Origin of the sequence: Pedobacter frigoris (genome assembly GCF_005116445.1) — a bacterium.
Lineage (GTDB): Bacteria > Bacteroidota > Bacteroidia > Sphingobacteriales > Sphingobacteriaceae > Pedobacter > Pedobacter frigoris.
In genome coordinates this window covers 807,400-864,753 of sequence record NZ_SWBQ01000001.1, presented here as the reverse complement: position 1 = coordinate 864,753, position 57,354 = coordinate 807,400, and the positions used below count along the sequence as shown (strand labels likewise).

At 40.2% G+C, this 57,354-nt stretch carries 60 protein-coding genes and 2 tRNA genes (2 of these 62 cut by a window edge); 28 read left to right on the top strand and 34 right to left on the bottom strand.

What is annotated here, in order from left to right; genetic code table 11:
* Nucleotides 1-1,923: the 5' portion of a putative LPS assembly protein LptD gene (locus FA047_RS03850; protein ID WP_225872652.1), read on the bottom strand. It extends 690 nt beyond the left edge of the window; only the first 1,923 of its 2,613 coding nucleotides appear in the window; the start codon lies at nt 1,921-1,923; the stop codon falls past the left edge of the window.
* Between the two features lie 122 nt (nt 1,924-2,045).
* On the opposite strand from FA047_RS03850, the gene FA047_RS03845 reads away from it, so the two are divergent.
* Genes FA047_RS03845 through FA047_RS03835 form a run of 3 tightly spaced genes read left to right on the top strand, consistent with a single transcriptional unit; the run spans nt 2,046 to nt 4,805 of the window.
* Complete coding sequence (locus FA047_RS03845) at nt 2,046-2,921, top strand: N-acetylmuramoyl-L-alanine amidase family protein (protein WP_394347553.1); 876 nt, start codon at nt 2,046-2,048, stop codon at nt 2,919-2,921.
* Between the two features lie 37 nt (nt 2,922-2,958).
* A complete protein-coding gene (locus tag FA047_RS03840) occupies nt 2,959-3,801 on the top strand; it encodes an N-acetylmuramoyl-L-alanine amidase family protein (protein WP_136834644.1) in 843 nt (280 codons plus the stop codon).
* Nucleotides 3,802-3,851: 50 nt separating this feature from the next.
* Nucleotides 3,852-4,805, top strand: a complete 954-nt coding sequence (locus FA047_RS03835; RefSeq protein WP_136834643.1) for an MlaD family protein — start codon at nt 3,852-3,854, stop codon at nt 4,803-4,805.
* 68 nt (nt 4,806-4,873) lie between these two features.
* Here the strand turns inward: FA047_RS03835 and FA047_RS03830 are convergent, their stop codons facing one another.
* From FA047_RS03830 to FA047_RS03815, 4 genes are all read right to left on the bottom strand, one after another.
* Nucleotides 4,874-5,785, bottom strand: a complete 912-nt coding sequence (locus FA047_RS03830) for a ribonuclease Z (RefSeq protein WP_136834642.1) — start codon at nt 5,783-5,785, stop codon at nt 4,874-4,876.
* Nucleotides 5,785-6,171, bottom strand: a complete 387-nt coding sequence (locus FA047_RS03825) for an STAS domain-containing protein (RefSeq protein WP_136834641.1) — start codon at nt 6,169-6,171, stop codon at nt 5,785-5,787. Before FA047_RS03825 ends, FA047_RS03830 begins: the two co-directional genes overlap by 1 nt.
* Nucleotides 6,172-6,232: 61 nt before the next feature.
* Nucleotides 6,233-7,183 carry a phosphoribosylaminoimidazolesuccinocarboxamide synthase gene (locus FA047_RS03820; RefSeq protein WP_136834640.1) on the bottom strand — a complete coding sequence of 317 codons (951 nt, stop codon included), beginning with the start codon at nt 7,181-7,183 and terminating at the stop codon, nt 6,233-6,235.
* 89 nt (nt 7,184-7,272) lie between these two features.
* Nucleotides 7,273-8,238, bottom strand: coding sequence for a PhoH family protein (locus tag FA047_RS03815; protein WP_136834639.1), 966 nt, complete (start codon nt 8,236-8,238; stop codon nt 7,273-7,275).
* A gap of 102 nt (nt 8,239-8,340) precedes the next feature.
* Between FA047_RS03815 and FA047_RS03810 the strand changes: the two genes are divergently transcribed.
* From FA047_RS03810 to FA047_RS20400, 3 genes are read left to right on the top strand one after another with little or no spacing between them, the layout of a single operon-like run.
* On the top strand, nt 8,341-9,120 hold the full coding sequence (locus FA047_RS03810) for an SAM hydrolase/SAM-dependent halogenase family protein (protein ID WP_136834638.1): 780 nt from the start codon (nt 8,341-8,343) through the stop codon (nt 9,118-9,120).
* Between the two features lie 58 nt (nt 9,121-9,178).
* Entirely contained in the window at nt 9,179-9,688 is a 510-nt protein-coding gene (locus FA047_RS20620) for a hypothetical protein (protein ID WP_205943233.1), read from the top strand.
* The gene (locus FA047_RS20400) at nt 9,689-9,835 is read left to right on the top strand and encodes a hypothetical protein (protein WP_169304310.1); all 147 of its coding nucleotides are present in this window, start codon (nt 9,689-9,691) and stop codon (nt 9,833-9,835) included.
* Here FA047_RS20400 and FA047_RS03800 read toward each other — a convergent pair.
* The 7 genes from FA047_RS03800 to rpsO form a co-directional block, all read right to left on the bottom strand.
* Nucleotides 9,828-11,072 (bottom strand): DUF1015 domain-containing protein, encoded by a 1,245-nt coding sequence (locus FA047_RS03800; RefSeq protein WP_136834637.1) that lies wholly within the window; start codon nt 11,070-11,072, stop codon nt 9,828-9,830. The genes FA047_RS20400 and FA047_RS03800 overlap by 8 nt on opposite strands.
* Nucleotides 11,073-11,118: 46 nt before the next feature.
* Entirely contained in the window at nt 11,119-12,069 is a 951-nt protein-coding gene (locus tag FA047_RS03795; protein ID WP_205943232.1) for a D-2-hydroxyacid dehydrogenase, read from the bottom strand.
* A gap of 10 nt (nt 12,070-12,079) precedes the next feature.
* Nucleotides 12,080-13,144 (bottom strand): 3-phosphoserine/phosphohydroxythreonine transaminase, encoded by a 1,065-nt coding sequence (gene serC, locus FA047_RS03790; RefSeq protein WP_136834636.1) that lies wholly within the window; start codon nt 13,142-13,144, stop codon nt 12,080-12,082.
* A gap of 49 nt (nt 13,145-13,193) precedes the next feature.
* Nucleotides 13,194-15,593: a TonB-dependent receptor gene (locus tag FA047_RS03785; protein WP_136834635.1), complete on the bottom strand. Its 2,400-nt coding sequence runs from the start codon at nt 15,591-15,593 to the stop codon at nt 13,194-13,196.
* Between the two features lie 8 nt (nt 15,594-15,601).
* A complete protein-coding gene (rpe, locus tag FA047_RS03780; RefSeq protein WP_136834634.1) occupies nt 15,602-16,273 on the bottom strand; it encodes a ribulose-phosphate 3-epimerase in 672 nt (223 codons plus the stop codon).
* Nucleotides 16,274-16,418: 145 nt separating this feature from the next.
* Nucleotides 16,419-18,563 carry a polyribonucleotide nucleotidyltransferase gene (pnp, locus tag FA047_RS03775; RefSeq protein WP_136834633.1) on the bottom strand — a complete coding sequence of 715 codons (2,145 nt, stop codon included), beginning with the start codon at nt 18,561-18,563 and terminating at the stop codon, nt 16,419-16,421.
* A 151-nt stretch (nt 18,564-18,714) separates the two neighbouring features.
* The gene (gene rpsO / locus FA047_RS03770; RefSeq protein WP_136834632.1) at nt 18,715-19,017 is read right to left on the bottom strand and encodes a 30S ribosomal protein S15; all 303 of its coding nucleotides are present in this window, start codon (nt 19,015-19,017) and stop codon (nt 18,715-18,717) included.
* 78 nt (nt 19,018-19,095) lie between these two features.
* Between rpsO and FA047_RS03765 the strand changes: the two genes are divergently transcribed.
* Nucleotides 19,096-19,515: an acyl-CoA thioesterase gene (locus FA047_RS03765; RefSeq protein ID WP_136834631.1), complete on the top strand. Its 420-nt coding sequence runs from the start codon at nt 19,096-19,098 to the stop codon at nt 19,513-19,515.
* Nucleotides 19,516-19,695: 180 nt separating this feature from the next.
* Nucleotides 19,696-21,123, top strand: coding sequence for an MATE family efflux transporter (locus FA047_RS03760; RefSeq protein ID WP_136834630.1), 1,428 nt, complete (start codon nt 19,696-19,698; stop codon nt 21,121-21,123).
* A 44-nt stretch (nt 21,124-21,167) separates the two neighbouring features.
* Here FA047_RS03760 and FA047_RS03755 read toward each other — a convergent pair whose 3' ends face one another.
* Nucleotides 21,168-21,572 carry a DUF983 domain-containing protein gene (locus tag FA047_RS03755; protein ID WP_136834629.1) on the bottom strand — a complete coding sequence of 135 codons (405 nt, stop codon included), beginning with the start codon at nt 21,570-21,572 and terminating at the stop codon, nt 21,168-21,170.
* Between the two features lie 88 nt (nt 21,573-21,660).
* Nucleotides 21,661-22,242, bottom strand: coding sequence for a Crp/Fnr family transcriptional regulator (locus FA047_RS03750; protein ID WP_136834628.1), 582 nt, complete (start codon nt 22,240-22,242; stop codon nt 21,661-21,663).
* Nucleotides 22,243-22,428: 186 nt separating this feature from the next.
* Here FA047_RS03750 and FA047_RS03745 point away from each other — a divergent pair, with 186 nt between their 5' ends.
* On the top strand, nt 22,429-23,190 hold the full coding sequence (locus FA047_RS03745; protein WP_136834627.1) for a DUF3575 domain-containing protein: 762 nt from the start codon (nt 22,429-22,431) through the stop codon (nt 23,188-23,190).
* Nucleotides 23,191-23,268: 78 nt separating this feature from the next.
* Here the strand turns inward: FA047_RS03745 and FA047_RS03740 are convergent, their stop codons facing one another.
* A complete protein-coding gene (locus tag FA047_RS03740) occupies nt 23,269-24,255 on the bottom strand; it encodes a D-alanine--D-alanine ligase (RefSeq protein ID WP_136834626.1) in 987 nt (328 codons plus the stop codon).
* A gap of 311 nt (nt 24,256-24,566) precedes the next feature.
* On the opposite strand from FA047_RS03740, the gene FA047_RS03735 reads away from it, so the two are divergent.
* The 5 genes from FA047_RS03735 (at nt 24,567) to FA047_RS03715 (ending at nt 28,020) form a co-directional block, all read left to right on the top strand.
* Nucleotides 24,567-25,337 carry a PASTA domain-containing protein gene (locus FA047_RS03735; protein ID WP_136834625.1) on the top strand — a complete coding sequence of 257 codons (771 nt, stop codon included), beginning with the start codon at nt 24,567-24,569 and terminating at the stop codon, nt 25,335-25,337.
* 29 nt (nt 25,338-25,366) lie between these two features.
* Nucleotides 25,367-26,425: an endolytic transglycosylase MltG gene (mltG, locus tag FA047_RS03730; protein ID WP_136834624.1), complete on the top strand. Its 1,059-nt coding sequence runs from the start codon at nt 25,367-25,369 to the stop codon at nt 26,423-26,425.
* A 4-nt stretch (nt 26,426-26,429) separates the two neighbouring features.
* A complete protein-coding gene (locus FA047_RS03725) occupies nt 26,430-26,837 on the top strand; it encodes an acyl-CoA thioesterase (protein WP_136834623.1) in 408 nt (135 codons plus the stop codon).
* 8 nt (nt 26,838-26,845) lie between these two features.
* Entirely contained in the window at nt 26,846-27,841 is a 996-nt protein-coding gene (locus tag FA047_RS03720; RefSeq protein WP_136834622.1) for a YihY/virulence factor BrkB family protein, read from the top strand.
* 94 nt (nt 27,842-27,935) lie between these two features.
* A tRNA-Ser gene (locus FA047_RS03715) sits at nt 27,936-28,020 on the top strand.
* 68 nt (nt 28,021-28,088) lie between these two features.
* Here FA047_RS03715 and FA047_RS20395 read toward each other — a convergent pair.
* The 8 genes from FA047_RS20395 to FA047_RS03685 all read right to left on the bottom strand — a co-directional run bounded on the left by FA047_RS20395 (nt 28,089) and on the right by FA047_RS03685 (nt 34,554).
* Nucleotides 28,089-28,250: a hypothetical protein gene (locus FA047_RS20395; RefSeq protein ID WP_169304309.1), complete on the bottom strand. Its 162-nt coding sequence runs from the start codon at nt 28,248-28,250 to the stop codon at nt 28,089-28,091.
* Between the two features lie 64 nt (nt 28,251-28,314).
* Complete coding sequence (locus tag FA047_RS03710; RefSeq protein ID WP_136834621.1) at nt 28,315-28,506, bottom strand: hypothetical protein; 192 nt, start codon at nt 28,504-28,506, stop codon at nt 28,315-28,317.
* A 236-nt stretch (nt 28,507-28,742) separates the two neighbouring features.
* The gene (locus FA047_RS03705) at nt 28,743-28,973 is read right to left on the bottom strand and encodes a hypothetical protein (protein ID WP_136834620.1); all 231 of its coding nucleotides are present in this window, start codon (nt 28,971-28,973) and stop codon (nt 28,743-28,745) included.
* 322 nt (nt 28,974-29,295) lie between these two features.
* Nucleotides 29,296-29,703: a sulfite exporter TauE/SafE family protein gene (locus tag FA047_RS03700; RefSeq protein ID WP_205943231.1), complete on the bottom strand. Its 408-nt coding sequence runs from the start codon at nt 29,701-29,703 to the stop codon at nt 29,296-29,298.
* Entirely contained in the window at nt 29,704-29,874 is a 171-nt protein-coding gene (locus tag FA047_RS20615; protein ID WP_205943230.1) for a hypothetical protein, read from the bottom strand.
* Between the two features lie 92 nt (nt 29,875-29,966).
* A complete protein-coding gene (locus FA047_RS03695; RefSeq protein WP_136834619.1) occupies nt 29,967-31,439 on the bottom strand; it encodes a sensor histidine kinase in 1,473 nt (490 codons plus the stop codon).
* A 9-nt stretch (nt 31,440-31,448) separates the two neighbouring features.
* Nucleotides 31,449-32,243, bottom strand: coding sequence for an alpha/beta fold hydrolase (locus tag FA047_RS03690; RefSeq protein WP_136834618.1), 795 nt, complete (start codon nt 32,241-32,243; stop codon nt 31,449-31,451).
* A gap of 163 nt (nt 32,244-32,406) precedes the next feature.
* The gene (locus FA047_RS03685; protein ID WP_136834617.1) at nt 32,407-34,554 is read right to left on the bottom strand and encodes a PAS domain S-box protein; all 2,148 of its coding nucleotides are present in this window, start codon (nt 34,552-34,554) and stop codon (nt 32,407-32,409) included.
* A gap of 331 nt (nt 34,555-34,885) precedes the next feature.
* Between FA047_RS03685 and FA047_RS03680 the strand changes: the two genes are divergently transcribed.
* A complete protein-coding gene (locus tag FA047_RS03680; RefSeq protein WP_136834616.1) occupies nt 34,886-35,713 on the top strand; it encodes an XAC2610-related protein in 828 nt (275 codons plus the stop codon).
* Nucleotides 35,714-35,874: 161 nt separating this feature from the next.
* Here the strand turns inward: FA047_RS03680 and FA047_RS03675 are convergent, their stop codons facing one another.
* A complete protein-coding gene (locus tag FA047_RS03675) occupies nt 35,875-36,162 on the bottom strand; it encodes a hypothetical protein (protein ID WP_136834615.1) in 288 nt (95 codons plus the stop codon).
* A 334-nt stretch (nt 36,163-36,496) separates the two neighbouring features.
* Here FA047_RS03675 and FA047_RS03670 point away from each other — a divergent pair, with 334 nt between their 5' ends.
* The 7 genes from FA047_RS03670 to FA047_RS03640 all read left to right on the top strand — a co-directional run bounded on the left by FA047_RS03670 (nt 36,497) and on the right by FA047_RS03640 (nt 40,575).
* A complete protein-coding gene (locus tag FA047_RS03670; RefSeq protein WP_136834614.1) occupies nt 36,497-36,820 on the top strand; it encodes an ArsR/SmtB family transcription factor in 324 nt (107 codons plus the stop codon).
* Nucleotide 36,821: 1 nt separating this feature from the next.
* A complete protein-coding gene (locus tag FA047_RS03665; protein WP_136834613.1) occupies nt 36,822-37,286 on the top strand; it encodes an SRPBCC family protein in 465 nt (154 codons plus the stop codon).
* Nucleotides 37,287-37,292: 6 nt separating this feature from the next.
* The gene (locus tag FA047_RS03660) at nt 37,293-37,676 is read left to right on the top strand and encodes a DoxX family protein (RefSeq protein WP_136834612.1); all 384 of its coding nucleotides are present in this window, start codon (nt 37,293-37,295) and stop codon (nt 37,674-37,676) included.
* Between the two features lie 12 nt (nt 37,677-37,688).
* Nucleotides 37,689-38,255: a DUF4256 domain-containing protein gene (locus FA047_RS03655; RefSeq protein ID WP_136834611.1), complete on the top strand. Its 567-nt coding sequence runs from the start codon at nt 37,689-37,691 to the stop codon at nt 38,253-38,255.
* Between the two features lie 20 nt (nt 38,256-38,275).
* The gene (locus FA047_RS03650) at nt 38,276-38,872 is read left to right on the top strand and encodes a YdeI/OmpD-associated family protein (RefSeq protein ID WP_136834610.1); all 597 of its coding nucleotides are present in this window, start codon (nt 38,276-38,278) and stop codon (nt 38,870-38,872) included.
* A 77-nt stretch (nt 38,873-38,949) separates the two neighbouring features.
* Nucleotides 38,950-39,037, top strand: a tRNA-Ser gene (locus FA047_RS03645).
* Nucleotides 39,038-39,366: 329 nt separating this feature from the next.
* Nucleotides 39,367-40,575 (top strand): ATP-binding protein, encoded by a 1,209-nt coding sequence (locus tag FA047_RS03640; protein WP_136834609.1) that lies wholly within the window; start codon nt 39,367-39,369, stop codon nt 40,573-40,575.
* Between the two features lie 252 nt (nt 40,576-40,827).
* Here the strand turns inward: FA047_RS03640 and yiaA are convergent, their stop codons facing one another.
* Nucleotides 40,828-41,295 carry an inner membrane protein YiaA gene (gene yiaA, locus FA047_RS03635; protein WP_136834608.1) on the bottom strand — a complete coding sequence of 156 codons (468 nt, stop codon included), beginning with the start codon at nt 41,293-41,295 and terminating at the stop codon, nt 40,828-40,830.
* A gap of 130 nt (nt 41,296-41,425) precedes the next feature.
* Between yiaA and FA047_RS03630 the strand changes: the two genes are divergently transcribed.
* Nucleotides 41,426-42,928, top strand: coding sequence for a hypothetical protein (locus FA047_RS03630; RefSeq protein ID WP_136834607.1), 1,503 nt, complete (start codon nt 41,426-41,428; stop codon nt 42,926-42,928).
* A gap of 1 nt (nt 42,929) precedes the next feature.
* On the opposite strand, the gene FA047_RS03625 is transcribed toward FA047_RS03630, so the two are convergent.
* The 3 genes from FA047_RS03625 to FA047_RS03615 form a co-directional block, all read right to left on the bottom strand.
* On the bottom strand, nt 42,930-44,453 hold the full coding sequence (locus FA047_RS03625) for a PAS domain S-box protein (protein ID WP_136834606.1): 1,524 nt from the start codon (nt 44,451-44,453) through the stop codon (nt 42,930-42,932).
* A gap of 211 nt (nt 44,454-44,664) precedes the next feature.
* On the bottom strand, nt 44,665-45,693 hold the full coding sequence (locus FA047_RS03620; protein WP_225872621.1) for a hypothetical protein: 1,029 nt from the start codon (nt 45,691-45,693) through the stop codon (nt 44,665-44,667).
* Nucleotides 45,694-46,000: 307 nt separating this feature from the next.
* On the bottom strand, nt 46,001-46,657 hold the full coding sequence (locus FA047_RS03615; protein WP_225872620.1) for a TetR/AcrR family transcriptional regulator: 657 nt from the start codon (nt 46,655-46,657) through the stop codon (nt 46,001-46,003).
* 119 nt (nt 46,658-46,776) lie between these two features.
* Between FA047_RS03615 and FA047_RS20970 the strand changes: the two genes are divergently transcribed.
* Complete coding sequence (locus tag FA047_RS20970) at nt 46,777-46,899, top strand: hypothetical protein (RefSeq protein WP_262709965.1); 123 nt, start codon at nt 46,777-46,779, stop codon at nt 46,897-46,899.
* Between the two features lie 87 nt (nt 46,900-46,986).
* Nucleotides 46,987-47,295: a GNAT family N-acetyltransferase gene (locus FA047_RS03610; protein ID WP_136834605.1), complete on the top strand. Its 309-nt coding sequence runs from the start codon at nt 46,987-46,989 to the stop codon at nt 47,293-47,295.
* A gap of 117 nt (nt 47,296-47,412) precedes the next feature.
* On the opposite strand, the gene FA047_RS03605 is transcribed toward FA047_RS03610, so the two are convergent.
* The 3 genes from FA047_RS03605 to FA047_RS03595 form a co-directional block, all read right to left on the bottom strand.
* The gene (locus FA047_RS03605; protein WP_136834604.1) at nt 47,413-49,605 is read right to left on the bottom strand and encodes an alpha-galactosidase; all 2,193 of its coding nucleotides are present in this window, start codon (nt 49,603-49,605) and stop codon (nt 47,413-47,415) included.
* Entirely contained in the window at nt 49,605-51,437 is a 1,833-nt protein-coding gene (locus FA047_RS03600; protein ID WP_136834603.1) for a beta-N-acetylhexosaminidase, read from the bottom strand. Before FA047_RS03600 ends, FA047_RS03605 begins: the two co-directional genes overlap by 1 nt.
* A 138-nt stretch (nt 51,438-51,575) precedes the next feature.
* Nucleotides 51,576-52,178, bottom strand: a complete 603-nt coding sequence (locus FA047_RS03595) for a sterol desaturase family protein (protein WP_136834602.1) — start codon at nt 52,176-52,178, stop codon at nt 51,576-51,578.
* Between the two features lie 173 nt (nt 52,179-52,351).
* Between FA047_RS03595 and FA047_RS03590 the strand changes: the two genes are divergently transcribed.
* The 3 genes from FA047_RS03590 to FA047_RS20610 all read left to right on the top strand — a co-directional run bounded on the left by FA047_RS03590 (nt 52,352) and on the right by FA047_RS20610 (nt 54,196).
* Nucleotides 52,352-53,287: a ring-cleaving dioxygenase gene (locus tag FA047_RS03590; RefSeq protein ID WP_136834601.1), complete on the top strand. Its 936-nt coding sequence runs from the start codon at nt 52,352-52,354 to the stop codon at nt 53,285-53,287.
* Nucleotides 53,288-53,289: 2 nt separating this feature from the next.
* Nucleotides 53,290-53,919, top strand: a complete 630-nt coding sequence (locus tag FA047_RS03585) for an alpha/beta hydrolase (RefSeq protein ID WP_136834600.1) — start codon at nt 53,290-53,292, stop codon at nt 53,917-53,919.
* A 91-nt stretch (nt 53,920-54,010) separates the two neighbouring features.
* Nucleotides 54,011-54,196, top strand: a complete 186-nt coding sequence (locus FA047_RS20610; protein WP_205943229.1) for a cupin domain-containing protein — start codon at nt 54,011-54,013, stop codon at nt 54,194-54,196.
* 4 nt (nt 54,197-54,200) lie between these two features.
* Here the strand turns inward: FA047_RS20610 and FA047_RS03575 are convergent, their stop codons facing one another.
* The 3 genes in view from FA047_RS03575 to FA047_RS03565 are tightly spaced (at most 45 nt apart) and all read right to left on the bottom strand, a layout consistent with a single transcriptional unit that may run on beyond the window.
* Nucleotides 54,201-55,241: a PKD domain-containing protein gene (locus FA047_RS03575; RefSeq protein WP_136834599.1), complete on the bottom strand. Its 1,041-nt coding sequence runs from the start codon at nt 55,239-55,241 to the stop codon at nt 54,201-54,203.
* A gap of 45 nt (nt 55,242-55,286) precedes the next feature.
* Nucleotides 55,287-56,738, bottom strand: a complete 1,452-nt coding sequence (locus FA047_RS03570; RefSeq protein ID WP_169304307.1) for a carbohydrate-binding protein — start codon at nt 56,736-56,738, stop codon at nt 55,287-55,289.
* 10 nt (nt 56,739-56,748) lie between these two features.
* Nucleotides 56,749-57,354 carry the 3' end of a DUF4983 domain-containing protein gene (locus FA047_RS03565; protein WP_169304306.1) on the bottom strand. It continues 1,200 nt past the right edge of the window, so 606 of the gene's 1,806 nt are visible here — the last part of the coding sequence; its start codon lies beyond the right edge, outside the window; its stop codon occupies nt 56,749-56,751.

Sequence of the window (57,354 nt, the reverse complement as noted above, 5' to 3'; positions counted from 1 at the left end):
ATAACTACCATTGAATGTTAGACCTTGAATGATATCAATCTTCTTCTCTCCCTTGCCTGTGGTATCATTTGGTGTAAGGACTTTGGCCTGAATCGCATTCTCTAAGGAGAAACTTATTGCTGCCGAACGACCGATTCCTGGGCCTCCATATAATGAACTTTCAAAAATAGAATACTTCAACGGGTCTCCCGCCTGATCAAATACAGTAGATCCGTCAGTATATTTGGCTTCTTTATAATAGCCTCTTTTCAAATCAGAAAAATCCGGTCTGTAACTGAAACTTACATTTGGTGTCATTACATGTCTCAGCGCTTTAAAATTACCTAATTTTGCAAACTGGGCAGTACTGTAAATTTTCGTCGAAACCCCCATACCAACACTATACTCACCATTTCGTTTAAATCCAGGAATAGTATCGGTGACGATCATATCTGGTTGGTTAAGTACCTTTAAATAGGTTCTGTTAATGGTTTGAAAATGCCATTTTTCGTTATAGGTCGTGCTCGCATTGAAATTAAAGTTCTTCAAAACATTAAAACCCATACTTATTGGAATCTGATGACTCACGCCATTTCTAAACTTTCTCAGGCTTCCTTGTTTAAACAATTCGCTCTCTGTAGTATTGATCAGGTTATTGGCCTGCATGCTATATCCAACTGAGATCTTTTCATACCACTTTTGGTCTCCCGAGCCGGTTTTATTTGCAAATGGATTAAATGAAGGAACACTAAAACTGATGTTGGGTAATTCCAGACTGACTGTTTTATTTTCAGTTTCCTGAAAACCGGTAGCAGAAATTGCAAGGTTTATTTTTTCCGCAATTACCCGCCCATAAGAAATACTGGACCTCATGGTATTTTTAGTGAACTGGGTATAATCGTAAGTACCACCGGCGGCAGTGTTCTCGTTAAAGCTTGAAGTTCCTGCGTCTACTAAAGCAGAGAAAGTTGTCCCTGGTTTAGCATTCGCATTTTGGCTGTGATTCCATGAAAGGTTAAAATCTTTCTTTGGTTCATATTCCGGCGTACCTTCTAAACCATATCTTGAATTTGAATACCTGAAATTTATACTACCGTTGTACTTATATCTCTTGGTGTAATTGGAAAATAAAGACCCGTCATACGATCCCCTCGTGTAAATAGTTGCCAATATTTTTGCGTCCCAATAATCATTTAGACCCAGATAATACCCACCGTCGCGTAAAAAGAATCCTCTTGTAAAATCTTCTCCGGGACTGGGTAATATAACTCCTGATGATTTTTTATTTGGTTTCGGAAAGAATGCAAAAGGCAGTCCCAGGGGCAACGGTATATCTTCGATTTTCAAATATACCGGACCAGTAATGATCTGGTTTTCGGTAACAATACCCTTTGTAATATGAATACCGAAATGCGGGTGCGGCAAATTACATGTACTATAGGTTTGCCCCTTACTATGAATCTCATCATCAGGCTGTTTCTTGGCCTTTCCTCCTGTAAAAAAGCCGCCTTCCTGTTCTGTAAAAACACCCCAGATCTGACCTGCACCTGTTGTCAGGCTATACCTCAAAGAATCTGCCTGGGAAGTATTTTGACCTTCCATTTTAAATATCGGACGACCTATGTATTTACCCTTCGAATTGGTAATACCGCTTGCAAATAAAACATTGGTGTTTTTATTATATAAAATATAATCTGCATCCAATTCAAGTCCCTGATAAATCACCCTGGCCTTTCCATAGAGTTTCACAATACTACTATCGGCATTGGCAACAATTGAATCTTTTGCCTTGTATTCAACTTTCTCGCTTGCTATTGTATCTTTTGGCGTAGTTTGTGCGTTATTTCTTTGTTGTCTATTGCGACTAGTATCCTGAAGGTTTTGATTGGAATTTTGTCCTTGTTTTATAACTTGCCGAAATGCAAACGTACTAAATGCCAACACCCTGCTACTAACAGATGTTAATAAAACAATGAAGTTTAAAAAAATGATATACCGTAAAAGTTTCAAATTCGTGTGTGAATGTTATTTTTGCATTAATGTTTAATCCAAAACGTTCAAAATTAATGAAAAATATACCATTGCTCAGACCAAATGCAATTTTGATTGCATTTATTTCTGTAGCATCCGTTATTACATCTAGTTATCAAGCATTTACACAGGAGTATAAAATAAAAACTATTGTGATTGATGCTGGTCATGGAGGTAAAGACGGTAGTACCAGAGGTCTTTATTCAACTGAGAAAGATGTGGCCCTTAAGACGGCGCTTCACCTTGGTGCACTAATAGAAGCGTCGCTGAAAGATGTAAAAGTCATTTATACCCGGACTGAGGATGTTTTCATTCCATTATATGAAAGGATTGCAATCGCAAATAATGCAAAGGCAGACCTGTTTATCTCTATTCATTGCAACGATATGCCTTCCCATAGATCGACCATTGTAACCGGATACAAAAAGGTAAGGGGTAAAAGAGTAGCGATAAGAGAAACTGTCTATAGAAAAAGTACGTCTACACATGGGACTGAGACATTCGTTTCAGGAATGGGTCGTGTAAATGAGCAGGACGAAGCGATAAAAAGGGAAAATGCCTCTATTTTTCTCGAGGACAACTATAAAGAGAATTATGAAGGCTTTGATCCCAGCAATCCCGAAAATTTCATTATCTTATCTTTAATGAAAAACACTTTCCGAACCCAGAGTTTAAAACTGGCAAAGTATGTGCAGGATCAATACGTGAATGTCGGTCGTGTAGATCGTGGTGTTCAGGAAAAAAGCCTGGCTGTTTTGGCTCGAGCAGGAATGCCGGCCATACTTACAGAAATTGGATTCATTAGCAATCCTGATGAAGAGAACTACATGAACTCTGAGGAAGGTCAAAAGGAGATTACAGAATGCCTGCTGAGAGCCATAGAAAACTATAAAAAAAGTATTGAAGGTTAGTCAATACTTTTATTAATCAACTTAATAAAACATATAAATGAGAGTGAAGAGCGCGTTATACCTGTTGCCATTTTTATTATTATTCAGTTCAAAATCTACATTTTCACAAGCTTATAGGGTAAAAACAATCGTTATTGATGCCGGACATGGTGGAAATAAACCCGGAGCCAGAGGTAGTTATTCCTACGAAAAAAATGTGGCTCTCAAAGTCGCTTTAAAGCTGGGCAAAAAGTTTGAAGAAGATATGCCTGATGTGAAGATACTATACACCAGAAAAACTGATGTAGATGTAGATTTCTACAAAAGGGCCGCACTTGCCAATGACAACAAGGCGGATCTTTTTATTTCCATACATTGTAATTCTATGCCGGACAATAGAATAGTAACTTATACAAAGAATAAGGCTGGAAAAAAAGTCGCTAAATACAGCTATGTTAAAAATAAAACGACTAAAGGGACAGAAACTTTTGTAGCAGGATCTCACAGATTAAATGAACAAGATGTAGCGATCAGAGAGAATGCGGATATTAAGCTTGAGAAAAACTACAAACAAAATTACAATGGATATGATCCAAATGATCCTGAAACATTTATTATTCTATCTTTGTTTAAAAATCTGTTCCGGGATAAAAGTATGAAATTGGCAAAACTCATCCAGGACAATTATACAGAAAACGACAATAGAGTAAACAGAGGCGTAAAAGAACAGGGTATCCTTATATTACAAAGATGTGGAATGCCTGCAGTATTAACCGAGATTGGCTTTATATCCAATCCTGCTGAAGAAGAATATATGAATTCAGAAAGTGGATCAACAGAAATTGTCAACTCCATTTTCAAAGCAGTAAAAACTTACAGAAAAGAAACTGAAACAAACTAATGAACGCTGAAAAATAAGCTTCATTACCTTTAAAAGATAACTACTACTAAATGAAAATCGCGAACGAAACCAAAGTAGGCATACTAGCAGCCTTTTCCATTGCCCTATTGATCATTGGATACAATTTTCTAAAAGGCAATGCCATCTTTTCAAGTGAGACTGTTTTATATGCTAAGTATTCGCATGTCGATGGGTTAGCTGTCTCTAAACCTGTTCTTATAAATGGTTATCAGATTGGCCGTGTTGATCAGCTGCAATTACAGCCAGACGGATCGATCCTTGCAACCCTTAAAATTAAAGGGAAATATGAAATCCCTAAAAACAGCATTGCCAAATTAGAAAGTACAGATCTACTTGGAAGTAAAGCCATTGTAATGGCATTAGGGACTGGAAATGACTTTGCTGAGGATGGCGATACCTTGAATGCCAATGTACAAAAAGGTATACTAGAAACGGTGCAGCCCGTACAGAAAAAAGCAGAAATGATCATTGCAAAAATGGATTCAATCCTGACCAGTGTCAACTCCATCTTAAATCCGAACTTCCAGAAAAATGTGGATAAAAGCTTTAACAGCATTGCCTCTACCCTTGCATCTCTTGAAGCTACTTCTAAAAAAGTGGATAATCTTGTTGGATCTGAAGGCTCCAGAATTTCGGTAATTCTGGCAAACGTTGAAGCGATCTCCAATAACCTAAAGCAAAATAATGAAAAAATCACTTCAATACTAAATAATGTCAACTCGATAACAGATCAGGTAGCAGCTGCTAACTTTAAGCAAACTATAGACAATGCGAACAAAGCCGTTGGAGACCTTCAATCTATTGTGAGTAAAATAAATCAGGGACAAGGCACTTTAGGACTACTGGTTAATGATACAAAAATGTATGAAAACTTAAATAATGCCTCTAAAAACCTAGATAACTTAATGATTGATCTTAAAGCCAATCCTAAGAGATATGTTCACTTCTCGGTATTTGGAGGTGGCAATAAAAAAGACAAGTAAACTCACCATTTATATATAGAAAAGGCTTTAGAGATTTCTAAAGCCTTTTCTATATCTCGTTAAATATTCTATACTTGATAAGTAACTCCCTCTATTGCCAACTCCGTACGCTCAAAGACGGTTAGTGCCTCATCTAAAATCGGCTGTAAGGTCTTATATCTTGATGAAAAGTGACCGATAAGCAACTTCTTCGCGTTAACGATCTTAGCTACTTCAGCAGCCTGTAATGCGGTCGTATGATGAGTTTGACAAGCCCTATCGAGCATTTCATGTAAGAAAGTGGCTTCATGGTATAAGGTATCACAATCCTGAATACTGGAAAAATAACGCTCATCAAATAAGGTGTCTGAGCAATAACAATAACTCTTGGGCTCATCAGAGTCTAAAGTATAATCGATGTTCTTTAGCACTTGCCCATTCGGCAAGGTAAGATCAACGCCTCTTTTCAACATCGGATAGTACTCAATAGGAATTCTCTCGTGTTCGAGCTTATCAACAATAAGCCTCCGTAATCTCTTCTTCTGTGTGAACCTAAAGCCTGTACAGGGTATTCTATGATTTAAAATAATGGTTTCAACAATCACATCATTGTTTTCGAAAATCTGCGACGGATTGTCAGCAGTTGTGGCAACGAATTCAATGGGATAACGGATTATTGTTTCAGAATGTTTAAACTGAAGTACAAGTATCTCCATCAATGCTGCAGGAGCAAAGATTTTTATTGGCTTAACGCGCCCGTTTAAATGCAAAGTGGAAAGCAAACCGATCAAACCAAAGTAATGATCTCCATGCAAATGGCTGATAAACACAAAATCAATTTTACTGGCTTTAAAACCATATTTGATTAACTGTTGCTGGGTACCCTCACCACAATCAATCAGATAAAATTTTTCATTGCAATTTAAAAGCTGTGCAGTAGGATTTCTATTGTATACCGGAGTAGCGGAACTACTACCTAAAATAGTTACCTCAAACTTCATTAGCCCTTATCTACGCTCCCCAACAATTCCTTTTCTATTTCTTCCATAAAGATCAGATCAGTTGCCTCGTCCAGCTTTGAAACTATTGTTAGCTGTTGATCTAAACTTGACATTTCGAGAATCGAAGCCACTGCTTCATTCACTCCTGTAAGAATGAAAAGTCCATTTGCCTTTTTACACAACCTGTCTCCCACTAATAAACTGCTCAGATCCTGCGAATCATCACACTGCTTAATAGAAGATAAATCCAATACAATATTACAATACCCTTCTGCATTCAATAAGATGAATTCAGATTTCAATTTAGGTGTATTATCATTCGTAAACTTAGATTCTTTAAGTTTTAAAACGACATACTTATCGTGTTTGTCTACTGAAAATTTCATGATATTGATTTGTTTAGTTGATTACGAAAATACTAAATTTTAATGATTTTTCACCGTTTTATTAAGCCTGCAACTGGCTTAATGCCGACACTACGTTAGTTTCAATTCGCTTAGGTATATCCGCAGTATCATTCTTTACAAATTTATCGCCCGTGATCTGTTCATAAAGCTCAATGTATCGCTCGGATATAGAATCTACTATCTCTTTGGTCATTGCCGGCACCACTTGTCCATCCTTACCTTGAAAACCATTCTCAATTAACCATTTACGAACAAACTCTTTAGAAAGCTGTTTTTGCGGCTCGTTTGAAGCCTGGCGTTCTGAATAACCTTCGGCATAAAAATAACGCGATGAATCAGGTGTATGGATCTCGTCGATCAGATAAATATCGTCACCAACTTTACCAAACTCGTATTTAGTATCAACCAATATCAATCCGCGTTCAGCAGCCATCTGTGTACCACGTTCATACAAAGCATAAGTATATTTCTCCAGCAAAGTATAGTCTGCTAATGAAACGATTCCTTTTGCCAGGATATCTTCTCTGGAGATATCTTCATCATGTCCTACAGATGCTTTAGTCGTTGGGGTTATAATTGGCTTAGGTAATTTATCATTCTCTTTTAACTCCTCAGGTAATGCTACGCCACAAACGCTGCGTCTGCCTGCACTATACTCTCTCCAGGCATGTCCTGCAAGGTATCCTCTAACCACCATTTCTACTTTAAAAGGCTCACAAATACGGCCAATAGTCACCATTTCATCTGGTACATCAATCACCCAGTTAGGCACAATATCTTTTGTGGCTGCCAAAAATTTAGCGGCGATCTGATTCAACACCTGTCCTTTAAAAGGAATCGCCTCCGGCAAAACCACATCAAATGCAGATATCCTGTCAGTAACCACCATCGCCATAAACTGGTTATTGATGGTATATACATCGCGTACTTTACCCTTATAATAATTTGTTTGCTTAGGAAAGCTGAAATTTGTCTCTTTTATTGCTGCCATTTTAATTTTTGATGTTAGAATTACGATTTACGAGTTGAGACTAAGCGCCTTTCCAATCGTAAATCAAAAATCGTATATCGTATATTACTTTATTGAATATCGCCGTATGCTTTCAATATTCGTTTTACCAATTTGTGTCTAACCACGTCTTCTCCTGTCAGATAGATGATATCTATACCTGGAATACCATCCAGAATTCGAAGTGCGTTGTGCAACCCTGACATCTGCTTTTTAGGCAAGTCTATCTGGGTTACATCTCCAGTTACGATGAACTTAGCCGATGGTCCCATACGCGTCAGGAACATCTTTAGTTGAAGATCTGTCGAGTTTTGAGCCTCATCCAAAATCACGAAACAATTGTCAAGAGTTCTTCCGCGCATAAATGCCAGTGGCGCGATCTCAATCGTTCTGTTTTCTATATAGGTTTTCAGCTTTTCTGCCGGAATCATGTCATCAAGTGCGTCATATAAAGGACGAAGATAGGGATCTACCTTTTCTTTTAAATCTCCCGGCAGAAAACCAAGACTTTCACCTGCCTCTACCGCCGGTCTTGTCAATATGATTCTTTTAATCTCTTTATTTTTCAACGCTCTTACGGCGAGCGCCACTGCTGTATAGGTTTTTCCCGTTCCGGCAGGACCGATCGCAAATAGCACATCATTTTTGTTAATGCTATCCACCATCCTGCGCTGATTTGCAGTCCTGGCTTTCACCATTAAACCATTGGTACCAAACACAATGACTTCGCCACCTCCGCCACTATTTGTTTTTTCCGGAGCTTCCTCTGCGTTGGACTCTGTTTTTTTTGAAACCAAAATCGTTTCCACATCACTAGCCGTCAGGGAACTGTATTTCTCCAGATGACCAATTAGCTGGTTATATTTTTTCTCAAAACCCTTAAGCTCCTGTTCATCGCCCAGCACCTTAACTTCATTACCTCTTGCTACAACTTTCAATTTTGGAAAAGCGTTTTTAATCAGCTCATAGTGCTCATTATTTGTGCCCCAGAATTGTACCGGATCTACCGATTCTAATGTTAATTTTAGTTCGTTCAAAATATTGTTTTTTTGATTGGAGTGTATATTTTGATATAAAAATTGAATATTTGTACGCGATTTGCCGCTTACGCAAGATTAAGAATAAATATTCAATTTTTAATGGCCATTATTACTTTAACAACAGATTTAGGTTCTAAAGATTTCTATCAGGCTGCCCTTAAGGGTAGTATCCTGAGTATCTTGCCTACAGCTAACATTGTTGATGTAACTCATGAAGTGCCATCCTTTAATATTTCGTATGCAGCTTTTGTCCTGAAGAATGTTTATCCCTACTTTCCAAAGGGCACCGTACACCTCATTGGTATAGATTCTGTCTTTAGTGAAAACACAAAATATATTGCACTAAAATACCGCGATCACTTTTTTGTAGGTGCCGACAATGGTATCTTTTCCCTCCTATTTGATGAAGTTCCGGAAGAAATTGTGGAACTAAATATCATGCAGGATTTGAAGTACCTGCATTTTCCTTTGGTAGATATCTTTGTCAAAGCTGCTGTAAGCCTTGCCAAAGGAGGAAAACTCAAAGATGTAGGCGTACCAACAGACGGTGTTGAAGAACGGATGTTATTGAATCCTGTAATAGAACGCGATATTATCCGTGGAAGTGTCATTTATATCGATACCTTTTGCAATGTGATCACCAACATCACAAAAGACCTCTTCACAAAAATCCAGCGCAACCGTGACTTTACACTCTACTTTAGAAAAAGCGAAACCATCACACAACTCAGCTGGCATTACAATGAAGTACCTGAAGGTGAAAAGCTTTGTCTTTTTGGAATTAGCAACCACCTGGAAATCGCCATCAATAAAGGAAAAGCAAGCGGACTTCTTGGCCTTCATCTTAGCGATATCATCCGGATTGAGTTTCATCCTTAATCTAAAGATTAAAGCTAAGGCATGGAGTTTGCTTGTTCATTAGCAAACATTAATAGAAATGAAAAACCTGATAGTTTTATTACTCCTGCTTACTTCCTTTCATGTCATGGCATTTCAGCCAGACACCAGTGCATATCAAACCCAGCGTCTAAAGGTCAATGCACTTCTCAAAGAAAGAAGTGTCAAATTTGGACAGTATGACCAGAGTCTGGACACTCGTACAGGGATTTTTGGGCTCCAAACTAAAGACGACATTAAAAACTCAAATGAGATTCTCAGGCAAATTGTACTGAATGACAACAACACATTTAAAGAGTTAAAAATTCTGATGGATTACAAAGATCAGGAAATGAAACAAGCACAAAACAGCGCCAATGAAGCCGGCAACAGAATGCAGAATTACATGTTTTCGATTAAAAAACTACAGGATCAGAATCAGCAATTGAAAGATAAAATCGAGGGACAGCAAGCCGGAAAAAGCATAGCCTGGTATCTTGTCATCTTACTTGCTGCTGCACTTGTTTATGTCATCTATTCATCGCGCAAAAAACTCAAAATACAGGCTTAAATGAAGAAGCATTTTTTTAAAATACTCCTGAAGATCAACAATGTGGTATTGCCGAGTCTTTATAAAAAAGACCCGATGAAACTAACCAACCTACAAAAAGCCATCTTAGGCTACAGATATTGGGTACTTACAAATTCACTCAGTTAAAATAGCTGGTTAGCAGTCCAACTAAAAATTTAGGTTCCACCCAGGTCGACTTAGGTGGCATCACCCCATTTACATCTGCTACGGCCATTACCTGATCCACAGACGGCGCAAATAACGTAAATGCGATCGCAAAAAGCCCATTATCTACCTTTTCCTGAAGAGCTTCAATTGGCACCCTCCCGCCTTCAAAAGTGATACGCGCGTCTGTACGAGGGTCTTTAATACCTAAAACAGGCTCAAGTATAAAATCCTGTAGTATGCTAACGTCCAGCACCCCGACCGCGTCTTCTTCATTAAAAATTTCAGTTTTCGGGCTTAAAACATACCATTGTCCGCTTAGATACATCCCGATTTCGTGTAGTTTTTCAGGCTTTACCTGTATGGCAGACTTTTCAATAAAAAAGGACTTAGCCAATCCCTTCATAAAATCATCTTCACTCAGTGTTCCGAGATCTCTCACCAGCCGGTTAAATTCCAGCACCTTCACTTCATTGGTATTCATGTAAACTGTGGTGAAGTAATTGTAATCTTCCTCTCCATGATGTTTCGCATTCAAAGCCTGTTTTTGTACGCCCATTTTTGCCATAGAGGCAATCCGGTGATGGCCATCTGCTATGTAGACTTCAGGTATCGCTGCAAATGCACCGACGATTTGCTTCAGATCTTTCTGATCTGAAATTGCCCAAACCTGGTGTTTCGTTCCATCAGCAAAAGTAAAATCAAGACAGGGCTCAACCTCCGCCGTGTAACGCTCAATCAGCGCATCAATTACCGCATCTGGATGATATGTAATCAGTACAGGGTTGGCGTCCAAACCGGTTTGCTGAAGGTAATCGGCTAATAGTTTTTCCCTCCGCTCAACCGTAGACTCATGCTTTTTTATCCTACCGTTAAGATAATCACTGATATGCGTTAACGTCCATATCCCCCTCTGTACCAGATCTCCATTTACCAACCTGTACACATAAACTGAAGGACATTTATCCTTCACTAAAACTTCATCCTCAACAAAACGTTCTACATTCTCACTAATCTTTTTAAAGATGAGCTCTTGCCTCGTACCCCGCAAGTATTGATGATCCAGCTCAGGATTGATCAGGTGCAAAAAACTATAGTCATTTTCTGAAGCAATAAGCTTTGCCTCGCCAGTGCTATAATTTTCTAGCGGACGCGTCACTACCAACGATTGTAAATGAACTACAGGCTTAAGCGCGCAGAAAGGTTTTATACGAGGCATATTTGGTTATTATGAGGCTATCCGAAAAGGACAGCCTCATTGATTTCTATTTATTAAAGTGCTCAATGATCAATGTAGCAAGTTCAGTTCCGATACGTTCCTGTGCTTCATTGGTAGAGGCTCCAATATGAGGGGTCAACGATATTTTGCTGTGTTGCAAAATCGCTGCGTCTGGAGTAGGCTCATTGTAAAATACATCTAAACCTGCAAAAGCTACTTTCCCGCTATCAAGTGCTTCAATAAGAGCTGCTTCATCTATAGTTCCGCCTCTTGAACAGTTCACCACACCAACACCTTTTTTCATTTTAGCAAATTCTTCTGCACCCAAAATAGGCTTGTCGGCAAAAGGAGTATGTAAACTGATGAAATCACTATTTGCAATTACTTCGTCAAGAGATACTGTTTTCACTGGAATAGCTACACTTGCTCCACCTTGAAAATTCAAGGTCAGGCTACCTTCAAAAGGATATAAATCATAAGCTAAAACATTCATACCTAAGCCTAATGCTACAGTAGCCGTCTCTCTTCCAATCCTTCCAAAACCAATGATACCAATAGTTTTACCTCTCAATTCAGTTCCTTTAGCATAAGCTTTTTTAAGGTCATTGAATTTGGTATTGCCCTCAACAGGCATTTTTCTGTTGGCATCCTGTAAAAAACGGACACCGGTAAATAAATGACTGAATACCAGTTCAGCTACAGATAAAGAAGAAGCTGCAGGAGTATTTACCACAGCAACGCCTTTACTGCGTGCATATTCAACATCAATATTATCCATACCAACACCGCCCCGTCCAATCAACTTAATGTTAGGGCAAGCATCAATCAGTTCCTGACGTACTTTAGTAGCACTGCGTACAGTAATGCCATCGTAGTTTTTTAAAGCTTCGGCTAACTTTTCCTGTGGAACTGTTTCTGTATCAACAACAAAACCAGCTTGCTCCAATAACGCTTTTCCGATAGGATCTATCCCATCGTTTGCAAGTATCTTAATCATTATCTATATTTTATTGGTATTTTTCTGCAAAAATCTGCATTAATTCTATTAAAGTGTGAACACTTGTAATCGGAAGTGCATTGTACATAGATGCTCTGAAACCTCCTACACTTCTGTGTCCTTTAATGCCTTCAATTCCATTCTCTTCAGCTAACTTTAGGAACGGTTTCTCCAGCTCAGGATTTTCCATTACGAAGCAAACATTCATTCTAGAACGGTCTTCAACAGCACATGTACCTTTAAATAATGGATTTCTGTCGATTTCTTTATATAAGGCATTCGCTTTAGCGATGTTTTCTTTTTCAATCTCAGCAACACCACCTTTAGATTTTAACCACCTTAAGTTTAACATAGCCACATAGATAGAAAATACCGGCGGCGTGTTGTACATAGAACCTCCGTCTATATGTACTTTATAGTCGAGCATTGCAGGAATTTTCCTGTCAACTTTACCAAGAATTTCATCTTTAACGATCACAATAGTCAAACCTGCCGGGCCAATATTCTTCTGTGCACCTGCATAGATCAGATCATATTTAGACACATCAATTACCCTGCTCATGATGTCAGATGACATATCGCATATCACGGGAACATTAGTTTCAGGCAAGCTGAACATTTCCGTTCCGTAAATGGTATTGTTAGAAGTACAGTGGAAATAAGCACTATCTTCTGGGATACTGTAACCTTTTGGAATAAAGGTATAATTGTCGGCCTTAGAAGAACCTACAATATTTGCCTTACCAAAAGCAGGCACCTCTTTGATCGCTTTATTTGCCCAAACTCCTGTTTCCAGGTAACTTGCAGTTTTACCTTCCGGCAATAAGTTCATTGGAACCATAGCAAACTGTAAGCTTGCTCCACCTTGCAATAATAAAACAGAATATCCGGAGGGCACATTTAATAATTCTTTAACCAGTTTTGTGGTCTCTTCAACTACACCTTCGAATTCTGGTGTACGGTGAGAAATCTCAAGAATCGACAATCCGTCTTTAAAATCTAAAACAGCCTGTGATGCTTGTTTAAATACTTCCTGAGGTAAAATGCAGGGGCCTGCGCCGAAATTGTGTCTCATTTTTATAGTTAATTTTATGCTTGTAAATGTAACAGATTTATATCATTTATCATTTCGAATTCTTGAACTTTATGATCAATTTTAAATTTAGTTGCCTGCCAGTTAAATAATTAGGAATAGCATATTGTACGTTATCTACGTCCTTTAGCCATAAATATGAAACTGTATTATTGATGTTCAGCAAATTAAATACTTCCAGATAAGCAGAAAACGAACTAAAATATCTATCCAGAAATCTTGGTTTTCTCATCCCTGCATCATCTAAAAAATCTTTAGAAAAACCGATATCAACTCTTTTGTATGCAGGGATATTAAAATCATCTGAATAGCGCTGAACCAAGGGAGCACCCACCGGTAGCCTTGATCCATAAAGCATACTTAGATGCACCTTATAAGTTGGACTGTTCAAAAGCCTATCCTGAAAATAAACAGAAAAATTTACTCTTTGATCTGTCGGCCTTTTCAAATACCCGAGGCCATCATTCAATATATCCTGATTGGCCTTCATAAAGGAAACCCGGAAATAAGAAAGCAGATCCTTTACAAATTCGCCACCTATACTAAAATCTGCACCATAAGTATATCCCTTCGCCTCAGCACCTGCAAGATACTTTACACGTACATTATCCATCATATAAGGAATAAGCCTATCCTGATATTTAAAATACAGTTCAGACACAAATTTCAGCCTGGTACCTAATCCGTCAAAAGCATAATCCAGTCCGATCGAACTATTATAAGAACGCTGTGCCTGCTGCCCTTTATTTAAAATGCCGTTAAAATCCCGGATACTCCGGTAATCTGGGGCCTGCTGGTATACCCCCGCCGTAAAACGGAATATCTTATTGTTGCTCAAAGGACGGTATGCCAGCAACAAACGCGGACTCAGCAGCAACTGCCTGCTCAGGCTATTATAATTTGCTCTTACCCCCAACAATAGCTCAGAATGGGCTGACAACCTATAACTATCCTGTGCATAAGCAGTATAATACTGAATTGCCAGTTTATTCTTTATACTGATGCTATTGTCCTGATAAAAATTCTGAATACCCCTTTCCAATATATATCCGGCAGAATCAATCAAGCCATACTCGTTCAGGTTATCCTGATAATCTTTGCGTTCAAATCTCAATCCCCAGGAAAAAACATGATTTCCAAAATCCTGATCAGCTTTAATTTCAGAACCAAAGGTTTGAGATTCCAGATTATTACGCGCATAGTTGATATAACCTCCTATCCCTTTGTTCGTTTTAGTCGTTGCAAATCCCCCACTCGCAAAGTCATTGTTTATTTCATTAAAAACATACCTACCTTCCACATCAATCCGTTCCCTTTCAAGCGTGCTAAAATAACTGTTAATCCATTTGATCACCAGATTCGCCTTTGGAAAGTAACTCGCTGTTACCGCACCTCCGGCAGTTTGATAATCATCGATCTCCTGCCCACTGTATTCTGTATCTAGCCTCAACAATGTGCTTAACGTTCCAAATTGTGTTTCCCTGCTTTCCGGAATCAGTTTAAATATCCCACTGTTAAAATTACCAAGCAGACCCAACGTAAATTTATTAGAGAAGGTATGATGATAAACTACCTGAACATCCGTAAAATTTGGAGCATAACTACCCTTCGTATCTTGCCTGTTCAATATGCTAGTATTATTTTTATACCTGATTCCAGCAAGCAGGTAACTACGTTTATTTAATATCCTGGAACTAAAAGCTCCACCCTGAAGTCCAAGGTTCAATATAGCCTGACTACTATCAGGCTTATCATACCGCACATCCAGCACCGAAGACAACTTATCACCATAACGAGCTTCGAAACCTCCTGCAGAAAACTTTGCCCCGCTAAGCAAGTCGCTATTAATAAAGCTCAAACCCTCCTGGTGACCATTTCTGATGAGTACTGGCCGACTGATTTCCACATCGTTTACATAGATCAGGTTTTCATCAAAGCTTCCTCCTCTTACGCTGTATTGCGAACTCAGTTCATTATTGGTCGACACCCCTGGCAGGGTTTTTAGGATCACTTCAAAATTTCCGGAAGCAGATGGCATTGCCGCGACATCGGATACGTTGATGATACTGCTATTACTGAGTTGGTTTTGACGAGTGGTAATGGTAACCTGTTCCAGTTCATTGATGTTGCTGACCATACTTATATCCTGTACAATCCTGCCTTCCTTATCTCTTTTGATTTCCTGCAAAACAGGTTTATATCCCAAAAGAGTATATTTCAATGTGAAAAATCTTGTAGAAGAGTAAATGCTATAAGTCCCACTTTCATCAGAAATTGTAGACTGGTTCTGCCCCAAGACCGTTACCGTTACTTTGGCAAGGGGGTTTTTCAGATCATCCTTTATTACACCAGTTATTTTAATCAGTGGCTGCGCATTTACAAACGTAACCCCCAACACCAGAACCAGCAGTAATAGTCGGAGTTTGAGCATTCAGCTAATTATAAATTTACTGTAGTAGTGTCCAATTCTTTCAATGCTGAAATCATTTGAATTGGTGATTCATCAGCAAAAACAGCATTACCTGCTACCAATACATTCGCCCCCGCCTGTACCAGTTCTGTGAGGTTATGCAAGCCAACCCCTCCATCCACTTCGATGACCAGCCGAGGATTGATCTGCGAAGCCATATTTCTCAATTCTTTTACCTTATTTATAGTATTTGGAATAAACTTTTGTCCGCCAAATCCAGGGTTTACAGACATCACCAACACCAGATCAAGATCTGTAAGAATGTCTTTTAACAACCCAACAGGGGTATGCGGATTGATCGCTACACCAGTCTTACAACCGGCAGCGTGAATGGCCTGCACCGTTCTGTGCAAATGTGTACAAGCCTCATAATGCACAGTAATAATTGAAGCCCCTGCAGCCGCAAAACGCTCTATATACTGATCAGGATTTACGATCATCAGATGTACATCTAACGGCTTCGCTGCATACTTCTTTATCGCCTCCATTACAGGGAATCCAAAAGAAATATTCGGAACAAAAACACCGTCCATTACATCTACGTGAAACCAGTCTGCCTCACTTGAATTGATCATTTCTATATCACGCTGAAGGTTAGCAAAATCAGCAGAAAGTACAGATGGGGCAATAAGGTGTTTCATAAGGAATGTGTTTTAATTATAGCTGGTTTACATTTGTAAATATAAATAAATAACCGATTCTTAAACCAAAAAACCCCGCAAATTGCGGGGTTTTTGAACTTCTATTTTATATTGTTATTGCACCAGCATCGCTGGTTGTAATTCACTATGCTTGCGGAGCAGCTGCAGCTTCTGGTCTTGGTGGACGAGGCAATAAAGCTTTTCTTGAAAGCTTCATTTTACCTTGTTTGTCAATATCCAAAAGTTTAACCTGGATTTTATCACCTTCTTTAAGCACACCATCCATGGTTTCTAAACGTTCCCATGCAATTTCAGAGATGTGCAACAGTCCGTCTTTACCCGGCATAATCTCTACAAATGCACCAAACGGCATGATAGATTTTACTTTACCATCATAAGTAGCACCTATGTCTGGTTTAGCAGCGATTGCATTGATACGGCCAACAGCAGCATCAATTGCAGCTTTATTATCAGCAAAGATTTCAACGATACCTTTGTTTCCAACCTCTTCGATAGAGATAGAAGCACCGGTTTCACGTTGCATTTCCTGGATAATTTTTCCGCCTGGTCCTATCACAGCACCAATAAATTCTTTATCAATGCTCAATGAAACGATGCGTGGCGCATGGTCCTTGTAATCCTCACGAGGTGCAGAAATTGTTTTCTTCATCTCGTTCAGGATATGCAAACGAGCTTCTTTAGCCTGATTTAAAGCGTTAGTTAACACTTCCCATTTCAAACCATTGATTTTCAAGTCCATCTGACAAGCAACAATACCTTTTTCAGTACCTGTTACTTTAAAGTCCATATCACCTAAATGATCTTCATCACCAAGGATATCAGAAAGAATGGCATATTTACCAGTTTTCTCATCAGTGATCAATCCCATAGCAATACCCGATACCGGAGCTTTAATTTTGATACCAGCATCCATAAGTGCCAATGTACCAGCACAAACAGTAGCCATAGATGAAGAACCGTTAGATTCTAAAATATCAGAAACGATACGGATCGTATATGGGTTTTCTTCCAATCCTGGCAATACTTTCTTTAAAGAACGCATTGCTAAGTTACCATGACCAATTTCACGACGGCCGGCACCCCTGTTAGGACGAACCTCACCAGTGGAGAAACCAGGAAAATTATAGTGCAATAAGAATTTATTGTATCCATTGACGAAAGCACCATCAATCATTTGCTCATCATCTTTAGAACCTAAAGTAACGGTAGTCAATGATTGGGTTTCGCCACGTGTAAATACTGCCGAACCGTGAGCTGCAGGCAGATAACCTACTTCACTCCAGATTGGACGTACTGTGCGTACATCACGACCATCTAAACGAATTCCTTCGTCTAAAACAAGGTTACGGATCGCATCATATTGCACATCATGGAAATATTTTTTAGAAAGAAAGCCGGTTACATCGTCAATGTCTTCACCTAAAGTAGCAATGAAATCCATTAAGATGGCACCAAAGGCATCACCACGCTCACCTTTGCTTGTATTGCTTTTTGCTATTGCATATACTTTATCGTAAGCAAACGCATAAACCTGCTCTTTCAATTCAGAATTGCTATCCTCATGAGAATAAGTACGTTTTACAGTTTTGCCTACCAATTCAGCAAGCTCTTTCTGAGCCTGAACCTGAACCACGATTGCTTTGTGTGCAAATTCGATTGCTTCCACCATTTCAGTTTCAGAAATCTCATCACATTCACCCTCAACCATCACGATATCATTTTCAGTACCTGCTACTAAAAACTCCATATCAGCACGTTCAAGGTCGCTTACATAAGGATTGATTACAAATTTACCGTCAATTCTGGCAACACGTACTTCAGAAATAGGTCCGTTAAAAGGAATATCTGAAACCGCTATAGCAGCCGAAGCAGCTAAACCAGCTAAACAATCAGGCATTATATTTTTGTCAGAAGAGATCAAAGAGATCATTACCTGAGTATCGGAGTGATAATCTTCAGGGAACATCGGACGTAAAGCCCTGTCTACCAAACGTGAAATTAAAACTTCATAATCTGACAATCTTGCCTCACGACGTAAGAAACCACCAGGAATACGGCCGGCGGCAGCATATTTCTCCTGATAATCTACCGATAAAGGTAAGAAATCAACACCTGCCTTAGCGCCTACCGTAGAAACTACAGTCGCCAAAAGCATGGTATCACCCATTTTAACTACTACAGATCCATCAGCTTGTTTAGCCAATTTTCCTGTTTCAATTTCGATTGTTCTTCCATCGCCCAGGTCGAACGATTTTTTTATTACATTCATTTAAAAGTTGTTGTGGTGTGTTTTCCTCTTTTACACACCGGATTTATATATTGTGTATTTACTTTTCAAACTTAAATAAAACCTTTCGGATTTTATCTGTGAAATTAAAAAGCCATTCCCTAAAGAATGGCTTTTCTTGATATTATTACGATTATTTGCCGTCTTTAGCTCCGATAGGTTTGATAATGTCCCTTAGACCTAAGTTTTTGATGATAGCACGATAACGCTCGATATCTTTTTTGTATAGGTAAGCCAAAATACCACGGCGTTTACCTACTAATTTTTGTAGTGACAACTGAGTAGAGAAATCTTTACGATTTTTCTTCAAATGCTCTGTTAAGTGTGCAATGCGGTAAGTGAATAACGCTACCTGACCTTCTGCAGAACCCGTGTTTGTTTCTACTTCGCCGTGTTTTTGAAAGATTTCGGCTTTCTTTTCTTTACTTAAATACATTCTTGAATGATACTAAAGTGTGTATAATTAATTAATTGGATGCAAAGATAGTGTAAGTTTCCTATTTTTGCAATACTTATGGAAAACACAGCGTACAGCATATTTGAAAGCGAATTAAAAGTAAGACCTGATGACATAGATATGTTCAATCATGTCCACAACAGCAAATATTTTGATTATGTACTTGCTGCTCGTTATGACCAGATGGCAGAATTCTATAAGATGCCAATGGAATCTTTTCTAAGCAGCGGCTTCGGCTGGGTGGTCCGCACTGCGATGGTTGAATTTAAACGTCCGCTTGTACTTGGTGATGTCATCATTATCAGAACAGGAATACTTACCATCAATGAAAAAGGATGCCGCGTCCAATTTGAGATCAAAAATAAGCGTTCCGGAAAAGTAGCCTCAGATGGCTGGTTTGATTATGTAATGATTGATATCAGCACAGGAAAAGGCTGCAAAGTAAACGACGATATGATCAAAGCTTACAGCATCTAGAAATGCTATTTCTTTTTTCAGAAAAAGATTTATATTTGCTAACTAACCCAACCGCATTACGATGAAAGTATTTGCAGTCCGTTTGAGGTTCTAACAACCGAGGGCTCCACCTTCCCGCAAAAATTATGACACAGCATTCTTTGCTGTACAACGGTTTATACTTTACTTTTTCCTTTACTTATGTCAGAACAGAATACAGCTTCAATGGGTAAGCTATCTAAAATATTTACACTCATCAAACAGTCTCTTAAAGGAGAAGAATTTGACTATACACAAGGCAGCATCAAAAAAGCAGTCGTGCTTTTAGCCATACCTATGATTCTTGAAATGATGATGGAATCAGTGTTCGCTCTGGTCGACCTATACTTTGTAGGCCACCTTCACAACAGCAGTCACGCCATACAGACGGTCGGACTTACGGAATCTGTACTTACCATATTGTATTCTCTTGCCATTGGCATGAGCATGGCCGCGACAGCAGTAGTCGCACGCCGCATAGGCGAAAAAGACCCTATAGCAGCAGCAAAAGCGGGGATGCAAGCGGTATTTGTTGCCGTAGCAGTCACAATTCTAATCAGTATTTTGGGTTTTATCTACGCCAGGGAGATCCTGACACTAATGGGTGCATCAGCTGAAACCGCCGAACATGGAACTACCTATGTACAAATCATGATGGGTGGTAGCCTGATCATTGTGCTTCTTTTTCTGATTAACGGAATTTTCCGTGGGGCAGGAAATGCGGCAATAGCCATGAAAAGTCTGCTGATTGCAAATGCGGCCAATATTATTTTATGTCCACTTCTGATCAATGGATTCGGGCCCATTCCCGCATTCGGCCTCACTGGCGCCGCCATGGCCACCAGCATTGGCCGGGCAATTGGCGTCATATATCAACTTTATTGTCTTTTTGGCGACAAAGGCATACTAAAAATAAAACTGAGTTACCTCATTCCAGAATGGGAGCAGATCAAAGCACTACTGAAGATCGCGATGCCCGCTATATTCCAGTTCGTAATTGCATCCTGCAGCTGGATTTTCCTGGCTCAACTGGTGGCCACCACCGGCGGAGATCACGGATCTGCCGGTTATCAAACCGCATTGAGACTGATGATGTTCTTTATGTTACCCGCCTGGGGACTTAGCAATGCGGCATCAACGCTTGTTGGGCAAAACCTCGGTGCCGGGCATCTGGACAGAGCAGAAAAGTCTGTGATTCAGACCGCAACATACAGTGTATTTTATATGGCGATGGTCATGCTCATTACTTTTGCCCTCGGCAAGCCCATGATCGCTGTCTTCACCAATGATGCAGCCGTACGTGCGGTTGCCTTAAAGGCCATTTACATCATGAGCCTCGGTTATATATTATATGGAATAGGAATGGTACTGGTCAATACCTTTAACGGCGCCGGAGATACATGGACTCCTACTTGGGTCAACTTCTTCGGATTCTGGCTATTCCAAATTCCCCTCGCCTATTTGTTGGCCAAATACTTCGAAATGGGCCCTACAGGCGTATTTATCGCAATTCCAGTAGCGGAGACCGCAATTTGTATAGCAGGTTACCTTCTCTTCAAACGGGGTAAATGGAAGACAATAAAAGTCTGATTATTAAAAAAAGGAGTCTATATAGACTCCTTTTTATATCTACATCACGCCGCTTTCTTTTCTGAAATCTCAGGTACAAATCTAAGTCCGGGCGTAAGCCAGTGCAGCAGAAAAACGCGTGAATAACGATAGTTTAGCGGAGCGAATAAAAATACCCCAACCAATATAATCGCAACATAGACCCAAAGGTTTTCATAAGTAAGCGCAACACCTAAAACATAAGCGGCAACACTGATACTAATCATTTCAACTACGTTCATCGCATAACTGATAAACATCGCCACATAGAAAAAGCCAGGCTCTCTTTCAAACCGAAGATGGCAATGAGAACAATATTCATTAGTAACCTGTCCTTTAAACGAAAACATCTTGCCTGAAAATATCGGGCCTTTTCTGCATCTTGGACATTTACATTCAACTACAGCTTGTAATTTTGACGGAGTATTCATAAGCATTCTATTGTTAGAAAATCCCCTTTGGATTCTATAACACAAAATTACGAAGGATCATTTCTAAATTTTATGATCCAGATCATACTTATAATTTAATGACTTTACCCCTATTTAGTTTGAATTCATTTTGATCAGAAAGTTTCTTTACCACCCGGATTACCGTTTCCACCCTCAACCCGCTCATATCAGCCAATTGCTGCCTTGTCACTTTCAGTTCCTGCGCGCTTTCCACTTCCTTCAAAAGATACTGTATCAATGTCCTCACCCTATGCTCAGCTTGCTCATTTGCCAGTTCCTCAAGCATCATTGCTTTATAAAACAACCTGTTACTTAAGGTTTTGATCAACTTCATACTAAAATCACTGCGCTCTTCCAAGAGCTCAAAAAAATCAGTCTTTCCTACTGGGATAATTTCCGAATCCTGAGTGGCAATGGTATAAGCTAGGTAAGGTTTATCCAGCAACAATGCCGGTTCACCAAAATACTCATTGGTTTTAAAAATACCCTGAATAAATTCTTTGCCGTCATTATTTACTGTCACCATTTTAACCTTACCGCTTTTTATAAAATAAACTGCCCTTGGATGTGCGTCAGGTTCGTAAATGACCTCCCCCTTCTTATAAGTGACCACTTTAAAATGATTGTCCAGTAAATATTTTATCGTCATAAGCTCAGTTGCACCATTAAATTGATGTAATAATAACGGAAACCAGCATGATTTTCAAATCATATATTTCATTATCAAATGAAAAATAATAAACAAACAGATGAAAAATACCTGCATACGGGTATTTCTTTTGATTGTGAGTTTTATATAACTTTGACGCAATTAAACGATAACTCAAAGTAAATTATGACAAAAAATTCTACTAAAACTTTTTTTATCTTAAATCTGATGGCCATTTTGGGCTCAGCTGGTATTTCACAAGCTCAGGAAAAATCTGCAGATGGGATTGAAAACAGAAACCTTGTAAAATGGAATGTAGGTGCTTTAATATTGAAGAACTTTTCATTTCAGTACGAACGTGCGATCAACAAAAAGATCTCAGTAGCTGCTGGTATCAGGTTTGCACCTAAATCAGGAGCGCCTTTTAAATCCAAATTGGAAGATCTGATCGATGATCCTGAGACATGGGAAAGCATCAAAGATTTCAAAACAGGCAACTTTGCTTTCACTCCGGAAGTTAGGTTTTACCTTGGAAAACAGGTGTTTCAAGGATTTTACATAGCGCCTTTTGCCAGGTATGCTACTTATTCTGCAGAAGTTCCTTTCGGTTACGACACAGACAACGGTAGAGAAACCATCCCAATGAGCGGAGACGTTACTGCTTTAACTGCTGGCTTGCTGTTCGGTGCCCAATGGAAACTAAGCAAACAAATACACCTTGACTGGTGGATCTTAGGTCCTAACTATGGTACTTCTTCAGGAAACATTTCAGGTAAGAAAAGCTTAAATGATGATGAGCAGAGAGAATTACTTGACGCACTTGAAGACCTTGATGACCTTCCTCTGGTAAAAACAAAATATACTGTAGATGGCAACGGTGCCAAAGTAGATTTTGACGGCCCATGGGCTGGTGTAAGAGCTGGTTTGAGTGTTGGTTTCAGATTCTAAACCTTTACGCTTTAAACATAAAAAAAAGAGCATTGCGATTTTGCAATGCTCCTTTTTTTATATCATAAACCTGTACATCTAACCTATTGTTTCCCTGATCAGCTTGGTATAAAAATCATTTAGTTTCATATCCATTGCCGCTACCTGCTGTGGAATAAAGCTGGTCGCCGTCTGTCCAGGAATCGTATTGATCTCTATAAAATGGAAATCACCTTCATCCCCACTTAGTATAAAATCAATACGCACCACACCACGACAGTTCAGTTTCACGTAAACCGCTTCCGCTATTTTAGCCACTCTCTCACGCGTCTCTGCCCTTACCGGAGCAGGCGTGGTTTCTCTAGCTACCCCAGGCGTGTATTTAGCTTCAAAATCAAAGAACTCTTTTGCGGTCTCCACCTCAGTGATTGGTAATACCGTTACTTTTCCATCCAGTTTAACCACTCCCACCGTAAATTCTCTTCCAGATATAAATTCTTCAATCAGGATCTGACTGTCTTCGTTAAAAGCCTTGTCTATCGCAGCCTGAAGGTCATCAGCATGATTTACTTTACTCATCCCAATACTGCTTCCTCCATTATTTGGTTTTACGAAGTAAGGTACTTTAAGGTCCTTCTTCAGCTGATCAGTATTGTACGGAATGCTATTGAATATTTGTGCAGACTTCGCCACATGAAGCCCGGGTATTCCCTGAACTATTGCTTTCGTATACCCCTTATTCATGGTGATTGCAGAAGTCAGGGCATCGCAGGTCGTATATGATAAGTTAAGCATATCAAAATACCCTTGCAGTTTACCATCTTCACCAGGCGAACCATGAATGGCTATGAATACACCGTCAAATTTTATTTTTTTGCCGTTAAGAGTTAAAGAGAAATCATTCCTGTCTACTTCAATCTTCACAGAATCCGCTGGCTCATAAAACCAACCCTGCTGTGTAAGCATGATCTTATACACATCAAATTTATCTGCATCTAAGTTCTGAGCTATTGTCGCTGCACTTTTCACCGATACTACCCATTCTCCAGTAGTTCCTCCGGTTAGTAATGCTATTGTCTTTTTCATATTTGATCTATTTAAGCTATCATTTTTCAAAGATCGTCCAACGCTATTAAATAGCATACATAAACGTCGTCATGCCGGCGCAGGCCGGTATCCCAGAGTAGAGGGCTAATCTACTAGTACGGGATGCTGAAATAAATTTGCTTCGCAGCTTCTTCGAAGTCAGCATGACGTTCGTCTGAGCTAAGCAATCATTCAGGACGACAACCATGATGTTCAAAAATATAAATTACTTGGTCAGATGTTATTTTAATTCTGATAAAATATTTTTTTAGTCTAAATTTGGACGATATACCTAGAGAACAGAAAAAGCGATGGGCAAATTCATTTCATATTTAAAAACAAAATCTTTCAGAAACAATTTACTAGCCGCTGCGATCACTGTTGCTGTACTCTTGTTTATTGCATTTTTTAGCCTGAGGTATTATACCAAGCATGGTCAGGGACTGAATGTACCAGCATTGAAGGGGATGTCATTCACGCAGGCCGTGAGCAAGCTGGAAGATCTGGGTTTAAGGTATGAGGTAGATTCTGTCTACATAATGGACTCTCCTCCGGGAACAGTGATCGATCAGGATCCTAATGCAAATACCTTTGTAAAAGACAACAGAACCATATACCTGACCGTAAGTATGAATACCGCTCCCGATGTGAAATTCCCTGACGTGGAGTTAAAATCACTGAGACAGGTACAGGCGATTATCGAAAGTTTTGGCTTAAAGCTTGGTGATACGACCTACAAGCCAGATATCAGCAGAGACGTGGTATTGATGGCTTCATTTGGTGGCCAGCCGATAAAAGCAGGACAAACTGTCCGCAAGGGTTCCAGAATTGACTTCCTGCTTGGCGACGGGAAGGGCAACGAAGAAGTGGACATCCCTTCATTAATCGGCCTGACCAAAGATGAGGCTTTGTTTGCATTGAGAAACGGCGCCATGCTTAATCTCGGTACCGTCACCTATGAAGGCACCATTACCGATACAGCAAATGCGGTCATCATAAAACAGGAGCCTTTTGCTACCGACTCGGTGACCAAAGTAAAACAGGGAACACCTGTCAACATTACTTTATCTAACAAAAAATAATCTACACAATCATTCCAGATAAAATTATCATGATCCCAAACGAAGAAAAGAAAGGTTTAAAGCCAGCTACAAAAGCAATATTGGCCATACTGCTTGTTGTGTTGGTTATAGGTGGTTATTACGGCTTAAAATTCTATAAGGTTTATTTTGCACCCAACATCACCGGCAATGAAAAATACCTTTATGTGAGAACGGGCTATACACTCGATGACGTATTTAAGGAAGTCAAGCACAAGGATATACTAACTGATGTTGGATCTTTTAGTCAGGCTGCCGCCAAGATGGAACTGGCACGCTCGTTGAAACCTGGACGTTACAAAGTATCCAAAGGAATGAACAACCGCAGCCTGATCAATATGCTGAAAGCGGGCAATCAGGATCCTGTGAAACTAAAATTCCAAAACATCAGGAAAAAAGAAAATTTTGCAGGTTATCTGTCCAGAAACCTCGAACCGGATTCTCTGGCTTTTATCAGTCTGCTGGATTCTGCATCCCTGATTGAAAAATATGGGTTCAATAAAGACAACATCTACACGTTGTTCATTCCCAACACCTACGAAATGTACTGGAATATCACTCCTGCTGAGTTCTTTGATAAGATGCGTGCCGAGTATGATAAGTTCTGGAATGCAGAACGCAAACAAAAAGCTGCTGCATTAAACCTGAGCCCTGTTCAGGTTGCCATCCTCGCTTCTATTGTTGATTCTGAGGCACTATATGACAAAGAAATGCCAATCATAGCTGGCCTGTACCTGAACCGACTCAATAAGGGAATATTATTACAGGCAGACCCCACAGTAATATATGCCAACGATGATTTCACGGTAAAACGTGTAACCAATGCCTTGTTACAAGTTCAATCCAGGTATAACACCTATAAATACGCAGGCCTTCCTCCTGGACCAATCATGATGCCTAGCATCAATGCTATTGATGCTGTACTAAACAGAAACCAAAATAACTACATTTATATGTGTGCCAAGGAGGATTTCTCCGGCTATCACAATTTTGCAGTTACAGTGCAGGAGCATGAAAGAAATGCAAAGAAATACAGGGATGCGCTGAACAAACGTAACATCTATAAATAAAATTATGTATATACACAGCTGCAAAATAAGGGTAAGGTACGGCGAAACGGATCAAATGGGTTATGTATATTACGGCAACTACGCAGAATATTATGAAGTAGCTCGTGTAGAGATGCTCAGAAGTTTAGGCATGGATTATGTTGGTATGGAAAACAGCGGAGTAATGATGCCTGTTTTGGAACTGAACTGCAAATATATCAAACCAGCATTATACGATCAGGAACTGACCATTAAAACCACAATAGAAAACTTGCCTGGTGTACGAATTCAGTTCAAATACGAAGTGTTTAATCCGGCAGAAGAGCTGATCAATATTGGATCAACTACACTGGTATTTGTAGACATGGAAAAGAACAAGCCTTGTCAGCCTCCGCAAAACTTTATGGACAGACTAAAAGTGCATTTTAACTAAATGGGATAATGGAGTGGGTACATAGACAGCTTTTGAAGATCAGGCTTTATGCGATGTTAATTGACTGGACAAAAGTTTGTATTTTACCAGGCTTTAGCCCCCTACCTTTATATACCGTTGCTTCTTTCTTTTTTAAGGAAATAGGCAAAGATTCCCTAGTCAACAAAGCCTCATCCCTGGCCTATAATTTCATGCTGGCCATATTCCCGGCCATCATCTTCTTATTCACGCTGATTCCGTTTATACCAAAGCGGATTGGTTTTCAGGATCAGCTAATGAAACTGATCATACTGATATTACCCGCAGATGCTTATCAAGCTTTTAGTGATACTTTGGAAGAGATTGTAAATAAACAAAATAGTGGTTTATTGTCATTCGGTTTTATCCTGTCGCTGTTTTTTGCTACCAATGGGATCCACAGCCTCATGATGGCTTTCAATAAATCCTCACTGATCATTGAGACCCGCAGCTGGTTTAAACAAAGAATGATTGCAGTATTGCTCACACTCATCATCGCACTATCCGTTATTGTATGTATTACAGCAATGTTTGTTGGCGAACTGGCCATCAAGTACTTGGATACCGAACTTGATGTAGGCAGTGACAGTCTGACTAAGTTTGCCATAGACCTCACAAGGTGGTCATTATTAGGTGTCCTGTATTTTGTGACCATTTCCATATTGTATAAATATGGCCCTGCCCATGCCAAAAAATGGCGCTTCTTAAGTGCAGGTTCCTGGCTGGCTACAATACTTGCCTTTTTTACCATCTGGGGATTTTCGTTTTACATCAATAACTTCAGTGCTTACAATAAAGTTTACGGATCCATCGGTACTTTGATCGTGATCATGATCTGGCTTTACTTAAATTCCTTGATTTTATTGGTAGGTTTTGAGCTAAATGCGAGTGTAGACCTGTCAAAACGCAGTGTAAAAATCATCAAACCCAACTTCAATATGTTTAAAAAAACAGCCCCTGCAGAGGATAAATTAGAGAAAAGATAAATTTTTCTTACTCAGTTTTAAGCCGTTATGAAGTTTTCATTAAATTATCTAAATCTAAATTTGCAGAATCATGCGGTATTCGTACTTTTGTCGCGGAGAGCTGGCAGAGTGGTCGAATGCGGCAGTCTTGAAAACTGTTGACTGTCATAGGTCCGGGGGTTCGAATCCCTCGCTCTCCGCTCGAAGAAACTAAAGCCTGAAATTTAAGATTTCAGGCTTTTTTGTTACCCTCTCTACACGACCAACGCTACACTACAATTACCTCACCCACATAAACACTTGTACTTACCCCATCTCCCGCAGCATTTACATACTGCGTCCAGATGTGAACATCATCCCCTATATGCTTCTTTGGCAACTTAGGGTTTACCTCCTGAGCCTCACGGACAGTCACATCTTTGAAAGTCACAAACTGTTCCTTATTCGTTTGTATACAATAAAAGTTGCCTCGTCCCCGGGTTTTAAAAACTCTGCTACATCCCCTGCCAGTCAAACGATGCTTCCAGTGGCTCATTAAATCCAAACTTCTGAAACCATAGCTCCAAAGCAACCAGACCTTTCCCAAACCTGCAGGCCAGTATCCATTCTAGTCCCGAATCATTTCGAAGTTCGTACCGGCAGTCCTGTCCGGCGCCACTACAAATTGCCTGCTCCAGCTGCTTCATATTCCCAACAAAACCCAGCGCATTAGATAATTTTCAGCCAGATCGCTTTACCATTATTTTTCATAACCAATGTGCCATGGTTATCTGGCAATAAGTGCATTTGTAAAAGTAAACTGTTCTTCATAAGTATAATTTGATACACTACAAAAGTAAGCCGTGCCAAAACAACAATAGCAGGTCATATGACCTGCTTTAATGGGAATTTATTTGTTGCCTCTTTATATAAGTAAACCCATTTAGATGTTATTAACCTCAAAGGCACCATAACTCAACATCTCGGCATTGTGGCTAACAATTAACTTGAGTTTCAGCCTTTGAATCAGTTCTTTTGCGTGTTCAAGGTTACGGTGCATGTTGTTAATTCCCCTGACCTCAATTCCGTTAGCAATCACTTTAAATTTATTCGGCTCAAATTTAGCGATGAACTGCTGCAGGTCTGCGCTAACACTATTTCCCTTTGTTTCCATAATCCCTATTATGCTGGTACTAACGTAAAAACAAGCCAAATGGTTTTAACGAAAACCCATTCAGCTTGGTGAAATGAGAGCGTAAGTTACATGACTTGTATATAGATGTTGTCTATAAAGAACAAAAGATTAAAAGGAAATGTTATTAAATATACACCTGAGCGCTACATGGTACACCCACAGTGTGTGATGGAACTTTGTAAACCAGTTACAGACGACCAGGCCGTTCTAGCCGCTGCGAAAATAGTCTAAAAGCCATCAAGGATTAAACCTACTTCCTGTTTATAAAGCATTTTACCTGAACGGCCAAAAACCATACTGATCATATTGCTGGAATGACAGCAGGCAGAGAGATCACAAAATACTTGAGCACTTGAATTGTAATCAATCCATTTGCAAAATATCCTAAAGCGCCTATAAAACTTGCTGGCAGGAAATAAGCTTGAAGAGTTGCCCTGAAATGCTTAGCACTCCAGTTCCTCATGTTACCGTAAACCACCAGTGGAGGTCCGTTTACGCCGTAAGCCCCTCCGAATACACCTGATAGAAAACCGCAAATGAAAAGCCATAGTTTGCTGTCTGTCTTTAAATGCAATGTACTTTTTTTTAAAATGGAATAAAGAGCATAGCAAATGATCAGCAGTCCTAAAGCGATCTTAACCCAGAACTCATTGCAATAGATCAAAATGGCTAAACCAATTGGTATGCCCAGAACAGCAAAAAAGATCAATCATTTGGCACTATTGAAATGTATCTGGCGATGATCCTGGACAACCACAACCAGCGCAACCAAAATTGAAATCAAAACTGAAAGCGGGACAGCGATATTCAGCGGAATAAACAAGGGAACAGCAACCAAAGATTCACCAAAACCAAACGTTGAACGTAAGAGCGTAGCCATAAAACTCACTATAAAGACATAAATATAAATAAGCTCCATAAGTCTTTAATATAACGATTCAGGATTGCTACCAATGAACAGGGTTCATGAAACTAACCAGGCAGCGTAAACCAAAATGTTGTCCCCGAGCCTGGCTCACTTTCCACACCTATCTTTCCGCCATGTTTTCGTACGATCTCAGCACAGATGTACAATCCCAGGCCTAAGCCTGAATAATTATGTCCGGAACTGTCGATACGGTAGTAACGTTCAAAAACATAGGGTAGTTTTTCCGCTGCTATCCCTGGCCCTAAATCGGCTACTGAAATCTTCACTTCCATTTCTGCAATCCGTTCCGCCCTCAGGTAAATCCTTTTTGAATTCGGTGCATACTTAATCGCGTTGTTCACAAAATTAACCAGGATCTGGTCAATTCGATTTTCATCCGCGCTCACTTCCAGGTCAGGATCTGCATCGATAACCAGCTCGTAAGCTCCCCCGTCGGACACATGCGGACAGGTGTTTTGCAATGCATGCAGCACATTAAACCTGGTCTTTTGCAACGACATCTGCCCTTCTTTTATATTCCCGGTATTGAGCAGGTCAGCCACCAGATTACTGATTTTTTCAGCACTGCGGTTAGACTGTTCGATGAGTTTGGGCATGAGCTGAAGCCCGTTTCCAGAGTCCTTAAATTTATTCATCAGCTGAAGGGCCCCTTTTAAAGAAGTTATGGGGGTCTTCAGTTCATGACTCGCCACAGAAATAAACTCATCAAGCTTCTCTATAGCGGTTACATGCTCGTTGATGTCGGTACAGGAACCCATCCATTTGCTGACGCTTCCATCCTCGTCCAGCAGCGCAACCGCACGAACCATGTACCATTGAAAAGTACCTACCGCATCCTGGAAACGAATCTGAGATTTAAACTCATGTTCAGTTCTGATGGTTTTAAGCCAGTTCTTCATCAAACCGAGCCGATCCTTATGGTGAATCCGTTTGATAACCGCAAGGAGATCGATTTGACCGACACCAAGGTTAAAAAAATTGATAAATCTTTTATTAACGTAATTCAGCGTTCCATCAGCACTGGCCGTCCATACCATTTCCGGAATGAAATCTGAAAGAGACTCGAAACGATTGCGCTCGGCATCTGCCATTTTCTTTGCATCAAGCAGCTCTTGCTCATACTTCTTACGGTCAGTAATGTTGTAAACTGTCGCATTTACCGCCAGCAACTCACCGCTTTCAGAACGGATCACATTGGAATTGATCAGTGCAGGAAACCGGGAGTCATCCTTGCGTATGAAATCGAAATTGATCTCATTAACGGCACTTTGAAGTTGCAATAAAGGGAAATAAAACATTTCGTAATAGATCCTGCCGCCCCTGGAGATCAAGTCGGTGAAAGTAATGTTGTAAACAACTTCCGCTCTGCTGTAGCCAAGCCAGTCCAGCAACGTCTGATTCACTTTAATGACAAGGCCATTGGGCGTGAAGGAGAAATATCCGCATGGTGCATGGTCATACAACATTTCCGCATCAACCAGCGAATCCAAAAAGGCTTTATCTATAGGTTGGTCCAAAATATATTATCAGGCGAGGTAAGCTTTCATTGCCTTGATTGTTTCCTCCGGTGCACTCATGTGCGGACAATGTCCAGTTGCATCCATGATCACCAGGGTATTGTTCTGCATATTTTCATGCATGTACTGACCAACCTGAACCGGGGCAATAATGTCATTGGTACATTGCAGCGTTAAGCTGGGCACAGTAAGCCTGGCGAGGTCTTTCCTGTTGTCGGAAAGGAAAGTAACCCTTGCAAACTGTTTAGCAATCTCTGGATCAGTCGCACAAAAACTATTGGTCAGCCGTTCTCCGAGTTCAGGCCGCTCCTGGTTACCAATGATTGAAGGTGCAAGCGCCCTGGACCAGCCAAGGTAATTGTTGTCCATCATATTAAACAGGTCTTCCAGGTCGTTGCGTTCGAATCCCCCAAAATAATCTCCATCATTAAGGTAACGGGGAGAGGGACCCAAAAAGATCAGCTTGCTGAATAATTCAGGACGTTGCACTCCAGCCAGCAATCCAATCATGCTACTCACGGAATGTCCCACAAGTATGGTATCTTTTAACTCAAGCACTTCATATATTTCCAGGATATCCTGAGCATAGCCCTCGAGGGAATTGTAGCGTTCTTTACTATAAGCGCTAAGATCTGATTGCCCTGCACCCACATAATCGAACACTACCAGCTTATAATCATTTTCAAAGGAAGTTGCGATGTCTGTCCAAACGTGCTGGTCACAACCGTAGCCATGTGCAAATACCATTACTTTGTCCCCTTGCCCGTAGACTTTTACATTGTTTCTTTTAAGGAAGTTCGTCATTATTAAATTATCATGATTAAGGCTGGAAGGCAGCAGCTATTGCCAAGGCCTAATCTTTATAAACACCAGCCAGGCTATAATTGTTTTATTCAATATGAATTAGTGCTGACTTGTCTCTTATTCAGCGCACTCGAGCATGAGCGGACCGTGCGTAAATTAAATACTAGTGGATATCAACAGCCACTGGCTTCCTGATTCCTTCAAGCGGCAGACTAAAATAAAACTTCGAACCCTCCCCAATTTTACTCTCTACCCAAATTTTGCCGTTGTGGTGATGAACAATCTCGGCGCTTAAATAAAGTCCAATTCCGAAACCGGAGGCCTGGCTGATGGGATCACTTTCAACCCGATAGTAGCGGTCGAACACATGCCTGCAATCTGCTTCACTAATCCCCAATCCCTGGTCGCTAACTCGAATACATATATTCGAATCCTGTTTATAGCAATCTATAGCGACCTCAGAGCCTTTGAGAGAATATTTGATCGCATTACCCAAAAGGTTACTGAGTACAGAATCTATTTTTTCCCGGTCCGCTATGACTACAGCTTCCTCGCATTCCCGGATGTTGATGATGTGATTAATCCCGGTAAGATTGATTTCAGCAACTACTTCTTTGATCAGCTCGCAGATGTTAAAGGCTTGTCTGTTGATCTGAATCTTACCGGACTCCAACCTGGAAATATTCAGAAAGCCGCTGATCATTGTACTCATTTTTTTTACCTGCAGATTCGCGCGGTCCAGTAATTGGGGTACCAGGACATCTTCACTTTCAGCAAACTTCCGCTGCAGCATCTGTAAGATTGCACTCATAGAAGTAAGCGGTGTCTTTATCTCGTGACTGACCATAGCGATAAAGTCATTCTTGCGGATGTCATTCTGTTTGCGTTCTGAGATATCCCGGGCTATCTTGGAGAAGCCAGTAATATTCCCGCGGCTGTCCTTAATAGGCGATATCGTAAGAGAAACATCAATCAGCCGGCCATCTTTGGTTTGCCTTTTCGTCTCAAAGTGCTCTACGCGGTCTCCTGCTTTTAAGCGCGCGAGGATCATTGGCTCTTCATCCTGGCGGTCAGCTGGTATAAGCTTATAGATGCTTTCCCCTATCATCTCAGCCGAAGTATAACCAAACATCCGTTCCGCAGAATCATTCCAGCTGGTGATTACGCTTTCCAGTGTTTTACTGATGATAGCATCATTTGATGTGGCGAAAATCGCAGCTAGCCTGGCACTTTTTTCCTCTACCTGCTTGAGCTCAGTGATATCCAGTACAGTACCTAAAAAACGGGAAGCTTTTCCAGCCTGAAACTCAACTGTGCCCTGCGCTTTTACCCAACGAACCTCCTTATTGTCAAAACGAATGATCCGGTGCGTGATTTCATATCGGCCCGAAGACTCAGACTGCAGGCTGGAATTTATCCTGGAAGCTACAAATTCACGGTCCTCCGGAAATATGTGTCGCGTATAGGTTTCAAAATCCACAGGCTGATCGTTATCAAGGCCGAATATCATCCGGCACTCTTTGGACCATTGAAGTCCCCCCGTGGCTGGAATATAATCCCAGGTACCCAGACCTGTTGACTCAACTGCCATACGGAAGCGTGATTCTCCGGCTGTCAGCTCCCTGTTAATGTGCTCCAGATGCTGCTGGATTTCGATTAGCTCCTCGTTTGTAGCCTCCATCTCTTCATTAACAGCCGCCTGCTCCTCTAAGGCCTGGCGAAGTTCATCCGTGCGTTTGGCTACACGACCCTCCAGCTGCCCGTTCAACAGGTTTAGCTGATGCTGGGTCTCCCGCAGCTCGACATTGGTGGCAAGAAGTTCAGCATTGAGCGCTCTTACCTGTTCGGTCGTTTCTAGATTTTCCAGGTGACTTTGATGGAGGGCGCGTTCTGCCAGTATTTTATCTGTCACATTGGTAGCCAACTGAATGATATAAGAAATATTACCCTCACTATCGAGCACAGGCGAATGGCAGGGGTCCCAGTACCGCCGGATAAATTTACCCGGGTTTTCGGTGTCGGGGATATCATAACGCTGTATTGGCATTTGATCTGCCTTTTTGGTGCGCAATACCACCTGAAGTGATGCGTTAATGTTCTGAACACCATCCGCATCCGGCAGATCCGGGTTATCCGGAAAAGCCTCAAAAATATGTTTGCCTTTAACCTCATCACGGGTCGTTTTTGTGGCCTGCAGATATAAATCGCTTGCTGTCAGGATATATAGATCAGGAGAGAGAATTAAATACATATTAGGCGCCGTTTCAAGCGCCGAAAGCGTATCCCTGGAGGGTCTGTTGATTTCAGCCATATGTTGCCATATTTTTATTTCCGTTTTAAAATCGATTCTTATGACGAATTTACTGCAATTTTATGACTTTTATCCGATCTGCCCTAATCTACCGACGGGTTCATGGGGATTAAGCCTTATTGTGAAATCGAACCCAATATCCGACCACTGGACAATCTGTTGGCGTATTTTATGGAAAACGCACAAAAAGTACAGATAAAACAATAAATAAGGAATACAGAACCCAACCAGTAAAAATTTATCTTAATTTTAAACGAAGCAGTCATGAAGATAATGTTTACGATATTTAACGGCACATTAAATGCAATAACTGACCTAAACCTGAAAATTAATGATAAAGAAGATCCTGCCCATAATAGTGTTGGTAATGATGTTTTCAGAGGTGATTGCCCAGCCTTATTCACTTAAATCGACCGGCGGGGCCAAAGCTTTCCGGCTAAATATTTACTATGGTACCGAAGGCAAGGGCGGATTTGTGCAATACCGCGGCCAGCAAGGCATCATCCCCTTAAAAGTCAAAAGCCACAGACAGCAAGGAAAAACCGGATATTCAAAAACCACCTATGTTTGGGACGAAGTCTATGACGGAAAGCTGACCGGCAGTTACGGACTCACCCAGGAAGCGGATAAATTATCAGGAGCGTGGTACAAAAGAAACAAAGATGGCAGGCAATTTCAGCTTGAACATGTCGCGGATCAGGATGCACATACCGGAATTGATAAATATTTGCTACATGGTGTGCTGATCTCCTTTTACCATACCACTGACGAATTGCTCCTATTCAGTTATCCTGATGGCAGCACAAAAACCAGCCAGCTTCCAGGATTTGATCAGCCAGGCCCTCGACGTCAGGGCAGCATAGCCGACTACAATTTCGATGGTTATGATGATGTAGCATTTTCTATCCCCGATGCCGGGATGGGCGTCTACCGAACTTTCGACATTTTCCTTTACAGTCCTAAATCGAAGCGTTTTCAGATACTGGCAGAACCAAATGATTCAAAGGCCAACTGTTCCGGACTTTGTGACGTCACACTGGATCAGAAAAATAAGCTGTTGATGACCTCCTGCCGGGGCGGGGCAACCTGGTGGAAAGATGTTTACCGGTTCTCCAATACAAACAAACTGGTATGGGTAAGCTCAGGGAAACAGCAGTAGATTCCTTTAAAGTTCTTTAATTTTGTTAATCGAATATAGGAAATATCTTAAGGTCGCATATATATGAGCGTCTTCTTAAGTGGAGCCGAAGGAGTTCGAACCCTTGTCTTGTCAATACCTAATGCTATTGGAATCGCGATTTCCCAGTTATCACTTAAAAGCTACACCAGCCTCTTTAATATCTCAGATGCACTCATCTCCATTTTTGAAAAAGCGAACCACTTATTACCCAAGTCTTTCAACGATGCACCAATATGATAAACCTCAGTACCGTCAATGATCAGAAACCTATCATGCGCATTTTTAAACTGCTTAATGGTTACTGGATCATACTGCTGATCATGCTTCTTTTTGTCCAGCAATAGTTGCTTACTAATGTCTTTCGTATAAATAGTTAAGGGAACACCCTTAGCCCGTTTAGTAAACAAATTCAAAACCGTATCATCCACGTAATTTATCAATCAACACTATCGAACTTCCAGCCCCTCTAATCAAATCAGCAACAAAAACGCACGCATCAAATACCTGCCCATCATTGGCTTTTAGTAATGTCACTTAAAGCTATTTCAGTACTAGACAACAAAACACCTCCCTCCACACTGCTGGCAGGATGCTTCGGGTTTCCTTCACAAAAGGGTACCCATTTTGTGAAGAAACCTGCCACCAGTGTGCCATCAGTGTGCTATCAATCCTGTACTAAGTTTAAGCATATTGGAAATTAATTTCAGAATAATTTGCGTAGCTAAATAACTACATTTATATTTGTAGTCAAATAGCTACATAATGAATTTAAGACGAGACGTATTCCAGGCCATAGCAGACCCAACAAGAAGGGCTATACTCATGCTGGTGGCTGCTCAGTCCATGACTGCAGGGTTGATTGCATCAAACTTTGATACAGCAAGGCCGACAGTTTCCAAACATCTGCAGATCCTAACGGAGTGTGAATTGCTTAAACAAGAGCAAAACGGAAGGGAAATTTACTATCACATTAATGCAAAAAAAATGAAAGAAGTGGCCGACTTTATTGAACCATTCCGCCAAATGTGGGATGACAGATTTAATAAACTGGAGGACATCATGAAAGACTACCTGCCAAATAAATAACATGGAACAGAAAACTAAGATCAATGCTGAAGAAGGCAAACAGGAACTGGTGATAACCAGGCAATTTGATTTGCCACTGGAATTACTTTTTAAAGCCTATGTAACACCTGAAATTGTTGAGCAATGGATGGGAACAAAAGTGCTGAAGCTTGAAAATAAAAGACATGGCAGTTACCAATTTGAAACAACTGATCCAAAAGGAAATAAACACGGATTCAATGGGGTAATCCATGAGTTTGTTGCCAATCAGAAAATCACAAGGACTTTTGAAATGGAGAATACTCCATTTGCTGTCTGGCTGGAATATCTGGAGTTTGAAAAAATAACCGAGAACACCAGCAAGCTCCGCATGCATATAGTATATAAATCGGTAGAACTCAGAGATCAGATGCTGCAGCTGCCTTTTGCACAGGGCATCAATATGGCGCATCAAAGACTGGAAGAAATTGTAAGTAAATTAAAATAACAGACCATGACAAAGACACAAAAAATCATATATTGGGTTGCTACGGTGTGGCTGGCATTAGGAATGCTGTCGACCGGCATAGTGCAGTTAATCAAAATGAAGGAAGAAGCAGATATGATCACAAAACTAGGCTATCCCCTTTATTTCCTGACCATACTGGGTGTATGGAAGATCTTGGGAGTTGTAGCGATACTTGTTCCTAAATTCCCTTTACTAAAGGAATGGACATATGCCGGCTTTTTCTTTACCATGTCAGGAGCAATATTTTCGCACCTGGCTGTCGGAGATGGTGTCAAAGAATTTTTTGGGCCAGCTTTATTGCTTGTCCTGACTTTTGTATCTTGGTATTTCAGACCTGCAGAGAGAAAAATCAACTCTACAGGTTTATAAAACAATGAACTTATGAAAACCAATAAAAAGATATTGTCTTCGGAACAACGTGAAGAATTACTCGGTATTCTGAAGGCCCGTTTTGAAAAAAACATGAACCGGCATAAAGACCTTGAATGGGCTAAAGTGCAAGAAAAACTGGAAGTTAACGAAGAAAAGCTCTGGTCGCTTGATGACATGGAAATCAGCGGAGGTGAACCTGATGTGGTAGGTTATGATAAAAAGACGGATGAGTATATTTTTTATGATTGTTCGCCAGAAAGTCCTAAAGGCCGTAGAAGCCTTTGCTACGATGGCGCTGCACTGGAATCAAGAAAAGAACATAAGCCGGCAAATAGTGCTATGGAGGTAGCCGCTGATATGGGTATTGAAATTTTAACGGAAGAACAGTACAGGGAACTTCAGCAGTTTGGAAAGTTTGACACGAAAACCTCTAGCTGGATAAAAACACCTACTGATATCAGAAAGCTCGGCGGAGCCCTCTTTTGCGATTTTCGCTACGGGACTATATTTACCTATCACAATGGTGCAGAATCTTACTATGCAGCCAGGGCATTCCGTGGCTCACTAAGGGTTTAAGTTTTGTAAAACAAGAGACCATGACAATGAACAGCACGAATCCCAAAGTTGATTTTTATTTTAATGAAATCAGGAAATGGCAGCAGGAACTGGAGCAATTGAGAACTATTGCACTCGGCTGTGGATTTACCGAAGAACTAAAATGGGGTGTTCCATGTTACACCTATCAAAACAGCAACATTGTATTGATTCACGACTTCAAGGAATACTGTGCTTTTTTGTTTTTCAAAGGTGCCTTATTAGATGACCACAATGGCATTCTGATCCAGCAATCAAAGAATGTGCAGTCGGCCCGCCAGATCCGCTTTACCAACGTCAGGGAAATATTTGACAAGGCCCCTACCCTAAAGGCATATATTCTTCAGGCCATTGAAGTTGAAAAGGCTGGCTTGAAAGTAGCGTTTAAGAAGCCTGAAGAATTTGCAATGTCTACAGAATTTCAAAATAAGCTGGATCAGATTTCCGCATTAAAAACCGCTTTTGATGCATTGACCCCAGGCAGACAAAGAGGCTATCTGTTACATTTTTCTGCGCCCAAACAATCAAAAACGAGGGAATCCAGAGTTGAAAAATGTATGCCCCAGATCCTGAACGGAAAAGGGCTTAACGATGTTTAATGACCAGTTTTTCAACCATAAGCAATAATAAGCAAATCTAAGTTTGTAGAATCAGTTAAGATTCGTACTTTCGCGGCGGAGAGCTGGCAGAGTGGTCGAATGCGGCAGTCTTGAAAACTGTTGACTGTCATAGGTCCGGGGGTTCGAATCCCTCGCTCTCCGCCATAGTAATTTAAAGCCCAACATTGTTGGGCTTTACTGTTTATAATACTTTTGCGTGCACTTTTCGGTGTTCTAACTCTCTCCTCCCATGCTTCCAACTATGCTGATTGACTTCTCACAAGTTCTACTTTAATTTTATTAGATATTACTCCAAGCCATAATAAGAATCACTTACACTTATATATTTAAGAAAATGTGCATTGAAAGGAGGGCTCAGCTTATTTCGAATTTGATTTGAAACCGATGACATCAAAGATATATTTTGACATAAAAACACAATAGTGTTGTCTACTAAACAAAACTATTGTATTTTTATGTCAAACACTTTTTTTATGATACTTCAAAACATCCTCAGCCAGATCATCCAGGCGCAAAGCCTGAACATAGCTAACAAGGACATAGGACTAAAACGAGACACACTTCCATTGTTGCCAAATTTAGCAGCACATGCCCTAATTGTATCAGGCATAAGGAGATGTGGAAAAAGTACTTTGCTATTTCAATTATTAAACAGTAAATACCCTGGTGCACTATACCTCAATTTTGAAGATCCCAGATTATATGAATTTGAAAACAACGATTTTTTAAGGTTAGATAATTTGATTCGAGAACAGAACCTTTCAGTGCTAATGTTTGATGAAATCCAAATTATACCAGAATGGGAAAGATATGTACGACAAAAATTAGATGAAGGCTATAAGATCGTAGTTACTGGCTCAAACGCTTCCCTACTAAGCAGGGAATTAGGAACAAAACTTACAGGGCGACACATTACTAAAGAGTTATTTCCATTTTCTTATCATGAGTTCATTTCTTACCAGAAATTAAAACCTTCATCCGAATCATTAATTAGCTATCTGGAAATTGGTGGCTTTCCGGAGTACATAAAAGCAAGAACTGACGATATTCTAAACCATCTTTTCGAAGATATATTGATTCGTGACATTGCAGTTCGATACAACATCAAAGATGTAAGAACATTACAGCGTTTAGCTCAGTATTTAATTTCAAACGTTGGAAAGCCAGTATCAGGCAATAAGCTTAAAAATATTTTTGAAGTGGGGGCTACTAGTACTGTATTGGAATATTTATCGCATATGGAATATTCCTATTTATTGCATTTTGTCCCTAAGTTTAGCTATTCTCTAAAAAAACAAATTGCAAACCCAAGAAAGGTATATGCAATTGATACAGGTCTTATCAATGTCAATTCAGGATCTTTTACCGAAGATAGTGGGCGCAAATTCGAGAATCTCATCTTTTTACATCTTCGCCGGACTTATAAAGAAATCTATTATTTTTCGGAAAAAGGAGAATGTGATTTTATTACATTTAAAAATGGGGCTTTTCATCAAGCCATTCAAGTATGTTATGAATTAAACCCAGATAATTTGGATAGAGAAATCAATGGTATGATTGAAGCCCTGGAATTATTTAATATTAAGGAAGGGACTTTAGTCACTACTTCACAAAAAGATCAATTCCAAAAGAATGGAAAGATCATTCATGTAATTCCCGCCTATGAATACTTATTGAATTAGCACGACAAGACTTAGAATATTATTATTTTCGGTAAATACGCTTCAAAATCAAGGAAATACCACTAAGGTGTTCTAATGGACTCCCTCCTTCCCCGCCAGAAAAAGCTAAAGCCTGCAAATCGTAACGATAGCAGGCTTTTCGCATTTTAAAGAGCCGTCAATTCTGACGAATGAATTTACCGAAATGGCGACACTCCTAAATAAACCCCGCAGGCTTGCCAGGCAATACGCTGCGGGGTGGCAACCGCTACGTTACAGTTCTTTTTCCTCAAACATTTTTGCGTCGCGGGTATTCTTTTGTACGGCAATGGCCGAAAACATGCTTAGGCAGAATGACATAGCATAAAATCCTTTTTCACTTAAAGTCAAATCTGCATTCCAAAGGCCAATAGTCAATAGGATCATTGCGGCGATGGTAGCAAACCAGCTGAGGCCGTAATAAAGATCTGTAACGGCGTGTCCCTCTGCCCTATCTCTGACACTTTTTTGCACAGAGATCACAGCGAATAAACCGAATAATAAAATGGTGAAATAATAGCCTTTTTCGTTCAACTCCATACCTGCATTCCATAAGCCAATGCAATATCCTACTGTTCCCGTTAACAAGGCAAACCAAGAGGCGCCGATAAATGCGGCAGTTGGCTTAAATGGGTTTCTAACTTTCTCACCATGTTTTACGATAGCTGAGTTTTCTTCTGTTTTGTGTTGTAGCGATTCCATATTATTTTGTTTTTTGATTAATATGAAAGCAAATGTCAGCTATAAAACAGATCTGTAAAAAGCAGAATGTAAAAATTACTGACGATATAATTTTATAATTATTGTACTTTTATATACAATATTACAAAATATGGATGCGCTTTCGGAGTTGGTCAACCTACTCAACACTACGGACAAAAAGCTTTTCAGGCAGTTTTTGCAGCGAAAAAACAAAAGAGCAGATGTGAAAAATCTGCATTTGCTTGATTTGATAGAAACTAACGATATAAATGGCATAAACAAGCTCTACAATTCAGAGAAAAATAATGATGCATATCATGCTTTACGTAAAAGGCTACAGGATAATTTGTTGTTATTCCTGTCGCAGAAAACCTTTGAGAGCAATCATTCTGACACCTATGATGCGTTGCGCCTGGTAGTGGTGGGCCGTTTTCTGTTAGAAAATGATGTAATCAAGACAGCATTCAAATGCCTGGATAAGGCCGAACGCCTGGCTGCACATCTGGAGCAGTTTAATTTGCTAAATGAGCTCTTGCTGTTGAAGCTGCAATATGCCCATCTGCCGGGAGTCGAAGACCTCGAAGCTTTGACCGCCCGCTTCACACGGAACCAGTCGGATATGCAACGTGAGGCAAAGCTCAATATGGCCTATGCCTTTTTGAGGCAGGAACTGCAGCAAATACATCTGAAAGGGAAGATCGTTAATCTGACGCGCTTGATGCTGATGACCATCCGGAAGTACAAAATTTCTATAAACGACCTAATGACCTACAAGTCCATTTATCAAATTCTTTTCATCGCGAATGAATACGCGGCAATACAGCAGAATTACGGATTGATAGCACGTTACATTAACCGGACAAATCAATTTATGCAAGATCAAACGGATAAAAAACAGTCTTATCTTTTTTACCACATATCCATCTTATATTTTTTAGCAAACTTTCATCTGCGGCGAAAGGATTTCATAAAGAGCGAATCTTACCTTAAGGAAATGATAGATTTAATGAGGACGGATAGTTCTTATTATACGCTGTTTTATTTACGTCATCAGTTACTCTCTGGCCTCAAATTGTTCTTTACAGGCTTTGCTGAGGATGCAATTACGATATTGCAGGAATCGCTCTCCAATACAAAGCATATATCTAAACCGGAAGATATCGAGGATATACGAATATGTCTGACCATGTTTCTAGCCTTGTGCGATGATCGGGGCAGTTTGAAACAATTGACTTTGTTGACACGCACCGATGCCTGGTATGAAAAAAAGATGGGCATGCTATGGACCATTCGAAAGAATCTGATGGAAATTTTGGTCCACGCACAGCTCTCTAACATCGAGCTTGCCATGTCCCGGCTCAACAGTTTCCGACGGAGATATAAGAAGTATCTGTTGAAAACTTCGGAGGAACGCGTTATCTTGTATCTTAGGCTGGTTGAAAAATACCTGATAAAACCCGACGTGGTTTTTGATCACGCATATAAACAGGAGGTTTTAAGCCTACTGGATCAATCAGAAAACACAGATATCTTCACTTTGAGTTTTGTCGCCTGGTTGATAGCGCGTTGGGAGAAAAAAACAGCCTATAAGGTCATTATAACATTCATGCAGGATGACAACTATGAGGAATAGCTTATGCTGTTTTTAAAGCAAAAGAAAACACAGAACCTTTACCCTGCTCGCTCTCCACTTTAACCTTACCGCCGTGCAGTCTCAATATCTCTGAGACCAGATATAATCCTATCCCAAACCCCGAAACGTTCTTTATCTGATCGTTTGAAACTCTGTAAAAGCGATTAAAAAGTCTTTTCTGGTCCTCACTGGAAATACCGAACCCCTGATCTGCGACACTGACCAGCACTCTTTCTGCAGAGATTTCACAACCGACATTAATTGTGGTACCTGAGGAAGAGTATTTTACGGCATTACTCAGTAGGTTGTTTATAACCTGTCCGATCTTCTCCCTGTCTGCATCAATCATCACTTCATCACAATTCTGGTATGCTATAACGTGAGCAGGGGCCAAAATACGGGCATCTCCCACTATTTCATCTATCAGTTCAGTCAAATTGAACCTGGACAGGTTTAAAGACATTTTTCCTTCTTCCAGCCGGGACAGGTTCAGAAAATCGTTGATCATCAGGTACATTTTCCTTGTCTGTACCTCTGCCCTTGCCAATACATTCTCACAGAAGGAATCTTGTTTCTCTCTCACTTTGGCCAATGCCAGTTGAATATATGACCTCATGGAGGTTAGCGGAGTCTTGAGCTCGTGGCTCACAATGGCTATAAAGTCATTCTTCCTTTGTTCTTCTAGTTTTTTATAGGTAATGTCCCTCGCTATTTTCGATAAGCCAATGAGGTTTCCGGCTTTGTCCTTCACCGGAGAGATGGTCAGGGAAACGTCGATCAGTTTACCTTGTTTGGTCATTCTCTGGGTCTCGAAATGATCTACCCTTTGCCCGCTTTTTAGTTGGCCAAGGATCATAGGTTCCTCCTGAAGACGGTCTGGCGGAATCAGTTTTAAGATAGACTCTCCGATCATTTCCTGCTCAGTATATCCAAAAATCCTTTCGGCAGAGATATTCCAGCTGGTAATTATACTATTCAGATCCTTACTGATGATCGCATCATCAGTAGATTCAATGATGGCTGCAAGCATAGCACTTTTCTCCTCTGCACGTTTTAAAGGAGTGATGTTTCTTGCAATTTTAGATACACCAATAATTTCGCCTGCCTGATTTTTAACCGGCGAGATCGTCAGTGATACATCTATAAGCTCACCATATTTAGTAACGCGTTTGGTTTCAAAATGTTCTACACGTTCTCCGGCGCGCAACCTGCCGAGTATATGGGGCTCCTCTTCCAGTCTGTCCTGGGGAATTAATTTTAAGATAGACTGACCTACCATTTCTTCTGAACTGAAGCCAAAGATCCGCTCAGCCGAAGAATTCCAGCTGGTCACAATTCCTTCCAGGTTTTTACTGATGATTGCGTCCTCAGAAGATTCGATAATTGCGGTTAAGGTTGCTGCTCGTTCCTCGGCCAATTGCATAACCGCAATAAGCAGTTCTTTTTGGCGAATATCATCATTCAATTCAACTTCCTTCAATACATGGCTGTTGATCTTCTCATTTAGCGTTTTGAAATTCTTCATATCAGGCCCCTGTCAAATAATATTTTGCCAATATACATAATAGTGAAGTGAAATTATAGGAGGGCAACGGTTAGAAATAAAGAAAGCGGGCATCGCCTGTGGCGAACATCCCGCTTTTAAATTAACGCTCTCAAGGCTAAGTTATGTAATTAGCCACCAAAGCACCAAATTTATTTGATTACTTCAGCCAGTTTTTTTTCCAAAGCTTCACCTATTTCCCCTTAAGGGACTTACTGCCGGTAATATTGTACCGGATACCAAACGCCTGCTGACTATCAATCACGCCTTCAAGAAAATGGAAAGATAGCGTAAATTGTCCTTCAATGCCCTTGTATATTCTGGGTCTCCAACTAAGATCAGTTCTGTTGTATGTCTTGGCGGTATAAAACTGATCTCCATAAGTAATGTTGTGCGCCTCTCCGGTATAAAATGAATTAGTAATGCCAAACCTGCGGTACTCCAGCTGAACTTCCAGCAACAGGCCTTTTGGAGTTCTCCATCCCCCTATGCTACGCACTCTTTCGAACGACATTAGTCCTCCGGTATTGATGGTCAGTGAGTCTAAAAATGTCCGACCGGATAAATCTACCCCTACTTTTACAGCGGCAGCTCCATTGTCCTGAATGTGATCCCCCGGAATGTCAATTGCCGGTCCTGCATTATGCAGCATCATCGCATAATGAGAGATAAAAAAAACGTCTTTCTTATAGCTTCCGGATAAACCAAAAATAAAGTTCTCTCTATCTGTAGCCGTTTGTCTGCTAGTCCAGTCGATGAACAATAATTGCCTCCAGTTTGCATTTTCATATTTAAGCAACATCCCTTCAACATTTGGGCGGTAGTAATTGAAAGTATCAGTAAGCACTGCCCTGGGAAAATCTGAAAGCAACTTATGCCTTGGAAAAACACCCATGTAGAAGTTCCAATCCTTTTTAAGGTATTCATAATAGACAACAGGATCAATTTTGTTGGTGAATTTTGGAGATCCGAATTCATGTAATGCATTGAATCCTACTCTTATTCTATGCGTGGAATCGAGAAGTAATCCTATTTCCGGAGAGAACCTGATACCAAAGATAGTTTGAGAAAAACGCTCCGATTTAGCATATTCCCTGTTATCTGCAAATGTATGTATATTAAGATTACCCTCTACTTCCTGGGCATTAATAGTAGTCACTGCGAAAGAAAAAACAGTTAGAAAGAATAAAAATTTAAGTCCAGGGATTTTATTAATGGTCATTTAATGTCGTTATAAGGGGTATTTTACTGAAGCCATTCCATATACTTCTCTGCAGCAAATATTGAATAAAATAGTGTCATTTAAAAACAAAATCTGCTATCATGTTAATTCTTCACACAGGTACCCGTTTCGACTCACCAATTGAATGATGTCAGTAAGTTTAAGTTTATCAGAGACTATCCTGAGTACACAGTCAATATCTTGCTGGTCCACGGTCCATTGATCTATTTTATTATCGTCCATTACTTTTGCAATAAGCTGTTTATCTTCGATTGTCCGGATGTCTGTCTTAAAAAGTAAAATATTTTTAAAGCCCATTTCCATATTGGTTTATTTTTTTTAATGCTTTAAGTACTAGTTCAAAGGTATCCCAGATCATCTTGTCGGTGAGGACAAAAGCTGAGCCCGCAAGACTCTGTCCGTCATTGTGAAATCTGATCAGGCTATACAAAGGCGCGAAAGCGACGCACCAATAAACTTCAAGAGGTATGGCGTTAATCTCCCCGCGGTCAACAGCATTTTGCATGAACTTTCCGAGTGGGAGACCAAAGATCTTCTTAAAATTCTCGAACATTTTATCCTGGTAAGTTGAATTACGCAATTGTTCTATCATTTGTGCAGACAAAGGATTCTCAATCATACACTTGGCTCTATTTTTCCATTGTTGTCTAAGCCCCTCAGCAAAAGGAAGTTCTGGATCAAAGTCTTCAAGCATTATCGCCACCATCCTCTGCACCTCTTCAATGCCAATTTTCAGAATCAAATCATCCTTATCCTCATAGTAGATGTACAGCGTAGCTACGGAAAGCTTACAGGCTTTGGCCAGCTTATTCATGGTGAATCCTTCAAAGCCATCGCTAACCAGCAACTCAATAGCCTTCTGCTTTACCAATTCAACCTTGTTTAAATCTCTTACACGCATACCATTTAATATAGTTGCAACTATAAATGAATATTCATTCACTTATTACCGTTTGTAAAAATAATATGCAATGCTTTGAAATTTAATCAGGCAGACCACCAATTATCCGAACTAAATAAGGTTTCTGATTGTTAGTAATAAAAACAATAAATACTACGCTTATGAAAAGTCCTAAAACAACAACCACCAAGGCGGAAATAAATGATCAGAAAAAACCCAAAGGTGCCGAACCAGAAAATGCGACGTCTGCAAAGGATGCAAAAAAAGTGAAGACAAAAAAATAACCAGTCTTCCTTTTCAGAATGCAATGGTGATCTACTTTATCTGTGATAATTTATTTAAGTTTGATTCAGTGATTAAATCCCTTCAATATGAATGCAGAATATCTTGGATTACCATTGGTGAAAAATGAATCAAAAAGCCAGTTCGAATTAGAAATAGATGGCCATACAGCACTGATAGAATATAAGGAACACGGAAAAAAGCTGTGGCTGATCCATACCGAATCTCCTACTGAGCTCCAGGGTAAGGGAGCAGCCACTGCAATAATAGAAAAAACACTTGCGTACATTGAAGAAAACGGATACCAACTTATTCCTTTATGTCCTTTTGTAGTTGCTTATATGAAAAGACACACCGAATGGAACAGGGTCTTGGATGAAAGTATCACTCCTTTTTAACGGTCAATCTTCTTAATAGATTAAATGACAAAGGGCACTCAAATGAGTGCCCCAGTCGTTTAATGCAACAGGGTGATCACAAAGGATCTTCTAATTTTACAGGTCTTTCATTTCGAATTATTCTATTTGTATCCATGTATAGCTATCTGGCTTCAAAACACAAGTGTACTCTACTTCATATTGCCTGTTGAGCGTATATTTTTTAGCTACACCTTCCTTTTCTTTCAAAGTAGCGACAGTGGTTAATCCGGTATAATACAGCGGAATCTTTATGGTTCTTTTGATCGTTTCTTTTAACGGATTGTAAAGCATAACGAGACCTTTTGTTTTCAGTGACGGGTTTACATGCATTATCCCATCCCAATCTCTTCCATCAGCTCTCCTTAAATGAATAATTTCAGAATTCAATATGCTCCGGTATTTTTTATACCAATTCACAACCTTAATGACCATGTTTTTAGTTTCGTCAGTATCATATAGTCTCGGACCACGGTAACACGCCTGTACGCCTGCGCCGTAGTATTGCATCATCAGCTGTTCATAATCCTTCAGGTGATCTTCTAAAGGTTCTAACACAGCTTCGGGGCCACCGCCCTGATAAGCTGTAAGCGGAACAAATCCCCAGCTCATGGAAGCCGTTTTTTCCCAGGTCCCATCAAATATATTCTGCCTGTTCAGGATCATCTGATTTTCCCGTGGCAATGAGAAATTCACTTCTCTGTATCCTATTGCAATTTTGTGGGTGCCATCTAAAAAATACCAGTCCGGCGCATTGATGTAAATGCCTTTTTCATTAAGCCAATGGTATAATTCTTTTTGAATCTCCATTTGCATCCATTGCGAATCTTCCAGTCCCTGGTGTCCCGGATGCGTCGTAGAAGCGCATACATCTCCAGGATAGGGTCCATCATTTTCCCATATATCGAACCCAGTCTGCCTGTAAAATGTTTTTATCTTATCTCTATAACCCAATCCCCATTTACTACCAAAACACGGTGCGTGGCCACCAAAAAATGCACCTCCTGGTTTCCCTGTTTTGGGATCAATCACATCATCCTCATCGCTTATCCTTCTTGAGCTGAACAAAGAATAACTACCGATAAAGACTTTTTTGCTGTGCGCATAATCTGCCAGGTCCTTCCATTTTTTAATATTCGCAGCCGATGTATCTTCCACCTTACAATGACTTCCAAAGCTCAGGATTAGAGCTTCATAGCCTGTTGCAGCGCATTGATCTATTGCGGTGCGCACCTGTTCATCGTTTTTGCTCACCAGGTGCATGAAGATAGGATTTGCTGTGGTCCATGGAGCAATCGTATTGTACATTTTCCGTATAGCCAACCCTCTTCTTTCTCTGTCATAACTATCTATCAACAATTCATAGGTACGCACAGAGTTAAATATTCTTCCTTTTTCAAGGGTTATGTTTGGCGCTTGATTGGGATAAATTTCCAGCAGACAGGGAGTCTGATAATCGTAATTTACCTGTGAAGTATAAGTAGAGTCGACTTTCCAATGTGTGGTCTGGTCACTTAAGTCATACCTCATCGCATTGTTAAAGGCGTAGTTGGTTTCGAAATAAATTCCCTGTGGCTTAGCCATTTGCTCCGGACTACCTACAACAGCACTTTGCTCCTCAACCATGCCCAACACTTCATTCGTTACCCTTCCTAATTTGAAGGATTTCGATCCATTGTTAGTAATGCTCAATGATTTCACAATTAAAGGTAAACCACTGTATAACTCATAATTTACAATAACCTCTATTCCCTCCAGTTCAGGAACATCTGATATAAAATTGAAGGATGCTTTTATCCCCTTTGGCTGTTCATGATTGCTTGCCCAGAATTTACTTTTCCATTTGAGCTGGGGAACAATGTCCTCCACCTTAAATCCACGCAGATGAAAATCATTCTTATCGGCAGTCAGCTGATCCAGCCACTGCATCCGCAGGTAAGCATTTTCCTTCTGCCCTTTCAATCCGCCAACATTATAGTCCTTACCATTGATATTGATCCTTGCTTCGGGTTTTATAGACCGAAGCAATTGCTGTCCGTTGCTCAGGTTTACATAGTCTATACAGGCAAGATTAGGCTGAAGTTTAAACGTCCTCCTCACCAATCCATTGTCCAGGGAAAATTCCTGTTTATCTGTATATTGTATCCATTCCGCCTCATATGCAGAAGATTTCAACAGCCAGTCTTGCTTGATCTGGGGCTGGGCTTTCTTTGGAGCATGCTTACCTGCAGATACCTGAGCATAGGCGCCACAAGAAAGCAATAATAAACCACTTAATACCAGGCCTTTCATTATTTCTTCTTTTTAGCTGGCTTTGGAAAATAATCTGTAGAGCTTTTTCTGTCATTGTAAAACAATGCATAGCGTACTGTAGCACCTTCTTTGACATCCAACGGCTGTTTGTAAACTGCGGAAGTCGCGGTCACATCAGACCCGTCCAGACTATATCTGATCACTCCGGCTTTCGTCGGATCGTTAAGTGTGAGCTTAACCTGAGCATCAGTTCCCGCAGCAGTTACAGATTCAGGTACAGGAATGCGAAACTTTATTCCCTGTTTGTCATACCGTTGATATTGCGTATTTAATCTGGTTTTAAAGTCGGCAAAATTTTTAAGCGATTTGGGAGTCCAGTCTACTTCAGATAGGGCCGAGATACGCGGAAAAACCATATACTGAAAATAATCTTCAGTTCCGATAAACTCAGTCCAGAGGTTTGCCTGGGCACCCAAAATATGTTTCGCTTCTGTCTCGGTTAGTGCCGGATGCACAGGTTCAAAGGCATATGCACTATCCAAAGGAACCCAATAGCCAATTGCCATCGGTTCTATTTTAGGATCTGCCTGATAACCGTCAAAATACATATGTGAGTATGGCGACATGATGGCATCATGGCCACTTTTAGCCGCTTTCAGTCCGCTTTGCACACCCAACCATGAATGTACTGTGGCATTATCTGCCAGACCTCCCTGCATAATCTCTTCCCAGCCTATTATTTTTTTACCTTTGCTGTTGATGAATTTCTCCATGCGCTGAATGAACCAGCTTTGCAAGGCCGCTTCATCTTTCAGTCCTTCTTTTTTCATTCTATCCTGACATTTCGGACATTTATGCCAGGCATCATGAGGGGCTTCATCTCCGCCAATATGTATGTATTGAGACGGGAACAAAGGCATAACTTCATTTAAAACATCTTGTAAAAAGGTAAATACAGAATCATTTCCGGCGCAATAAAGATCTTTTGAAACGCCCCATACCTTCCTTACTTCGAAGGGCTTTCCATTCTCGAAACTTACGTCTCCGCAAGCCAGGTAAGGATAAGCTGTAATCGCTGCAACAGAGTGACCCGGCATTTCTATTTCTGGAATTACCTCTACATATCTTGATGTAGCATAGGCAACGACCTCTTTTATTTGTTCCTGGGTATAATAACCACCATATCTAATGCTATCTACATCTTTTTTCCTGTCGGGGCCAATCTGCGTTCCGTTTCTGTAAGCAGCAACTTCCTGCAATCTCGGATATTTTTTAATTTCTATTCTCCAGCCCTGATCTTCTGTCAGGTGCCAGTGAAGTTTATTGAGTTTATGTTTAGCCAGCTGATCAATGAACTTTTTAATAAAGTCAACAGAGAAAATGTGTCGGCAGCTGTCAAAAAGCATACCTCTCCAGCTAAACCGTGGTTCATCTTCTATGTAAACACAAGACAGTTTTTTATCTCCTTTAACTGGCACCAACTGCACCAGTGTTTGGATTCCATAAAACAATCCATTCTCGGTACGCGCTTTTATGCTGATCTTATTTGTAGTAACCTCTAAAGTATAACCTTCTGCAGCAGTTACTTTTGGATCTATAATTAAGCTGATGGTCTTAGCGCCTTTTTGCGTCCACATACCTATCCTCAGACCCGGTGCAATTCCTGTAGTTTCCTTCAGGGCCGACTGAGCAAAACCAGCCAGGCCTTTTAAGGCCGCTGTCGGGTAGCTAACGTAAACATTCTTATCAATAATAAAGGTGCCCTTTCTTTCTTCCATTTTTGCTGGCAATGGAATTATAGCGGGTTTAGTTTGTGCAGATAATCTTAATGCACAGCATAGCAACAGGGAAATAATTAGCAATCGGTTCATTTGTGTTTGGGTATTTGTTTAAATTATGTGTGTTTAGTTTTGTAAACTCACGCTATTTATGATTTTTATTTTGTAAAATCAACAAAGCCATTCACGCAAACCTTTGCGTAAAATATTAACAATAAGCTAATTTAGTATTTATCTGGTACGAAAAACTTTATCCCAGATATCAGAAGTAACTCCATACTTTTTGGTAGAATCATCATAGTGGTGCAACATGTGCTGTTGCTTAAGTTTCTTCCAGAAAGCATTTTTAAATTGTGCATGGTGCAGCATATAATGGGTCATATCATAAAACAGGTATCCCAGTATAAATCCTGTAAAAAAACCATCAAGCATAGCGGCCGAAAGCAGCCATTTGAATAAAAAGAAAAATGCAAGGGCAAGTGGTATACTTGCAGAGGGTGGCATTACCAATCGCTGTGCATCATTCGGATAATCATGGTGTACACCATGAAAAATGAAATGAATTCTTTTACCTGATTCTGATGATGGATAAAAATGAAAAATGAACCTATGGAGAATGTATTCTGTTAGTGTCCAGACAAACAGTCCGAGCAAAAGATAGCCGATGAACGGTATAAGACCATTAAACGCAACAGATCTCCAGCAGAAATATCCTACAACAGGAACGTATACAATCAGGGGTACAAAAAATGGAACTTTTGACAAGCCCTCAAACAATGGGCTTTTGAACATTCTTACAGACTCTTTGGAATTGGATACAAAATTCTTCTTCATCACTATTACTTTTGATGCTTTTAAATGACGAATCTAAAATACGGCTTTTCTAATATTTCTAATATAGTGCCGTCAGTATTTACCAAAATCTGATCAAATCATTTCTTATTATATGTTAAGATTTAAGAGAAATCGTAGCGGTAAATTTGTATCGTTAATTTAAACACATCATTATGGAACAGAAAATTTCAGGTATTCATCACATTACCGCAATTGCAGGAAATGCAAAAAGGAACTACGATTTTTATACAAGAATACTGGGCTTAAGGTTGATCAAAAAAACCGTAAACTTTGATGATCCGCATACTTATCATTTTTATTATGGCAACGAGAATGGCACTCCGGGCACTATATTAACCTTTTTTCCATGGGAAGGAATTACAGCCGGAAGAAGAGGAACAAGACAAGCTACCGAAATTGGGTACAGCGTACCAGCAGGAAGTCTGGAATTCTGGCAAAACAGATTGGAACAAAACAATGTAATCTATAATAAACCTGCTGTAAAATTCGGTGAACGTTACCTTACTTTCCTAGATCCTGACGGGTTGAAATTTGAATTGACTGAAGTCACCGGTACAGACGAACGCCTCCAGTGGACGACAGAAGAGATCGGTAAAGACAATGCGGTATATGGGTTTCACCACATCACCATTACTACCAATAAAATGGACGGCACTGCTGACATTTTAACCAATATATTTGGTTACCAATTGAATAAAAGCGAAGTAAACCGCCATAGATTTATTACAGATGCTGTAGATTACGCGGCAATAGTAGACCTTGTGGAGGCACCAGGTGAAACAGCAGGACATGTGGCCGGTGGCTCGGTACACCATGTTGCCTTCAGGGTGAAAGATGAAGCCACACTGATGTACTTCAGAGATAAAATTGTTGCCTTAGGTCTTAATATTACTGAGAAAATAGACCGCAATTACTTTTACTCTTTGTATTTCCGCGAACCGGGAGGCGTATTGTTTGAAATTGCTACCGATACCCCGGGCTTTACAGTTGATGAAACCCTTGAGGAGTTAGGGACAAATCTTAAACTACCTGTACAGTATGAAAGCAGAAGGAATGAGATTGAAGGAATTTTGCCTAAAATAAATTAGACATGTATATACACGAAAACAATATTTTAACAGCAGGGATTCCGTTAAACGAAGCGAAAAGCGCTGTTATATTTCTACATGGCCGGGGTTCTTCTGCCGAAGATATCATCTCTTTGAGCAGGCATCTGGACATCAAATATGCCGCAATATTTGCACCTCAGGCTATAAATAATAGCTGGTACCCATTTAGTTTTATCGCACCTGTTGAGCAAAACCAGCCGGCCTTGGATTCAGCGCTCACTGTCCTGAAAACACTGGTTGACCAGATTGTAGCATCAGGCATTCCTTTGGATAGAATCTTTTTTTGCGGATTTTCACAAGGCGCATGTCTCACGCTGGAATACGTAACACGAAATGCTGGCCGCTACGGTGGCGTAGCCGCATTTACCGGAGGATTAATAGGTAGAGAGATTAACATGAAAAATTACAAAGGTGACTTTGCGAAGACTCCCGTATTAATCACGACTGGTGATCCTGACCCACATGTTCCTGTTAGAAGAGTAGAACTGACTGAAACCATTATGAAAAAACTGAATGCTGATGTCACAACTAAAATATATGCAGGAAGGGTGCATACCATCAGTCCAAAGGAAATAGAACTGGCAAAATCACTTATTTTTAAAAATATATAATCCAATTGCAAAGACAATATTACATAAAGCAGATACACGTGCCAAAGCAGATCAGGGCTGGCTTAAAAGTTTTCATACGTTTAGTTTCGGAATGCATTATGATCCGGAAAGAATACAATTTGGCGCGTTAAGGGTGCACAACGACGATTGGGTAAATGGTGGAAGAGGATTTGGGGAGCCTATGGCGGCGGCAGGGGTTTGTTATTTACAGAGATCTACCAGGCACTTGGGAAATAAAAAAGGCGGACCTCTGGCCCGCCTTAAAGCATTTATTTAGATTATTATCTGTAAACTCTCAATTCAGATGCCTGGAAAGTAGTGCCACTTTTTAATGCAGTGACTGTCCATCTGTAATAAAGGAAAGGTTTAGGGTTTGCAATCGGATAATAGAAGAGGTTTTTATACCTTGCATCTCCTGTTTTTCCCTGAGCTTCCATTTCTTCTTTGAAACTTTGTGTTCTGGTTACTGAACTCACAACTTCCCAGTTCTGCTGGTTATTCGAACCTTCAAATTTCCATACCATAGGATCACGTTCATGAGCATCATTTGCCTGACCAACAGCATATAATTTAATGGTTTGTGGGAATTCGTAAGCAAAATTAACGACAACAGGAAGATCTCCAATTAAGAATTTAGTATTCACATCATTATCAATAAACTTGGCAGCATTTTCATTTGCGTTGGTATTGTCTCTTGGAGCACTATAAATTCCCTTCCGTGTAATGTTGTCTGCTACACCCTCCGCAGTAACAAATTTATCTAGTAGTACAACCGATCCTTTTGTGGTCGTCACTTTAACAGTGAAATTAACAAAAGCACCCGGCGTTAAATTCTTTATGGGAGTTAAGCCCGTAGACGTCGTAGCTGGTGATGAATCTTTAAAAGTCCAAAGTACAGAAGCAATTTGCGCTTTTGTTTGCAATGCAAATTTAACCTGATTTAGCACCCCTGTCTTTGCAGCTACAACCTGAAGCACACTGTCCGGATCAATGTTAATATCAACCATTTTCCGGGTCACTGCTCCAGTCTCAGAGAATGCTTTTAAATCTACCTGGAATTTACCGGTTCTCAAATACACATGTTTAGGCGATACCTCGGTAGACAAGGTATCGTCTCCAAATCTCCATTCCAGTCTGGAATACTTGGTTGAAAGGTTTTTAAACTCAAAGGAAAACGGATCATCTCCTTTAATAATTTCGTAATTAACCAGAGGATTTATGATTACGGGCTCTACTTCTGCGAATCCTTTGTCGCTTTTTGAGCAGGAGGCAATAGCCCCCGCAAACAACAGCAACATTAATGGTTTGAATAATTTTTTCATGGCTATAATTTTATAATTCCACCTGATTATGCTTGTATAAACAATTTAACTTTTTCTTGTAAAGATTGTACCACGGTAATCCGGATCACCTCCATTAAAAAACACCTTAAATACATGTCTGCCCTTAGTCAGGGTAACCGTAGACAGATGTGATTTCTGATTATTGTGTGCTCCCGTATTCTGAGAAGTTTTTATACCTCCATTGATGTCAACATTATCCATGAACACACTATATCTTCCATTACTATTGCTGGCACCAAAATACATGTCCATTTGATAGGTACCTGATTCTTCTACATATACCGTATAAGTAACCCACTCATTGGCGGCAGTCCATCCGATAGCCGTTCTTGGATTATAATCACCCGATACATCTACCATATCCGGAATTCTCCAATTTCCATCACCAGATTTCCCATTGTCATCATGATAAGCGACACCCTCACCACCGAAATCATAATAAGCTGCGTATATAGGATCAGAAACCGCATTAATAGCTCCTTTAATCAGGAATGGCGCGTCATAATAAGACCGGAACGCACCCTGGTCAATAACCAAATAAACTGTATGTAGTTTGGGCGCAACCTGGAACTTGCTTGGACTCTTTAAAGCAAACGCAATAGTAGGCATCTTATTGATGATTGTAATTAGTTTGAGAATCTTAGTGGTTATTGTCAGAGTCGCTTTACTGCTGTTTGGCTCAAACCTAACTTTACTGTTGATTACTGAAAAATTTGATGCAGGATACAATACTGAATTTGGTAATGTACCATTGTTGATATATTTGGTAACACTATCAGGCGACGTCACAGCATCAACAGTAAATTCCGCACCGGGCTCTCCCTGTAACTGAATTGGCACGCTGATGGTAATATCTTCCGAGCCTTTAGAGAAGTTATTGGCGGACGGGACATTAAAGATCATATTTCCTGTACCGAAATAAATGGTGTGAACAGATGCCTCGTCTATAAGCTGATTGGTATTCATCACCAGAATAGCTGCATTTTTTCCTGTCTCGATGCTATTTCCTTTCGATGGATTTTCAATCTTTACTACAAGAGCAATTTTTTTACCGTATTGAATCTCTAAAAATGATCTGCTGACAGCAACTTCAAAGGTAAAGCTCTTAACACCAATGGGAACATTCACTACCGGCGGTAAAGTAAATACTCCCTCAGCAAGAGGAACAGTTCCTACTGGTAACTGTCCAGCTGTAATTAGCTGGGCAATAGTATCTGTTTTAGATTGCAACTGAATTGTAAATGCCCTTGTTGTTTCAGAAGAAAAATTAATGGTAACCGGAACTTTCAGCTCCAGCCCGTTTAATGTAAATGAGCTCCCCGTACCTATCTCCGTTTTAGTAGTCATTGCAACAGTCACACCGGGATAAGTTTCCTTTGAAAGGACATTATCCAGGGACTCACGTTTACATGATGAAATTAATATTGCAGTCAAGCCTATAAACACCAGCTGCAATTGAATAAATATCTTTTTCATGATTCTCATTTTAATTTGTTATCCAAACTTTACCATCTAAAGCCCATTTGTCCTGACGCGCTATATTAAACCAGCTTAATATCTGAGCAGGGAGATCTGCATTTTTAGGAACCAGATTTGATAGATTTGTGTTGTTAGGTGAACACAATAGACTCGGTGTGTTCACATTCCATTTATAGGTACCCTGAATTGTAAAATCTGCTACAAAAGGACCTTTATCTGCCAGTTTCGTTCCGGCTCCCTCATTCATAGGCCAGTATCCTAATAAATTCGCATAGTAAGGGTGACTTACATCCATAGACGGATCACAGGCATACTGTTTAACTACTGCGTCAGGAAGCGCTGCTTTCCAAATCTTAAACTCCGCAAGTTCCACATTGATCTTGCCAAATGAACCATTGATCTCTCCACCTGTATACCCTACCCTCAGTTGTGTGTTATTGTCGAAATTCGGCTTGCCCGGCAATTCGACTTCTTTCGCAGCAGGTGTTGCGACTGAGCCACCTACACCGGTTACCCCCACATTATTCGTAACTCCCAAAACGCCATCAGTATAGATTCTTACATATTTTTTACCGTCTGGTTTGCGCTCCACAACTGCAGTCAGATCATGCCA

What these genes read in the sequence shown, in the direction of transcription:
- FA047_RS03845 (WP_394347553.1), top strand. Translation starts at nt 2,046, where the DNA reads ATGAAAAATATACCATTGCTCAGACCAAATGCAATTTTGATTGCATTT.
- FA047_RS03840 (WP_136834644.1), top strand. Translation starts at nt 2,959, where the DNA reads ATGAGAGTGAAGAGCGCGTTATACCTGTTGCCATTTTTATTATTATTC.
- FA047_RS03835 (WP_136834643.1), top strand. Translation starts at nt 3,852, where the DNA reads ATGAAAATCGCGAACGAAACCAAAGTAGGCATACTAGCAGCCTTTTCC.
- FA047_RS03830 (WP_136834642.1), bottom strand. Translation starts at nt 5,785, where the DNA reads ATGAAGTTTGAGGTAACTATTTTAGGTAGTAGTTCCGCTACTCCGGTA.
- FA047_RS03825 (WP_136834641.1), bottom strand. Translation starts at nt 6,171, where the DNA reads ATGAAATTTTCAGTAGACAAACACGATAAGTATGTCGTTTTAAAACTT.
- FA047_RS03820 (WP_136834640.1), bottom strand. Translation starts at nt 7,183, where the DNA reads ATGGCAGCAATAAAAGAGACAAATTTCAGCTTTCCTAAGCAAACAAAT.
- FA047_RS03810 (WP_136834638.1), top strand. Translation starts at nt 8,341, where the DNA reads ATGGCCATTATTACTTTAACAACAGATTTAGGTTCTAAAGATTTCTAT.
- FA047_RS20620 (WP_205943233.1), top strand. Translation starts at nt 9,179, where the DNA reads ATGAAAAACCTGATAGTTTTATTACTCCTGCTTACTTCCTTTCATGTC.
- FA047_RS20400 (WP_169304310.1), top strand. Translation starts at nt 9,689, where the DNA reads ATGAAGAAGCATTTTTTTAAAATACTCCTGAAGATCAACAATGTGGTA.
- FA047_RS03800 (WP_136834637.1), bottom strand. Translation starts at nt 11,072, where the DNA reads ATGCCTCGTATAAAACCTTTCTGCGCGCTTAAGCCTGTAGTTCATTTA.
- FA047_RS03795 (WP_205943232.1), bottom strand. Translation starts at nt 12,069, where the DNA reads ATGATTAAGATACTTGCAAACGATGGGATAGATCCTATCGGAAAAGCG.
- serC (WP_136834636.1), bottom strand. Translation starts at nt 13,144, where the DNA reads ATGAGACACAATTTCGGCGCAGGCCCCTGCATTTTACCTCAGGAAGTA.
- FA047_RS03785 (WP_136834635.1), bottom strand. Translation starts at nt 15,593, where the DNA reads ATGCTCAAACTCCGACTATTACTGCTGGTTCTGGTGTTGGGGGTTACG.
- rpe (WP_136834634.1), bottom strand. Translation starts at nt 16,273, where the DNA reads ATGAAACACCTTATTGCCCCATCTGTACTTTCTGCTGATTTTGCTAAC.
- pnp (WP_136834633.1), bottom strand. Translation starts at nt 18,563, where the DNA reads ATGAATGTAATAAAAAAATCGTTCGACCTGGGCGATGGAAGAACAATC.
- rpsO (WP_136834632.1), bottom strand. Translation starts at nt 19,017, where the DNA reads ATGTATTTAAGTAAAGAAAAGAAAGCCGAAATCTTTCAAAAACACGGC.
- FA047_RS03765 (WP_136834631.1), top strand. Translation starts at nt 19,096, where the DNA reads ATGGAAAACACAGCGTACAGCATATTTGAAAGCGAATTAAAAGTAAGA.
- FA047_RS03760 (WP_136834630.1), top strand. Translation starts at nt 19,696, where the DNA reads ATGTCAGAACAGAATACAGCTTCAATGGGTAAGCTATCTAAAATATTT.
- FA047_RS03755 (WP_136834629.1), bottom strand. Translation starts at nt 21,572, where the DNA reads ATGAATACTCCGTCAAAATTACAAGCTGTAGTTGAATGTAAATGTCCA.
- FA047_RS03750 (WP_136834628.1), bottom strand. Translation starts at nt 22,242, where the DNA reads ATGACGATAAAATATTTACTGGACAATCATTTTAAAGTGGTCACTTAT.
- FA047_RS03745 (WP_136834627.1), top strand. Translation starts at nt 22,429, where the DNA reads ATGACAAAAAATTCTACTAAAACTTTTTTTATCTTAAATCTGATGGCC.
- FA047_RS03740 (WP_136834626.1), bottom strand. Translation starts at nt 24,255, where the DNA reads ATGAAAAAGACAATAGCATTACTAACCGGAGGAACTACTGGAGAATGG.
- FA047_RS03735 (WP_136834625.1), top strand. Translation starts at nt 24,567, where the DNA reads ATGGGCAAATTCATTTCATATTTAAAAACAAAATCTTTCAGAAACAAT.
- mltG (WP_136834624.1), top strand. Translation starts at nt 25,367, where the DNA reads ATGATCCCAAACGAAGAAAAGAAAGGTTTAAAGCCAGCTACAAAAGCA.
- FA047_RS03725 (WP_136834623.1), top strand. Translation starts at nt 26,430, where the DNA reads ATGTATATACACAGCTGCAAAATAAGGGTAAGGTACGGCGAAACGGAT.
- FA047_RS03720 (WP_136834622.1), top strand. Translation starts at nt 26,846, where the DNA reads ATGGAGTGGGTACATAGACAGCTTTTGAAGATCAGGCTTTATGCGATG.
- FA047_RS03710 (WP_136834621.1), bottom strand. Translation starts at nt 28,506, where the DNA reads ATGAAGCAGCTGGAGCAGGCAATTTGTAGTGGCGCCGGACAGGACTGC.
- FA047_RS03705 (WP_136834620.1), bottom strand. Translation starts at nt 28,973, where the DNA reads ATGGAAACAAAGGGAAATAGTGTTAGCGCAGACCTGCAGCAGTTCATC.
- FA047_RS20615 (WP_205943230.1), bottom strand. Translation starts at nt 29,874, where the DNA reads ATGGCTACGCTCTTACGTTCAACGTTTGGTTTTGGTGAATCTTTGGTT.
- FA047_RS03690 (WP_136834618.1), bottom strand. Translation starts at nt 32,243, where the DNA reads ATGACGAACTTCCTTAAAAGAAACAATGTAAAAGTCTACGGGCAAGGG.
- FA047_RS03685 (WP_136834617.1), bottom strand. Translation starts at nt 34,554, where the DNA reads ATGGCTGAAATCAACAGACCCTCCAGGGATACGCTTTCGGCGCTTGAA.
- FA047_RS03680 (WP_136834616.1), top strand. Translation starts at nt 34,886, where the DNA reads ATGATAAAGAAGATCCTGCCCATAATAGTGTTGGTAATGATGTTTTCA.
- FA047_RS03670 (WP_136834614.1), top strand. Translation starts at nt 36,497, where the DNA reads ATGAATTTAAGACGAGACGTATTCCAGGCCATAGCAGACCCAACAAGA.
- FA047_RS03665 (WP_136834613.1), top strand. Translation starts at nt 36,822, where the DNA reads ATGGAACAGAAAACTAAGATCAATGCTGAAGAAGGCAAACAGGAACTG.
- FA047_RS03660 (WP_136834612.1), top strand. Translation starts at nt 37,293, where the DNA reads ATGACAAAGACACAAAAAATCATATATTGGGTTGCTACGGTGTGGCTG.
- FA047_RS03655 (WP_136834611.1), top strand. Translation starts at nt 37,689, where the DNA reads ATGAAAACCAATAAAAAGATATTGTCTTCGGAACAACGTGAAGAATTA.
- FA047_RS03650 (WP_136834610.1), top strand. Translation starts at nt 38,276, where the DNA reads ATGACAATGAACAGCACGAATCCCAAAGTTGATTTTTATTTTAATGAA.
- FA047_RS03640 (WP_136834609.1), top strand. Translation starts at nt 39,367, where the DNA reads ATGATACTTCAAAACATCCTCAGCCAGATCATCCAGGCGCAAAGCCTG.
- yiaA (WP_136834608.1), bottom strand. Translation starts at nt 41,295, where the DNA reads ATGGAATCGCTACAACACAAAACAGAAGAAAACTCAGCTATCGTAAAA.
- FA047_RS03630 (WP_136834607.1), top strand. Translation starts at nt 41,426, where the DNA reads ATGGATGCGCTTTCGGAGTTGGTCAACCTACTCAACACTACGGACAAA.
- FA047_RS03625 (WP_136834606.1), bottom strand. Translation starts at nt 44,453, where the DNA reads ATGAAGAATTTCAAAACGCTAAATGAGAAGATCAACAGCCATGTATTG.
- FA047_RS03620 (WP_225872621.1), bottom strand. Translation starts at nt 45,693, where the DNA reads ATGACCATTAATAAAATCCCTGGACTTAAATTTTTATTCTTTCTAACT.
- FA047_RS20970 (WP_262709965.1), top strand. Translation starts at nt 46,777, where the DNA reads ATGAAAAGTCCTAAAACAACAACCACCAAGGCGGAAATAAATGATCAG.
- FA047_RS03610 (WP_136834605.1), top strand. Translation starts at nt 46,987, where the DNA reads ATGAATGCAGAATATCTTGGATTACCATTGGTGAAAAATGAATCAAAA.
- FA047_RS03605 (WP_136834604.1), bottom strand. Translation starts at nt 49,605, where the DNA reads ATGAAAGGCCTGGTATTAAGTGGTTTATTATTGCTTTCTTGTGGCGCC.
- FA047_RS03600 (WP_136834603.1), bottom strand. Translation starts at nt 51,437, where the DNA reads ATGAACCGATTGCTAATTATTTCCCTGTTGCTATGCTGTGCATTAAGA.
- FA047_RS03595 (WP_136834602.1), bottom strand. Translation starts at nt 52,178, where the DNA reads ATGAAGAAGAATTTTGTATCCAATTCCAAAGAGTCTGTAAGAATGTTC.
- FA047_RS03590 (WP_136834601.1), top strand. Translation starts at nt 52,352, where the DNA reads ATGGAACAGAAAATTTCAGGTATTCATCACATTACCGCAATTGCAGGA.
- FA047_RS03585 (WP_136834600.1), top strand. Translation starts at nt 53,290, where the DNA reads ATGTATATACACGAAAACAATATTTTAACAGCAGGGATTCCGTTAAAC.
- FA047_RS20610 (WP_205943229.1), top strand. Translation starts at nt 54,011, where the DNA reads ATGCATTATGATCCGGAAAGAATACAATTTGGCGCGTTAAGGGTGCAC.
- FA047_RS03575 (WP_136834599.1), bottom strand. Translation starts at nt 55,241, where the DNA reads ATGAAAAAATTATTCAAACCATTAATGTTGCTGTTGTTTGCGGGGGCT.
- FA047_RS03570 (WP_169304307.1), bottom strand. Translation starts at nt 56,738, where the DNA reads ATGAAAAAGATATTTATTCAATTGCAGCTGGTGTTTATAGGCTTGACT.